This window comes from Chelatococcus reniformis (genome assembly GCF_014640075.1).
Taxonomy (GTDB): Bacteria; Pseudomonadota; Alphaproteobacteria; order Rhizobiales; family Beijerinckiaceae; genus Camelimonas; species Camelimonas reniformis.
The window spans coordinates 113,791-169,898 of record NZ_BMGG01000009.1; the positions used below are offsets into that span (position 1 = coordinate 113,791).

Below are 56,108 nucleotides of genomic sequence, written 5' to 3' on the forward strand. Positions count from 1 at the left end.
GACCCAGCTCGAGTTGATCGGGCGGCTGGGAGAGCAGCTCTACTCGCAGAACCACATCGGCGAGCTCGACGACTGAGCATTTCGCCGTTGGATGAGCTCATCATCCTTTGAATCGGGAACGCTTCTCCTGCGATTGGGTGGTTTCACCCAATCGCGAAGAGCCCTCGCGCAGCCGCTTTGCTGACGTGCCCGCTTAAGGCAAAGCCCAGGCTCATTCGGCGAGCACCCGGGTCGCAGGCATGACGATCTCCACCAGCGTGCCCTCGTCCTTGGCGCTGGTGATTGCCAGCGCGCCGCGATTGGCTTCGGTCAGGGCCTTGGTCAGCGGTAGCCCAAGCCCCGTTCCCCCCGACCGACGCGTCGTGGCGAGCTGACGGAAGGGCTGGAGGGCCACCGCGACCTCGTCCTGCGACATGCCGATGCCCGTATCGCGCACGCGCAGAATGACCTCTCCGATCTCGCTCTGCGTGGTCGAGATGATCACTTGCCCGCCCGCGTCCGTGAATTTCAGGGCGTTGGCCAGGACGTTCAGCACCACTTGGCGGAGCGAGCGCTCATCGGCGACGATCGCCGGCAGGCGCGAGGCAAGCGACGTGCGCAGCACGACGCGCTCGCGGTTGGCCTGCTGCTGCATGATGGCGACGCAACTGGTGACGAGCGCGTTCAGGTGCACGCGGGTGAAATCGAGCTCGAGCTTGCCGGCCTCGACCTTGGCGAGGTCAAGGAGGTCGTTGACCAGGCTGATGACGTGACCGCCGGACTCGTGGATGCCGCGGACGTATTCCCGGTAACGCTCGTTGCCGATCGCGCCGAAGCGCTCCTCCAGCATCACCTCGGCGAATCCAATCATGGCGTTGAGGGGGGTGCGGATCTCGTGGCTCATCTTGGCCAGGAAATCCGACTTCTGGGCGCTCGCCTTTTCGGCGAATCGCTTGGATTCCAGCAGCTCGCCCTCGGCCTTCTTCCAGGCGGTCAGGTCGCGTACCACCGCGCAGAATTTCGATTCGGCCGCATCGCCGACACGCCCGAGCGTCATGAACAACGGGGAGCGGCCGCCCTGGCGCACACGCCCCGTCACCTCCCGACCATCATTCAGCACGCTCGCCATGCTGCTCGACCTGAGACCGTCCAGGTAGTCGAGCGCGATGCTGTGGCTCTCCGGCGCCAGCAGAAAGCCCAGGCTCTCGCCGGCGACGTCGGCTTGATCATAGCCGAACAGCGCCTGCGCGGCTCGGTTGAGCGATAGGATCCGACCGGACGCGTCAAGCAGGATGACCCCATCGGTGGCCGTATCGAGGATGGACGTGAGTTCGGCTGCCCGGCGTTCCTGTTCCACGAGCTGGGCACGGAGCGTCGCGACGCGGGGATCGGCCGGCTCGGCCGTCACCGGCTGGGCGCTGATCAGCGTTGCCGGCTCACCCTGCCAATCGAGGTTCGCAATCTCGGCATCCACCGGCACGCGCAGCCCGTCGGCGGTGGTCAATGTGAGCCGTGCACTGCGGCTCGTCGACATGACCGGACCGCCGAACACCTGGTCGAGGCCGGCTTCCCCGATGGCGCTCACGCCCGGGTAGCGGGCCAGCGCGAGGAAGGCACGGTTGGCGTAGAGCACGCGCTCGCCGCGGTTGACCATCACGGCCAACGGGATGCGATCCAGCGCGGCGCGGCCGGCATCGAGCGGCGGGGCCTTGACGGCCGTCCCGGGGGCGGCGGCCGCAACGGAGGCGGGCAGGGGCGGCGCCGGATCCGGCACGGCAGGCGCCTGCTCAATCCGGGGCGCCTGCTCGGCAATGCGCGGCGGCGCGTCTCGACCGCCGGCTGCCGCGTCGGCGCCGGCAGGGGCGGCCGGTCCCTCCTCGTCCAGTCGCGCGCCGAGCGCCCTGGCGATCTCGCGCAGCGCCTGCCGGTCTCCCGCCGAGAGCGCGGGTCTGGCGGGCGGGCGGGCGGGCGGCGACGGGCTGCGGGCGCCGGGGGATGGCGCGATGGAGGAGGCCGGCTGCGGGCCCGGTGGCCGTTGTTCCGCCTCGTGCGGAGCGCCGTCGGGGCGCACTGCCGTCGGCGCGGCGGGGCGGAATGGGACCACCCTGGACCCGGCGTGGTCGTCGAGCACGCCGGCAAGGGCCCGGGCCGGCGGAACCTGCGGCGGCGGTCCGTAGAGGTGCGCCTCGCGCCCGCCGGGCGATGAGTCGCGCTGTGGGGCCGGGGCGGTGCTGGGCCAGGCGATCTCGGCTTCGTCGCCGAGCCTGATCAGCCCGAAGCCGCGCTGGCCGGCGATCTCTCCCGAGGTGCCCGCGAGCGGCACGCCCGCGAGCTCGACGGCGACTGCTGTCGTCGTGGCGCCCACGCGCCAGCGCACGGTCCGGCCCGACCAGGTCTCGCGACCGGCGAGGGCAGCCGCCACCGCCCCGTCGTCCACCACGGCGTCGCCCAGATCGGCCCAGGTGCGGCCGACGATGGCAGATGCCTCGCCGACCGCCTGCTCAAGCTCGGGTGAAACCGAGACGAAAACCCCCGCCTCGTTCGTCCGCCAAAGGAATCGCATGGTGGGGCGCACGCCGGCCAATTCGCGCAGGCGCTCGATCGGCGTTCGGTGTGGCGGCGCGGCCGGAGGCTGGGCTTCCTGCGATTGCCACGGGCGCCCCTTGCTCCACGACGCCGGGACACTGGCGGCCGCCTCGACAAGGATGCCGGTGCCGCCGCGGGCCAGTTGGACATGTCGATTGGTGCAGGCGAGCAGCACCGGGCCGCTGGCGCCATCGAACCGCAGTCGCTCGACGCGGACGGCTCCCGGCCGCAAGGTGGTAGCGAATTGCCTGAGCCGCTGCCGGCTCGAGGCCGACAGGCGCTCGGCCAGGCCTCGCCCGCGGGTGGACGACCACAAGAGGGCGCCGTCGGCAGCCCACAGCGCGCACGTCGATGCCTCCGTCACCTCCGATCCGGATATCGAAGGTGCCAAAAGGCTCGCCAAGGCTTCGCGACCGTACGTATCGGCCATGGTGCAACCAGCTTCGGGGGGGCGGATCCAAGTCGAGGCGAGTTTAGCAGCTTCGACAGACGGCCGTCACTGCCCGCGGCATTTGATTATCGTTGTCCACCTGACAAAGTTAACGTGTAAGCTGCCAGCGGCATAGGCCCTTGATGTTGCGCTGCACAATGTGATATTGCGTTGCACAATCGGTCTGTTCGCCAGGGAGGTTGCGACCATGGACGCCAGCAAATTCACCCCCAAGTTCGAGGTCCCGGAGGAGATGCGCGACTTCGCCGAAAAGAGCGTCGATCAGGCCCGCAAGGCGTTCGACGGCTTCATCGGCGCCGCGCAGAAGGCGATGGACTCCTGGGAGGGATCGACCGCGACGGCGCGCTTCGGCTCCCAGGATCTGACGCGCAAGACGCTGGGCTATGCCGAGCAGAACATGCACGCGGCGTTGGATCATGCACAGCGGCTCGTGCGGACCAAGGACATGCAGGAAGCCTTGAAGCTGCAGGCGGATTTCGTGCAGGCGCAGTTCGTGGCGTTGCAAGAGCAGGCCAAGGAATTGGGGGCCACCATCCAGAAGGGTGCGAGCGAGGCTGCCAGCAAGGCCAAGTCCTCGATCTAGAGCTTTGTGATTGGGTGACATCACCCAATCATAAGAGAAGCGCTCCAGCTTCAAGACGCCATGAGCATTCTGTGCCATCGGATGATCTGATCCAATGGCAAAAGATGCTCTAGGGCATCGAAGGCGAAAGCTGATGTCGCCGGCGAAGTACGTCTCGCCCGGCGACCTTGGGCCGCACCGCGGCGGGCAGCGAGGGGACCATCATGGCAGGCGAGAAATCGACAGGCTCCAAGCCAACTGCTCCGGCGAGGCCAACTGCTCCGGCGAGGCGAGCTGCCACGGCCGGCGCCGCGCCAGCGAAGCCGTCGACGGCGGACTCCAGCACGACGCAACCGGCCAACGCCGCGGCCGAAGCGCCAACGCCGGCCCGTCCCGCGGCGGCCAGCGCGTCATCGACGACGGCTTTGCCGCCAACCGTCCAGCCGGCAACGGCCAAATCCCCTGCCGCCAAACCCCCAGCCGCCAAACCCCCAGCCACCAAGATCCCGGCGACCAAGCCCCCGGCGACCAAGCCCCCGTCGGGCCAAACTCCTGCGGCAAAGCGCCCTGTCGCCAGGGCCGCCGTCGCCAAGGCGCCGGCTTCCGTGCTTCCGAAGGTCGAGCCGGCGGTCGAACCCGTAGCCGTCAAGCCGGAGCCCTCGCCGACGGGCGCGCAGTCGCCGGCGCCAAGTGCCATGGCCCCGTCGGAAGGCGCGGCCTCGGTTTTGTCCCGCGCGACGGCCGACGCCCGGCGGATCCAGCCCCCGGCGTCACCGAAGCCCGACCGCACGGCCGCTGCCAGGCAGCGTACGGCCGCGCGTTTGGCGGAGGATCCGCGGGCGGTCGCCAAAGCCGCAGGACTCAACGAGGAAGACGCGCTGGAGCCGCTCGCGGTTGCCGAGGCCTTCGTTGCGGCGACCCAGGAGTTCGCTCATCCCGCCACGCTGGTGCAGCCTGTCGCCGCGGTGTTCGAGACCCGCTTCGGTCCCAGGACCCTAGCCGCCTCGCAAAGCCTGATGGAGCTCAACGCCAAGGTTCTCGAGCTTTGGCGCGCGCAGGCCGAGTCGACCCTGTCGCTCTGGCAGGGCATGGTCGGCGTGACCTCGCTCAGCGAGGCCGTCCAGCTGCAGACGAGCCACCTGCGCAGGCACTACGAGGAGACCAGCCGACGGGCCCGGGACATTGCCCAGACGGCTGCGCGGATGGCCTCGGGCCTGGCGCTCGAGGCCAAGGCCGAGATTCCGCCCAGGGAGCGCTGACGCGCCAGCTTGGCGTGGACAAATGATGGGGACAAATTGCGGAGATCTTGCCATGGGCGCAGTTTGCCCATAGGTTCCGCGTCGCCGATGCAGCTGTAGCTCAGTTGGTTAGAGCGCTAGATTGTGGATCTAGAGGTCCCCCGTTCGAGCCGGGGCAGCTGTACCATCGTCTCGAAGAATCCCGACAGAACAATTTTCTCACATGGCGGGCTCGCGTTGACCCGATTGCTGTGACGAAGCGTTACGCGACAGCGTCCAGGCGGTGAGCTTCGTTCGGACGGTGTGGCTCAATGCCGCACGAGTGGGGGATCATGCGGTTTATCGAGACGTTTCAGATCTATGACTTCGTTGATACCACCGCCAGCTTGTTCTTTGCCTTTGTCCTGGGCAGAATCATTGGCGTCGAGCGCCAATACCGACAGCGAACGGCGGGGCTGCGCACCAACGTCCTAGAGCATTTCCGCGTTTCTTCGAATCGCCGAAATGCTCTATCTATTTGATTTGTCGCGTTTTCTTCACGCGAACCGGCGTCCACTTCGCTCGAAAACGCTCTAGTGGCCGTCGGCGTCGCCGCATTCGTCGATCTGGCAATGCGCATCTACGGTGCCGAAGGTGCGGCGCGCGTGATCTCCTACGTGGTCTCGGGCATCGGGTTTCTGGGCGCCGGTGTGATCATGAAGGAGGGGTTGAATATCCTCGGACTGAACACGGCGGCGAACTGTGGTGCTCGGCCGCCGAGGGCGCGTGCGCCGGCGCGGATATGGCGGCGCAAGCGGCGCTGGTGACGCTGTTCGTCATGGCCGGCAACACCCTGCTCCGGCCGCTGGTGAACGCCATCAACCGTATCCCGCTCGACGAAGAAGCCTCGGAAGCGATCTACGAGGTGAGCGTCGTGACTGCGCGGGAGGCCGCGGACCGCGCCAAGGAGGAACTCGTTGCGGCAGGTGCCGAGCATCTCGCACGCCACCTGGAACTCCAGCACCGGCGACTGATGCGGGCTTCGCGCCAGCCTGTGTCGGTGATGCTCCCGTCCAACGGCGAATGCTCCAGAGAATTTAAGATCCAGAAGCACAGCGCATCAAGCCTTTGCTATGAGCAGGGCTCTTGTCCAAAACGCTGGCTCACCTTCTTGGATCATGCTCTGGGTCGATACCGGTAACAGCGCCCCTCGGGCGCCACGTCTAGTGCGGCCGGATGCGTTTGCTGGACCGGGGCATATGCGCGGCAGGCCGAAGTGCTGTGCGACGGACGGGGGCTCGCGGCGACGACATAACTCTGGGCTATGCGAACAGATCGCCGGCCGCCCCGGAGTTGAGAGGCTCCGGTGTGGAGCATCCGGCATTCGTCAAGTTGGGGCCGAGCTCCAGGCGAAAGTCGAAAACCTCCGGCCCCATGAGCAACACTTGATGTCGTGTGACACGTGGGATCTAAGGATCCGATTAGCGACGGGAATCGGATCGGCCAGACCTGCCAGTCCGCTCCCGATGCTGCCGCACCGAGGCGCAGACAGCCGGTCCCGCCGCCCGGTTCCGTCCGGCTTGATCCGAACAGGCTCCGGGGAAGGGCGCCCTCAGACGGACGCTTTGGAACGCTTACGCGCCGACGTGGAGGCTGCCTTGGCAGCGCTCGCCGTCCGCCCGCCATCGTTGGCGGCGGCGCGCCGCCGCCGCTGCTGACCAAGTCCCATGGACTTTGCCAGAGCCGAGCGCGATGCGGCGTAGTTCGGCGCGACCATCGGATAGTCGGCAGGAAGGTTCCATTTCGCCCGATACTGTTCGGGCGTCATGTCGTAGGCGGTGCGGAGGTGCCGCTTCAACGACTTGAACTTCTTGCCGTCTTCCAGACACACGATGAAGTCGGGCGTGACCGACTTCTTGATCGGCACGGCCGGCACCTGCGGCTCGACAGGCGCCTCGACAGCACCCGTCGACAGCTTTGCCAATGTATCGTGGATTGAGCCGATCAGCTGAGTCAGCTGCGCGCCATCCGTCTGATTGTTCGCCACGTATGCGGCAACAATCTCCGCGGTCAGCTCGATAAGATGTTGGGGTTCTGGGGTGTCCGTCATTGAATCGATCCTCTAACGGATCGTGAAACTAAGCATTGTTCGCGAAATTGCAACGCTCAATTGAGAGATAACTTCAAAATTGTTTGCGGCGCCGCGCCGTCGCCCCTACGGCGCCGGGCGCGCTTCGCCATATCCGCGCGCCCTTGGCGAATCCACCTTCCCGCCCGCGTCAGAGAAGCTCACCGCGGCGTCTTCGGCGTGGTGCGGTCGGCACCCGTGGGTGGGGCCTTGGCCGTATGGCGCTTCTGCCGTGGTGCTCGAGTCACGGATGACGGGTCGCTCGCGGGGAACGTGTCCTCGAGCGACTTGTCGAGCGCCTTTTCCTCGCGCGTCTCGCGTCCCCGGTCTGTCGCTTGCGTGCCCATGATCCGTCTCCTTCTGGATAGAGAGGCAACGGATCATGGGCACGGCCGGTTCCGGAGGTCCGGCGGCTCCTTCGTGGTCGCGCGATCCGAGCGAGCGCTATGCGCTTGTCAGCGGTGCGGATGGGCCGGCGATGACGACGACGTGCAGCCTCCGGGGGCCGTGGGCCCCCAGCAGCAACGTGCGCTCGATGTCGGCCGAGCGGGACGGGCCGGTGATCCAGTTGACGGTGCGCGGCATTTCGACGCCGCGCAGCCTCGCCCAGACGTCCTCGTAGTGACCGACGAGGTCGCGCGCGTCCAGCACGACGACGTGGTTGTCGGGCAGGAAGTTCAGGGTCGTCGGATTGGCGTGCCCCGAGACCATGACGAGCGTGCCGGTCTCGGCCACGCCCGCATAGGCGTGGCTGACCGCGTTGAGGTCGCCGCCGGCGCTCGGCCCCACGGCGACGGCAAGGGCCGTCTCCTGCCAGGGCATCGCCGCGAGCCGTGGATCATCGCCCATGCGCACTGTGGCCGGCAGGTTCTGGTCGCGCAGATAGGCGGCGACGGCCAGCGGCACGTCCGCCGCGCCGGCGACGAGCGCAACTGTCGCCTGAACCGCTTCGGCATAACGTCTGAACAGGGCGATGCGCTCGGTACCGGTCACGTCACCGCGCTGCGGTACGATGCCGGGTGCGGCGCGCTTCAGTCGCTCGTCAACGGCCGCGCGCCGCGGCGCTTCACGGCCGCTCACCCCGAGCGATCGTCGGATGTTGCTCAAGATCTCGTCGCGTCCGCTGCTCATCGGGGCTGTGTCCGTCTCTGCATCGGGTGGCACGGCTCAGGCACGGCCGCCCCGCTCGCCGCGCCAGCGCGCCTGGAAGGTTGCTCCTTCCGGCGCGGGAAGATCGCGGTACTCCGTCCATCCCCCGGCGAAGGGCAGCCTGCGGAACCTGCCGCGGGCGCGGCCGGCGTACGCAAGCATTCCCATGGCGGCTCGCGTGACGAGGCGGTACAGCCTCGGCCGCTTGGCGAAGAATGCCCAGAACGCCAACCCGCTGCGGGTCGCCGCCGGGGTCAGATGGCGCTCGAACTCGCGCTCACGCCAATGCCGCATCAGCTTGGGCAGGGGAATGCGGACCGGGCAGACCTCTTCGCAACGGCCACAGAAGGTCGATGCGTTGGGCAGGTGAGCGGCCTTGTCGACGCCGATGAGCGAAGGGGTGAGTACGGCGCCGATCGGGCCTGGATAGACCCAGCCGTAGGCATGGCCGCCGATGCTTTCGTAGATCGGACAGTGGTTCATGCACGCGCCGCAGCGGATGCAGCTGAGCACGTCGCGGAAGCTGGTGCCGAGCATCGCCGAGCGGCCGTTGTCGAGCAGCACGACGTGGTAGGCGCCCGGGCCGTCCACATCGTCCGGGCGGCGCGGGCCGGTCGAGAAGGTGGTGTAGACCGATATCTCCTGCCCCGTCGCCGAGCGGGCCAGGACGCGCAGCAACTGGGCGCAGTCCTCGAGCGTCGGCACGACCTTCTCGATGGAGGCGAGCACGATATGCGCCTTCGGCAGCGTTTGGGTCAGATCGCCGTTGCCTTCATTGGTCACGATGACCGAGGTGCCGGTCTCGGCAATCAGGAAGTTGGCGCCGGTGATGCCGACGTCCGCCGCCAGGAACCGTTGGCGCAGCACCTGGCGCGCCTCGGCGAGCAACGTGGCCGGCTGCGAGAGGTCGCGGTCGCGGGGCAGGTCGGTGTGGACGCGGCGGAAGTCGGCCTCGATCTGCTTGGCGCTGAGGTGCAGCGCCGGCCCGATGATGTGCGAAGGCATCTCGTGGCGCAGCTGGATGATGTACTCGCCCAGGTCCGTCTCCACCGGCACGATGCCGGCCTGCTCCAGGTGATCGTTAAGCCCGATCTCCTCGGCGATCATGCTCTTGCCCTTGGTCACCGTCTTGGCATCGAGCGACTGACAGAGCGAGGTGATGATGGCGCGCGCCTCGGCTGCGTCGCGCGCGAAGTGCACTTGGCCGCCGCTCGCCGTGACGGTGTCGACATAGCGCTCCAGATAGAGGTCGAGGTGCGCCAGCGTGTGGTGCTTGATATCGCGGGCCGAGTCGCGCAGCGCTTCGAACTCCGGCAACTGCCCGGCCGCCTCCCGGCGCCGCGCGGCGAAGCCTTCGCGCATGCCGCTCAGGACGGATTGCAATTGCGCGTTCGCCAGGGCCTGGCTCGCGTTGGCCTTGAAGGACGGAGACGTGACGGGGGCGACCATGGGGCCTACCTTCGACTAGAGCGTTTTCGAGCGAAGTGGACACCGGTTCGCGTGAAGAAAACGCGATAAATCAAACAGATAGAGCGCTTCGGCGATTCGAAGAAACGCGGAAATGCTCTACCGTGCTGCCGGATGGGGTCCGGCCGATCCGGGGGACATGCTCCGCCTTCTCGAAACCGCGGTGCCGCGCGACCGGAAAGGCACCCGACGCGCGTCACGATCGGTGTTCCGCGGGCTTGGGGGCGCCGATCGGCGGTGCCTCGGTCGTCCCCGCCAGCACCTCCGCCACGTGCCGCACGGCGATGGCGTGTCCCTCCCGGGAGAGTTTCCCGGCCATGTTCATGAGGCAGCCGAGATCGCCCGCAAGCAGCATCGAGGCGCCCGTCTCGACGGCGCGGCGCGTCTTCTGAGCGACGATGGCATTGGAGATCTGCCCGTACTTGACGGCGAACGTGCCGCCGAAGCCGCAGCAGGTGTCCGCATCCGTCATCTCGACGAGCTCCAGCCCCTTGACCGAGGCGAGCAGGCGTCGTGGCTGAGTGGAGATTCCCAGCTCGCGCAAGCCGGAACAAGCGTCGTGGTAGGTGGCGATGCCCTGGTATTCGGCATTGACGGTGGTGACGCCGAGCACGTCGACCAGGAAGCTGGTCAGCTCCCATGTCTTGGCCGCCAGCGCGCGCGCTTTGGGTAGCCAGTTCGGATCGTCGGCGAACAACTCCGGGTAGTGGACGCGGATCATGCCCGCGCACGATCCCGACGGCGCGACGACGTAGTCGAAGCCCGAAAAGGTGCGAATCATCTGCTCGGCAATACTGCGCGCATTGGCACGATCACCGGAGTTATAGGCAGGCTGCCCACAGCAGGTCTGGCTCGGGACCTCGACGCGGCAGCCAGCCTGCTCGAGCAGCTTGACGGCGGCGAAGCCGACCGAGGGCCGCATCAGGTCGACGAGGCACGTGACGAACAGGCCGACGCGGGGCCCGCTGGTCTTTGGCATCCGTACTCCTCCAAACCTCGTGTGCGGTCTGCCCTACCGGGTGCGGCGCGACTGAAAGGGCCGATCCGAGCGGGGCGCTGCCGTTCGGCAGCCTGGACTCGTTCTATCCGATCAGATGAGCATATCTGACCGGTAAATGCGCGGATCGCGCGCCGTGCGGATGGGAGGCCACGGCGACGGCCATCCCGTTCCGTGCGGCGCCGGCCTTCACGAGCCCGTCTTGCCGTCGGCGCCGAAGCGCTTGAGGTAGGCGACGAGATCGTCGATGTCCTTGTCGTTCTTGATGCCGACGAAGATCATCTTGGTTCCGGGGATCTTCGCCTTTGGATCACGGATGTAGTCCTTGAAGGTGGCCTCGTCCCAGGTGAGATCCGACGCCTTGTTGGCTGCCGAGTAGCTGTAGTTTGGGGCGGTGCCGGACTTGCGGCCGATCAGGCCGTTGAGCTCCGGGCCGACGAGGTTGCGGGCGCCTTCGCCGATCTGGTGGCAGGCTCTGCACTTCAAGAAGACCTTCTCACCCGCCGCGGCGTCCTGGGCGAAGGCCGGGCTCGCCCCAGCGAGCAGGCCGGCGAGCACGAAAGCGGCAGTCAAGCGATGCATGGTCGGAGGTCTCCTGCGGCGCGCGACGCTCCGGGCGCATGGTGCCGGAGCGGGGTCTGGCGATCAGATGACGACGTCTGATCGGGCATGCCGGGGCGGTCGGTGCACGCCAGGCCGCACTGCGGCCGCACCCGGGGCGATCGCGTGCCCTTAGCATCCTGGAACCATTCCAGCGAGGCGGCATTTGTCGCGGTCAGACCGGCCATCACCGTCGGCGGCGGTGGGAGAGAGGCACCCGATCGCAGGGCAGGATTGGGAAGAAGGCGGTGCGCGTGGAAGGGGCAGGGGGGCGTCCGGCCGGGTGCGACGCACTGCGCACGGGCAGCAGACTCCGGCCCTGCGAGGCTCGGACCGCGGGATGCTCAGAGCGATCCGCCGGCGCGAAGGACAGCATGCCGGCCCCGCTTCCACCCAAGCGCCCGCGACGCGGGGGACGGCCCAACTCTCGTGCCAAACACATTCCATTGTCCGCCCACATGCGCGCACGCGAGCGGAACAACACTCCAGTCCCTGGCCGCGACAGCCGGCCCGGCCGCTGCCCGAACCGTCGCGCGGCCGGCGGGACGTTCGCCCGCCCGCGCCCGTGTGTCAGCCCTTGGCCGATAGGCCCGCGGGGAGGGCGCCGTTCGCCTTGGCCGAGACGGATCGGGTCGCCGCCTTCTTGGCAGCCGGCTTCTTCGCTGCGGCCGGAGCCTTGGTCTGGGGCGCCTTCGCTGCCGCTGCCTTGGGGGGCTTGGCGGGCGCGCTGACGTTCGTCGCCTCCGTGGCAGCCGCTGCCTTGGCTGCGGGCTTCTCAGCGGCCTTAGGCGCGCTCTTGGATGTGCTCTTAGAAGCGCTCTTGGGGGCGGTCTTCGCAGCGCCCTTGGGAGCGGCTTTCGCGGCTGGCTTGGCCGTTGCTTTCGCGCCCTTGGCCGTCGCCGGCTTGGCCGTAGCAGATTTGGCCGCAACAGACTTCGCCGCCACAGACTTCGCCGCAACTGGCTTGGCCGCGGCAGGCTTGGCCGCGGCAGGCTCGGCGGCGGCAGGTTTCTTGGCGGCAGGTTTCGTGGCGGACTTGGCCGTGGAGGATTTGGCCGTGGCAGGCTTTGCAGCAGCCGGCCTGGCGGCCGGCGCCTTGGCGGCCGGCGCCTTGGCGGCCGATACCTTCTTTGCCGAAGACTTGGCAGACGAGACCTTGCCGGTCACGGCCACGGCAACGGTGGCCTTGGCTTCCTTTACCTTCGCCGTCTTCTTCTCGGCAGACTTCGCGGCCTTCGCGACCGCAGGCTTGCTATCCTTCACACTCTTCGCCGCTTTGGTGGCCTTCTTCTCAGCTGCCGTCGAGGTGAGGGGCGCGTCCTTTGCGGCCGTCTTCTTGCCAGCCGCCTTCTCGCTTCCTTTTCCCATGTCGCTGAACTCCGTTCGCCTGTGGGGAGATGATCGATTGGCTCGCGGTTGCCCTTCCCGACCAAGCCAGCGTCCCGTGCGCCGGGCCCGGACGCCTGTCACGAAGCGCTACGGAAGACCTTTCCACTTTCAAGGGTTTTCGTATTCGCGCGCTTCGAGAGTAGGTTAGCATGCTTTACGAAGTGTTTCCAAATGACTTACTTTCGCGCGCTTGCGTCATCGCCGTCGTGCTGCGGCGGTGCATCTCTTGTATTTGAGGGGCCTAGTATATGAGAGTGTTCAAATTTCATGGCGCCCCGATGGCAAAGGATTGAAATCGATTGCTTTAGGGTGATGCCAAAAACCGCCGATGCGCACACGCGCCTCGCCCAGATAGAACTGAAATGTTCCATCGATTTGCAATGAACGTTGAGGTGAAAGCGCGGCCATTACCATGAATATAGAAGTCGACGGAAGCAATCGTATGCGTCACGCTTAGGTCTGACGTGCTGCGTTCGCCGCGGGGTCGATCTCGGGCCGGCGCCCATCCGCCGATCCGGTAGCGGCCGGCAAGCCCGAATCGTTTGCCGGCGCTGGCCGTCGGACCCATTGCCGCCCCTCTCCATGGTGCCGCATGCGGGCGGGGCACGCCTGCGCGCGACCGGCCGTCGCCGTCCGTGCGCATTTGAGACGTCCCCGTCTCGCCATGGCTGGCAAATGCGGTGGCCGCCCTTATCTAGGGGATGTTTGCGCCGGAGCGCAGGGGACGCGCGGCCAAACATGATGAGGGAGAGCGTAAGATGAATCCGCAGGAACGCGAGGTGATCACCGGGATCTTTGACCGCCTCAAGCAGGCGGAAAGCGCCCCGCGTGATCCGGAAGCCGAACGCTACATTGCCGATCTGGTGGCGAGGCAGCCCTACGCGCCGTATGCCATGGCGCAGGCTGTCTACGTTCAGGAGCATGCGGTGCGCGAGTTGAGCGAGCGCAGCCAGGGGCTGGAGGCGCGCGTGCGCGACCTCGAGCAGCAGTTGGCGGCTCAGCCGCAGCAAGGGAGCGGCTTTCTCTCGGGCCTCTTCGGCGGCGCCCGGCCAGAGGCTGTGCCTCAGCGGACCAGCGTGCCGCCGACGGGCGGTCAGCAGGGATGGCAGCCCGATTATCAACAGCAGGGTAATCCGCAGCCGCAGCAGGGTTATCCGCAGCAGGGCTACCAGCAGCCGCCAGCCCAGGGGCCTTGGGGCGGCCAGCAGGCCCGGCAGGGAGGCCCCTGGGGTGGCGCGCAGGCGCCCGGCATGTTTGGCGGCGGCGGTGGCGGTGGCTTCCTGAAGGGGGCGCTGGCCACCGCGGCGGGTGTTGCAGGCGGCGCCCTGCTGTTCGACGCGGCGAAGGGAATGTTCGGCGGCAACTCGAGTGCGACAGCGGCCGAAAGCTCGGGCTCCGGTTCCGGTGACCCGGCTCAGGCTGCTTCGAGCAACGATGCGGCCAACACCGCGTCGTTGCAGGACTCCGATTTCGGCGATCCCAACATCCAGGATGCGTCGCTGGATGACAGCGACTTTGACGCGGGCGGCGGCGACGACTGGATTTGACGATCCGTCGCGGCAGCACCGCGCGGGACGAGCGCTTCGCGATTGGGTGGAAGCACCCAATCGCCGGGAAGCGCCTCCAGGTTCAGAAGGCTATGAGCATTTCTGTGCCATCATTCCAACGGCGAAAGCATAGCCTCCCGCTCGGACGATCCGGGCGGGAGGCTGCGCGGCGGGGTCGTCACAACACGACGACGCGGGTCCCGACCCCCACGCGCGAGTAGAGATCCACGACGTCCTCGTTGGTCAGACGGATGCAACCGGACGAGACGTTGTGGCCGATCGTGTTCGGTTCGTTGGTGCCGTGGATGCGGTAGAGCGATGAGCCGAGATAGAGGGCACGGGCGCCGAGCGGGTTCTCGGGACCGCCTTCCATGTGGACCGGCAGATCGGGACGACGCTTGCGCATCTCCGCCGGCGGGCGCCAGTCCGGCCACTCGCGCTTGGCGCTGACGGTCTGGACCCCGCGCCACTGAAAGCCCTCGCGTCCGACGCCGATGCCATAACGGACCGCCGTGCCGTCACCCTGGACCAGGTAGAGATACTTGCGTCGCGTGTCGATGACGACGGTGCCGGCACCGTGCCGGCCGGGGTAGGCGACGGTTTGCCGGCGAAATTGCGGCGCAATCTCCTGCTCGGTGGACTCGATCATGCTGTCGTCCGGCAGCGAGGCCATGCCGCCACCGTAGTAGCCGCCGCCGATGTACTGGCCGTCCAGCGGCGGCGCCGTCTCGCGCGGCCCGCCGCTCAGCGCGCGCAAGTCGTTGGGCCCGTAGGTGCGTCGCGGCGCCGGCCGGCTCGGGCGGCGTGGCTCGTCGTAGCCGTCCGGTCCCGGGCCGTAGTCGTAACCATCGTCGCTGTCGGCGCCGGGTGGCGGCGCGCCCCAGAACTGCGCCTGGGCTGCCGTGGGGAGCGCGGGTACTCCCGCGAGCAGGATCAGGAGACCGAGCTTGATTCCGGGCGTCATCGTGGTGTCTCGACCTCGTTCCTCGCGTGTCTGTCGGAGAAGGGCCCCAAGGGCCCCTCGATTTGGCAGGGTGGGCAGAAAAGACGCCGAAACCTTGGCAGCAATGGCAGCGGACCTGCGCTGCACCCCGCGAACGCCCCGCCGCGCCCACGGTATTCCGCCGTCGTCCTATGCGACTTGCCGGGCCGCCTTGCGCAGGGCCTTCAGCGAGTCGCGCGTCTCGGTCCACACCTGCGGGCCGACGGACGCCTCGATCATGTCCTGAGCCTTCTTCCAGAGGGGCAGGGCGCGGGCCAGCGCAGCCCGGCCCTCAGGACTGAGCTCGTAAGCCACGGCGCGACCGGTGCCCTCGCGCGGAACGATGAGGCCGGCTTCCCTCAGAAGCTGGAGATTGCGGGTCAGCGTCGTCCGCTCGAACGCGAGCCGGTCGGCGAGGGTGCTGATCGAGCCGCAGATGCCCTGCTCGATGGCGGCGAGCAGCGACAGCTGCGTCACCTTCAGTCCGGACGGGCGCAGCAGCTCGTCGTAGACCCGCGTGAGCGCCCGCGCGGTCATGCGGGTGTGCAGGCATGCGCAGACGCGCCCCAGATGGGCAATGGTCGCGTTGTTCGCCGGCCGTGCGGGCTCGGCGGCCGTCTCGGGAGGCGTCGTGTTCATGCTATGACGATGGGTATGCAAATGTGTTGCCGTCAAGTGCTCGCAGCGGCAAGCGGCAGATCGCAAGGCTGAAGCTATCCGATCATCAGGCGGCGCAGCCAAACGCCCGCCGCCGCAGCCGCCTGCCAGGCGCTCGCGGCAGGCTCAGCGTCTGCCCCCGACTCCGCTTGACAACCCATGGCCCGATGCCTAATTCGGCAGTGCCGTTAGCACTCATCAACGGACAGTGCTAGTAGCAAGATTTCTGGACATATGCGCCTCACGGCGCTCCATCAAGAGGACACGGTCCCATGAATTTCCGTCCGCTGCATGATCGCGTCGTCGTCCGTCGCATCGAGGGCGAGGAGAAGACGAAGGGGGGCATCATCATCCCCGATACCGCCAAGGAGAAGCCGCAAGAGGGCGAGATCGTGGCTGTCGGCCCCGGCGCCCGCGACGAGGACGGCAAGCTGATCGCCCTCGATGTCAAGGCCGGTGATCGTGTGCTCTTCGGCAAGTGGTCGGGCACCGAGGTCAAGATCGATGGGGAGGACCTTCTCATCATGAAGGAGTCCGACATCATGGGCGTCATCGCCGCCTGAGCCTCGGATCCGATCATTCCCCCAAATTTTCCTGAATTGGAGTAGGCAATGGCTGCCAAAGACGTAAAGTTTTCTGCCGACGCGCGTGAGAAGATGCTGCGCGGTGTGGACATCCTGGCCAACGCGGTGAAGGTGACGCTGGGTCCCAAGGGCCGCAACGTCGTCATCGAGAAGAGCTTCGGCGCTCCGCGCATCACCAAGGACGGCGTCACCGTCGCCAAGGAGATCGAGCTCGCCGACAAGTTCGAGAACATGGGCGCCCAGATGGTGCGCGAAGTGGCCTCGAAGACCAACGACATCGCCGGTGACGGCACCACCACCGCGACCGTTCTGGCCCAGGCGATCGTCAAGGAAGGTGCCAAGTCGGTCGCCGCCGGCATGAACCCGATGGACCTGAAGCGCGGCATCGACCTCGCCGTCATCGCGGCCGTCAAGGACATTGCCGCCCGCGCCAAGAAGGTGAAGGACTCGGCCGAGATCGCCCAGGTCGGCACCATCTCCGCCAACGGCGACGCCTTCATCGGCCAGGAAATCGCCAATGCGATGCAGAAGGTCGGCAACGAGGGCGTGATCACGGTCGAAGAGGCGAAGACCGCCGAGACCGAGGTCGAGATCGTCGAGGGCATGCAGTTCGACCGCGGCTACCTCTCGCCGTACTTCATCACCAATGCCGAGAAGATGGTCGCCGACCTCGAGGATCCCTACATCCTCATCCACGAGAAGAAGCTGTCGTCGCTGCAGGCGATGCTGCCGGTGCTCGAGGCCGTCGTGCAGACCGGCAAGCCGCTGGTGATCATCGCCGAGGACGTGGAGGGCGAGGCCCTTGCCACCCTCGTCGTCAACAAGCTCCGTGGCGGCCTCAAGGTCGCGGCCGTCAAGGCGCCGGGCTTCGGTGACCGCCGCAAGGCCATGCTCGAGGATATCGCCATCCTCACCGCCGGCCAGACCATCTCGGAAGACCTGGGCATCAAGCTCGAGAACGTGACTCTCCAGATGCTCGGCCGCGCCAAGCGCATCCGCATCGAGAAGGAGAACACCACGATCATCGACGGCGCCGGCAACCGCGCCGACATCGAGGGTCGCGTCGGGCAGATCAAGGCTCAGATCGAGGAGACCACCTCGGACTACGACCGTGAGAAGCTCCAGGAGCGTCTCGCCAAGCTCGCCGGCGGTGTTGCGGTGATCCGCGTGGGCGGCGCCACCGAAGTCGAGGTGAAGGAGAAGAAGGACCGCGTCGATGACGCCCTCAACGCCACGCGCGCGGCGGTCGAGGAAGGCATCGTTCCCGGCGGCGGCGTCGCTCTGCTGCGGGCCAAGGCTGCCGTCCAGGCACTGACCTCTGACAACTCCGACATCCGGGCCGGTATCGCCATCGTCGCCAAGGCGCTGGAGGCACCGATCCGTCAGATCGTCGAGAACTCGGGCGTGGAAGGCTCGATCGTCGTCGGCAAGATCAGCGAGAACACCTCGCCGACGTACGGTTTCGACGCGCAGAAGGAAGAGTACGTCGACCTGATCCAGGCGGGCATCGTCGATCCGGCCAAGGTCGTGCGCACGGCGCTCCAGGACGCGGCCTCGGTCGCCGGCCTGCTGATCACCACCGAGGCGATGGTGGCCGATGCGCCGAAGAAGGACGCTCCTCCGCCGATGCCCGGCGGCGGCGGCATGGGCGGCATGGACTTCTGAGCCATCCGCGACGTCCGGAGCCGGCTTGCCGGCTCCGGGCCAACAGACGCAAAGAAGCCCCGGAGCTCGCTTCGGGGCTTCCTTGCGTCTGGGAACGCTGAAGCTGGAGATTTGGAACCGTCGGAACGGCTCCGCTCCATGGGCCGATCCCATCCCATCAGAGCCGATCCGGGGCCGGAGGCGCGGCGCCGCGCCGGTTTGCCAACCTTCGCCGAAGCGCCTAGAACGGCTGCCGACAATCCCCTTCTGTGGAACCAGCAGGCCCTCCATGAGCGATCACAGCGATCACATCGACAGCCCGATCGGCGGCATCTTCGTCTCGGGCGTCCTCGGCCTGATCATCTGTCTGGTCCTCGGCCTGCATACCTTCATGAGGTGATGTCCGTGGCCGGCTGATGGGCGGGCCGAGACCGGCCAGGCCGGTGAGCTACCGCCCGAAGATGCCCTTCAGCCGCTGCGCGAAGGAATTGCGCCGCTTCTTGCGCTCCAGCTCGTCCGCATCCCGAATCCAGGCGATCTGCACGACCCGGCGTTCGCCGACGAACGGGCGGTGGCCGTGCCAGGAGTTGTCGGCCCGCAGGAAGCCGAAGACGGTGCCCATGACCGGCGGCACCTCGACCTTGTAGGGCTCGAAGTTCTGCCCGTCATAGAGCACGCGCAGACGGCCGCCGTCGCCCGCGTTCCAGGCATCGTTCATGTAGACGAGCATGGTCATGACCTTCGACGGCCCGTCGGTGTGGATAGCACCGTACTTGGGCTGCGACTTCTTCATGATCGTGGTCAGTCGGGGGAAGGTCGTCAGATCCTGTCCCCACTTTTCCGAGATCACCCGGGTCAGCTCGTCGCTCTCCAGCTCATCGATCAAGGTCTTGAAGGTGCCCTTGAGCTGCACCTCGTCGACGGTGAGGTAGCCCGGCTTATCGATGTTGGGAAAATCCCGGCGCAGGTCGTCGATGGCTTCGGACTTCAGCAGATTCTCGCCCAGGAAGTAGTCATAGGGCTCGTTCGACTGGGCGGCGGTGCGGATCGCCGCGGGGTTGATCAAGGTCAGCGCCATGAAATATCTCCTCTTGCGCCTGCCCCCGGCATTGGCCGACTGGCCCGGGCCGGTTGATCGAGGGGGCGGCGGAGCGAAAATCGGGCGAATTCCCGTCGCGGCGCCCGGCGGGGCGGTCGCGGAAGATGCGCCAGCGTGGTGGAGGTGAAGTTCCTGTCCTTTTCAAGGCGTCAGTGTTCGGAAGATCGAGAAAGGCCCTGAATTCAAGGGGTTCTAATCTGCCTAGAGCATTTCCCGATCAGATGGAATCATCTGATCGGTTAGAAATGCTCCAAGTCTTTAATCTGGAGCGCTTCTTGATCGGGTGGTTGCACCCGATCAAGAAGCGCTCTAGCCGAGCGCCGCGTGTCGCGGCTATACCGCCGATGACCCGGCTTCGACAAGCGCATCGGCCGCGCGGTCGCGCCCGAGCGGGTGCGGCGCCGGGCAGCGGGCCGCGCTCACTCCAGTCCGCCCGCCTCCGTACTGCCATGTTGCAGGCCTTCACCGCTCTCTGCATTTTGTTGTTGCCGCCGGTGTTGGCATCCGGCCCGAGCGTCCCGCCCTTTCTCGCTCGCCCGGCGCGGCCCGCCGCGGCGGGCCCATGACCGGAACCACCGCCCGATGAACGCATTGAAGCAGGCCCTGGCTGACATCTGGCGGCTGATCTGGCCTTATTTTGTCTCGCGCGAGCCCACCGAGGTCCGGATCTGGCCGTTCGGCACGTTCCGCACCCAGGAGCGCGTCGTCGGCCTTGCGCTGGTGATCGTCGTCATCGCCATCGAGTTCGCTCAGGTCGCCATCAACGTGCGCCTGTCCTACTTCAGCCGCGATTGGTTCAACGCCATTCAAAACAAGGACGCCGCGAGCTTCTGGACGCTCTTGTTCACCGTGTTCGTCGTCTGGGCGGTGATCTATATCGCCAGCGCCATCTACCAGTATGCCCTGCAATCGTATCTGCGCATCCGCTGGCGGCGCTTCCTGACGCGTCACTTCATCGATCGTTGGCTCGACGACAACGCCCACTATCACATGCAGCTGTTCGGGCAGGGCGCCGACAATCCCGACCAGCGCATCCAGGAGGACATCGACAGCTTCATCATGCGCACGCAGAGCCTGACGCTCGGGATCCTGTCGTCGGTCACGACGCTGTTCTCGTTCTCCGTAGTGCTGTGGGAGCTGTCGGCCGACTTCACGGTGCCGGGCACCGACTGGCGCATTCCAGGCTTCCTGGTCTGGGGTGCGCTGATCTATTCCGTGCTCGCCACCTGGCTCACGCACAAGATCGGCAGGCCGCTGATCCGGTTGAACTTCGAGCAGCAGCACTACGAAGCCGACTTCCGCTTCTCGCTCGCGCGGCTGCGCGAATATGCCGAGCAGGTGGCGCTGATCGGCGGCACGGGGGCGGAGAAGGAGCGGCTCGGGCAGCGCTTCGCCAACGTGATCGGCAACTTCTACGCCATCGTCAGCCGCACCAAGAAGCTCACGGCCTTCACCTCCGGCTATTCCCAGGTCAACGCGGTCATCCCCTACGTGCTGGTGGCGCCCTATTATTTCGCCAACAAGATCACGCTTGGTGGCATGCAGCAGACCGCGGGCGCCTTCGCGCGGGTGGAGAGCACGCTCTCCTTCTTCGTCAGCGCCTATTCGACGATCGCCGACTACAAGGCGGTCGTCGACCGGCTGAACACCTTCGATGCCGCGCTCAACCGCGTGCTCGCCCTGCACCGTCGGGAGCCGCGGATCCTGCGGGCCGCCGCGGAGCAAGGACGCCTGGCGGTCGAAGATCTGGAGCTGCGGCTGCCTTCGGGCACGCCCATCGTCCGCGTGCCGCACCTGCGCTTCGAGCCCGGTGAGGCCGCCCTGCTCACTGGCCCGTCGGGCTCGGGCAAATCCACACTGTTCCGCGCCATCGCGGGCATCTGGCCGTTCGGCGAAGGCCGGGTGCTGCTGCCGGAGGATCGCAGCGTGTTGCTGTTGCCCCAGCGGCCCTACATCCCGATCGGGCCGCTGCGCGGAGCCGTGGCCTATCCCGCGGCGAGCGACGCCTTCGATGACGGGCGCATCCGCGAGGCCTTGGGCACCGCCCATCTGCGCCATCTCGTCGGCCGCCTGGACGAGGAGGGGCATTGGGCCCAGACGCTGTCGCTCGGCGAGCAGCAGCGGCTCGCCGTGGCGCGCGCCCTGCTCGCACGGCCCGACTGGCTGTTCCTGGACGAAGCGACGGCCGCCCTCGATGAGGGCCTCGAGGAGATGATCTATCGGCTCATCGGCGAACATCTGCCGGCCACCACCGTCGTCTCGATCGGCCATCGTTCGACACTGCGCGCCTTCCATGGACGGCGGATCGACATGGAGGCGGACGAGACCGGCGTGTTCGTGCCGCGCGATGTAAAGGCCGTCGTGGCCTGAGCGCAGCCTGATCCACACCGGAGCGGTTCACGCTGGTGGGATCGCCCAAGCGCAGGAGAGGCGATCCAGACCGAGATCCGGTGAGCATCTCTGCGCCGATTGGGGGCTCCCGCCCCGCGGCGCGGCGCGGCGCGGCGCGTCAGCGGCACTCTGTGCGGGTGACAGCGGGCGGGCGGGACGCTAAGCGGGGCGGAGGCCTCCCCGTCGTTCCCCGTGCCTCGGCGAGGCGTGATGCCCTCGCGATCTCCTCACACCGCGTGCCTTTGCTGATGTTGTCCCGCGCCTTTCGCCGCCAACGCACCGTCCTTCTGTCCCGGCGCCTGTGGCTGCGGCGCTTCGTGTTCTTCGCCGGCGCACTGGTCGTCGCTCTCCTGGGGGTCGGCTTCGCGCTGGCGTCCGATCAGGCGAGCGACCTCTACAGCTATTGGACGACGCTGCTGCCCACCTGGGCGCGGTTCATCATCACGCCGCTCGCCTACGCCATCTGCGCGCTGGCGGTCCTCAAGCTGTTCCCAGGCGCGCAGGGCAGCGGCATCCCACAGGCCATCGCCGCCAGGCGTAGCGACGACGAGACCCATCGCACCGCTTTGCTCGGCGGCCGCGTCGTCGTCGGCAAGATCCTGCTCACGCTCACGGCGCTGGCGGCCGGAGCCTCGGTCGGCCGCGAAGGACCGACGGTGCAGATCGGTGCGAGCGTCATGCTGTTTGCGGCGGGCTTCGCCGGCCTCGGGCGCCAACGCGGCCTGGTGCTCGCCGGTGCCGGCGCCGGCATTGCCGCGGCCTTCAACACGCCGCTGGCCGGCGTGCTCTTTGCCATCGAGGAGATGGCCAAGGCATTCGACAAGCGCATCACCGGCTTCATCATCGCCGCCGTCGCCATCGCCGGCCTGGTGACAATCATGCTGGTCGGTGACTACGACTATTTCGGACGCGTGAGCGAGCACCTGACGGCGCCGCGCCAGTGGCTGGCGGTACCGCTGTGCGCCATCGTCGGCGGTCTGTTCGGCGGTATTTTCAGTCGGCTGGTGATTGGCATCACGCTTCGCCAGATTCCCCTTGCCGCGCGCCTGAAGCGCCGGCCCCTGCTGTTCGCGCTCGGCTGCGGCCTGATTGTTGCGGCGCTGGCCTATGCCACCGGCGACTACGCCGCCGGCACCGGCTATGCCCCGACCCGCGCGCTGTTCGAGGGCGGAGAAGCGGTGCCCTGGTGGTACCCCTTCGCCAAGCTGGTGACGACGCTGCTGTCGTCGGTCTGCGGTATCGCGGGCGGCCTGTTCTCACCGTCGCTGACGGTCGGCGCCGGCTTCGGCGCGGTGCTGTCGCCGCTGCTGCCGGACGTGCCGCTGCAGATATTCGCGCTGCTCGGCATGGTCGGCTACTTCGCGGGCGTGGTGCAGGCGCCGCTGACCGCCTTCGTGATCGTCATCGAGATGACCGATGACAGCCGCATGGTCGTGCCTGTCATGGTAACCGCGCTGATGGCCGCGGGCTTGTCGCGGCTGATCTGCGCCGACCCGATCTATCACGCGTTGGCGGCCGAGTTCGAGCGCAAGGCGCCACCGCGGCCTGCGCAGGACCTGTCCTTGGATAGCCGGAAGGTGCTGCCATGACGGCGTTCAGATGGAGCGGTCGAAGCGGATCTCGCCGGAGGGGCCCTTCACCACCAGCTGACCGCCGACCATGTCCCACTTCTGCGAATAGCGCAGCGCCGACAGGAAGGCGTTCTCGCTCGCCATCGTGTCCTTGTCGCAGGAGCGCCGCGTGAGGGCGAGCGGGCCGACCGCGATGCCCTGCTCACGCAGCGGGAAAGCCACCGCCGAATAGGTATTGCAGCCGGCAAAGCCGCGGGCGCGGAACTGCTGGTCCAGGATGAAGGCTGGACGGTCCTTGCCGAACGGCTTGCCGTTCAGACTAACGGCGAGCCAGGACTTGCCGAGCGGAAAGGTCTTGTCGTTGGGCTTGGCGGGGATGCCCTCGGTCTGCGGCGCGTTCTGGTTGCCGCCGCCCTTCTGCCGGAACTGGGCCGAGGCGGGGACGGCCAGCAGGCCGGAAAGGCAAAGAGTAGCCATTGTCGCTATGGCAACACGAATAATCTTCACCGGTCTAACTCCTCAGGTGGCCGGTCGGGAGCGGGATCGCTCCGCGCGGCTCCGAACAGGATGGCAGCCGTCAGCGGCGCTGCGCGTGACGCTGGAGAGATGCGCCGGGGCGCAGAAGCCCTCCGTGCACGGCAAATGCGTGACTTGCAAGCGGTTGCACCGGAGACGTGGCAATCCTGTGACATGCGGTGCGGTTTGTTGTCGATGCCCCGAGGCGCATTTCCTGCCCGAAGACATCATCTGGCGCGCGGACACGCTCCAATTTATTGAGTTTGGATCAGTTCATGCCGAGGGGGCCCATCGATCGGAAGGGCGCTCTCGCATCCGGGTTCAGTCGCCGATTCGGGCGAAGAGCCGGTCGGCGAGCGGATTTCCCCTGCGGAAGGCGTAGTCCAGCCGCCGCACGCCGATATGGTCGGCTCCGGCCTGCGACAGGCGCTCGACGAGGCCGAAGACCGCCTTGCCCGGACACATGACGACGAGCGGCGCGCCGGAGGCGGGCCGTCCGTGGGGCAGGTATGCGGCGTAGTCCCGCTCCAGTTCACCGACCAGGCTGTCGACGAGCCCAGGCACCAGCGCCTGCACCTCGCGGTGCGTGCGGGCCAGTTCTTCGGCGGCGATGCGGGTGAGGATGGTGCGCGCCACCTCCCGAGTGCGTGCGCTCCAGGAGGCGCGCATCGCCGCGACGAGGTTCGCCTCCGACCGCAGCATGGTGCCGTCGTCGAGCAACTTGAGGGCGTTGGCGGCGAGCGTCGCCCCGGTCGTGGTGATGTCGACAATGATCTCGGCGGCGCCTGCGGCCGGTGCCCCCTCCGTGGCGCCGGGGCTCTCGACGATGCGGTAGTCGGCGATGCCGTGCTCGGCGAAGAAGCGCCGCGTGAGATTGACGTATTTGGTTGCCACGCGGAGCTTGGCGCCGTGCCGCACGCGCATGGCCGACGCCACGTCGTCGAGATCGGCCATGCTGCGCACGTCGATCCAGGCCTGCGGCACGGCGACGACGACGTTGGCGTGGCCGAAGCCGAGCGGGGTCAGCAGCTCCACGGCCGCGTCGGCATCGAGCACGTTCTCGCGCACCAGATCCTCGCCGGTGATCCCCAGGTGCGCGCCCCCGGACGCCAGCTGCGCGACGATCTCCGAGGCGGACAGGAACAGCACGTCCACGTCGGCGAGGCCGCGGATGGTGCCGCGGTAGTCGCGCACGCCCCGCGACTGCACCAGGTCAAGGCCGGCGCGGGCGAAGAAGGCGGCGGCATTCTCCTGCAGCCGCCCCTTGGAGGGCACGGCGATGACGAGCGGGGCTGCGGCGTCCGGCGCGGTCATGCGAGGCCTCCCTTGCCGGCGGCGCCCGCGCCGAGGCGGTCGAGCCAGAGCGCACCGCCGACGGCGGGAACGGCGCTGGGAGCGCCCAGATGCTCGAGCAGCCCGTCGTAGCGGCCACCGGCCGCCACCGGCCGCCACTCGGGCCGGCGGGGGTCGGTTACCTCGAAGATGAAGCCGGTATAGTAGTCCAGGTTGCGGGCGAACTCGGCCGAGAAGGCGATACGTTCGACGCCCATGCCGCGTGCGGCCATGAATCCGGTCCTGGCCTCGAAGGCGTCGACGGCGCGGCCCAGGTCGAGGCTGGCGTCGGCCGCCAGCTTGCGGATCTGGATCGCCGCCGCGTCCGGGTCGCCCCGCACCGCGAGATACCGTTCCAGGATGGCCTTGGCCTCGCCGGCCGGCGCGTCGGCGCGCCGGGCCGCGCGGGCGAGGAAGCGGTCGGCGATCTCGCCGGCCGTGCGGCCGCCGACGGTGCTGATGCCGGCGATGTTGAGCACATCCTCGACGAAGGCGCGCGCGGCCTTCGGGTCTTGGCCTTCGATCGCCGTCAGCAGGCCGGCGTAGTCGGCCCCGTTGCCGCCGTTGGCATCCGCTTCCAGCGCCGCGATGCCGCGGCCGGCGGTGACGCCGCGCAGCACCCGGCGCTTGGTCGGCGCATCGAGGCCGAGGGCGTCGATCAGCCCGGTGATGAGGGCCATGTCGCCGAGCACGATATGCGGTTCGGCCAGGCCGAGCTCAGCGCAGGCCTCCAGCGCCAGGCCGATCACCTCCGCGTCCGCCGCCTCCCGATCGGTGCGGCCGAAGGATTCGATGCCGGCCTGCAAGAACTCGCCGCTTTCGCCGGCGCGCAAGCGGAACACCGGGCCGAGGTAGGAGTGGGCGACCTTGCCGCCGGCAGGTGCCTCTGCGAGCACATGGCGGCAGACCGGAATGGTGTATTCCGGCCGCAGGCAGAGCTCGTCGCCGTCGCCGCTCGTGGTCACGAACAGCCGCCGCCGGATGTCCTCGCCGGACAGGTCGAGGAAGGCATCCACGGGCTGCAAGATCGGCGGCTCGACGCGGCGGTAGCCGGCGCGGGCGAACAACGCCAGCAACTCGTCGGTGGTTGGGGTCGGCATCGTCACGTCCAGGGTCGGAGCGCCGAGGCGGTTGTGGCGCTCTGTCAATCAGCGTCGTCTAGCAGCGTTGCATGGCCGAGGCGACGCCTTTGCGGCGGCAGGGTGAACGGCCGGGTCAGCCGCGCTGGCGGGCGAGCACGCCTTTCACGGCGTCGACCAGGCCGGCTTCCGGCACCGAGAACTGCGCTTCGGCCTGCCTGGCGAGATAGGTCTCGCGGTCCTTGATGGCGCGGATCTCCGCACCGAGCTTCAGGTCCTTGAGGGTGACCTCGCCCTTCTCCTTTTCGTTGGAGCCCTGGATCACCACGCAGGGGCTGGCGCGCCGGTCCGCGTATTTGATCTGGGCCTGCATGCCGGACGAGCCGAGGTAGGCCTCGGCCCGGATGCCGGCGCCGCGCAGGGCGCCGACCATGCGCTGGTAGTCGCCCATGCGCTCGCGGTCGAGCACCAGCACCACCACCGGGCCGGCGGTCCCAGCGCCGCTCACCAGCGGGCTCTTGATGGCTTGCAGGGCCGCCGTCAGCCGCGACACGCCGATGGAGAAGCCGGTCGCCGGCACGTCGTCGCCGCGGAAGCGGCCGACGAGGCCGTCGTAGCGGCCTCCGCCGCCGACCGAGCCGAAGCGCACCGGGCGGCCGTCCTCGTCGGTCACCTGGAAGGTGAGCTCGGCCTCATAGACAGGGCCGGTGTAGTATTCGAGGCCGCGCACGACCGAGGGATCGATGCGCACGCGGTCGGCGTAGCCGGCCGCTTCGACCAGCCGGGCGATCTCGGAGAGCTCCTGCCCGCCCGCCTGATCCATCGCGGTCAACTTCGCGCAGATGTCGCCGCCCTTGCCATCGACCTGCGACAACGCAACGACGGTCTCGATCTGCCCGTCATCGAGCCCGGCACCCTTGGTGAAGTCGCCGCTCTCGTCCCTGCGGCCGGCACCGAGCAACGCCCGCACGCCGTCGACCCCGAGCCGGTCCAGCTTGTCGATGGCGCGCAGCACCGTGAGGCGTCGGCCGGCGTTGTCGTCGCCGCCGAGCCCGATGGCGTCCATAACCCCATCGAGGACCTTGCGGTTGTTGACCTTGATGACGTAGTCGCCGCGGGCGATGCCCAGCGCCTCCAGCGTGTCGGCGGCCATCATGCACACCTCCGCGTCGGCCGCGACCGAGGCGGCGCCGACGATGTCGGCGTCGAACTGCATGAACTGGCGGAAGCGGCCCGGGCCCGGTTTCTCGTTGCGGAACACCCAGCCGCCGCGGTAGCTGCGGAAGGGCTTGGGCAGCGCATCGAAGTTCTCGGCCACGTAGCGGGCAAGAGGGGCGGTGAGGTCGTAGCGCAGCGACAGCCACTGCTCGTCATCGTCCTGGAACGAAAACACGCCCTCGTTCGGCCGGTCGAGGTCGGGCAGGAACTTGCCGAGCACGTCGGTGTATTCGACGAACGGCGTCTCCAGCGGCTCGAAGCCGTAGAGGGCATAGATCTCGCGGATCTTGGCGAGCATCGTCTCGGTCGCGGCGATCTCCGCCGGGCCGCGGTCGACGAAGCCGCGCGCCAAGCGCGCCTTGGGTCTATCGGGGCGGATGCTGGACATGCGTCCGATTAGCGCTTCGGCCGGCGCCGGGCAACAGCCGCGGCGGCCACAGACCTACGCGACCGCCTCGACGCGCGCGGGCTGGCCCGACCAGTGCCAAGCCATGGTCGGCCGTGAGACGCCGAGCATCACCCCGCCGAGAGACCCCGGATGCAGCCACAGCTGGTCGGCCGGTGCGTCCTCGGCGCGCCCGGCCGGGCGGTCGACCGTGAGGCCGGCGCCCGCTGTCCTCGCCCGCGCTTCGATCTCGCCGATGTGGCGGCTTTCCCCGAAGGCCATGTAGAGCGCCGGTCCCAGCTTGGCGAGCTGGCGGGCCATGGTGGTGCCGTCGCGGGTCGGCGCGATCACCTCGAACCGATGCAGCGCATCGGGCCTGAACAGGGTCAGGAGGCCGTCGTAGCCGAACCGGTCGGAGGTGATGACCACCTCGTGGCGGCGGTCGATGCCGAGGGTCTCGGCGAGGCGCGCCACCGCCGGCGCATAGCCGTCGTTGAGCAGCGTCGCCTCGTACAGGATGTCGATCAGGCCGACGCTCGGCCGCTCGGCATGGGGCGAGACGACGAGGTTCAGCCCGGGCACGCCCAGCATTTCGCCGGCCAGATGGATCTGGCCGCCCTCCGTAAGATGGCCGATGCCGCGGCGATCGAGCCGAGCGGCGAGCCCACCGAGATCGCTGGTGGAGGCTCCCGCGGCGAACAGGTGCGGTCCGTTGCGCCGGGCGAGCGCGTCGGCGACGGCGCCGGCGCCGTCCGCTTCCAGGAGCTCGACGAATCCCTGCGCGATCCGCAGGCGCGAGCGCCTGGCACTCAGCCCTGGCAGCCGGTCCTCGTCCGCCGGTTCCGCGCCGAGCAGGCTGGTCCAGGCGTGGGCCGCGGCGCCGCGATCGGCGACGGCAATCTGGATGCGGTCGATCTCGACGAGCATGTCTCCTCCCACCGTATGGTTGGCGCTACCTTCGGATGCCGAGCGGAGGGGCACAAGGGCCAGTGCGCGGACGGCCGCGCCCGGCGAGTCGCCGTGCTTCGTCGAACGTGATACCCAGCGCCCCATGCTTGAAGGATTGCCTCCCCACCGCCCGACGCGGCTGCTGCGCCTCGTGACCGACGAAGCCCGGGCCCGGGCGACGACGGAGCTCCTGGGCGAGGTGTTCGATCCGACGGAGACTGCGGTCGCCGCCTTCGAGACGCCTGACGGGACGTGGCTCCTGGAGGCTTATTTCGCCCATGATCCGGACGAGGACGCGGTGCTCGAGCTGATCCGGCCGATCGTCGGCGCAGCAGCCGATCAGGCCGTCTTCGAGGCGATCGAGGAGCGCGACTGGGTCAAGGCGAGCCTCGACGGTCTCAAGCCCGTGCGCGCCGGCCGCATCCTGGTGCACGGCAGCCACGACCGGCACGTGGTGCGCGCCAACGACGTGCCCGTTCAGATCGACGCGGCGCTGGCGTTCGGCACCGGCCACCACGGCACCACGGCAGGCTGCCTGCTGGCGCTGGTCGAGATCGGCAAGGTGCGTCGCCCACGCCGTCTCCTCGATGTCGGCACCGGCACGGGCATCCTGGCGATCGCCGCCGCCAGCTGGCTGAAGCGGCCGGTCGTGGCTGGCGATCTCGATCCATTGGCCATCACGGTGGCGGAGGGCAATGCGCGCCGCAACGGCGTTGCCGGCCGGGTCTCGTTCTACGTCGGGCCGGGAACGCGCCATCCGCGCGCCCACGGCCGCCGCTTCGACCTGGTGCTCGCCAATATCCTGGCCAAGCCGTTGCGGCGGCTGGCACCGGCGCTGACCCGCGCCCTGGAGCCAGGTGGAACGCTGGTCCTGTCCGGCCTGATGGCGCCCGATGTCCAAGGCGTGCTGTCGGCCTACGCGGCGCAGGGCCTGTGCCTCGCCCGGCGGCGCGACCGGGATGGCTGGGCGACGCTGGTGCTGCGCCGCGGCGGAGCTGCGCCGCGACGTCGGCGGCTTCCGGCCTACGACCGCGCCTGACGGAGCGGGTGATCGTTGAGCTGCGCGGTCCGCGGCAACAGCTCGACCAGGGCCTCGGCTGCGCGCGTCAGGTAACGCTCCTTGTGGCGCAGCAGAAAAAAGGCGCGGGCGGGCAGGGCGATGTCCACGGCGGCGAGGGTGCCCGCCTCGAGCGCGCCGGCCACCACCAGCCGGGAGATGACGGTGGCTCCGGCCCCGGCCTCGACCGCGGCCCGCACCGCCTCGTTGGACGGCAGCTCGAGCGCGACGTCGAGATCGCCCGCCGCGACGCCGAAGCGCGGCAGGGCCCCTTCGAAGATCGCCCGCGTCCCCGATCCGGGCTCGCGCAGCACCCAGCGTGCCTGCGTGAGCTCGCGGCCGGCGATCTGCCGGCCTGCCCAGGGATGGGCGGCCGGCACCACCAGCACCAGGCCGTCGTGCGCGAGGCAGGTGGCGGCGACGGTCGGATCATCGATCTCGCCCTCGACGAAGCCGAGGTCGGCGGCGGCGTCATGGACGAGGGCCGCGACCCGCTCGGTGTTGCCGATGCTGAGGCTCACCTCGATCCTGGGATAGCTCTCCTTGAAACGGTGGAGATAGGCGGGCAGCCAGTAGTTGGCGACGGTCTGGCTGGCGCTCAGGACGAGCGAGCCGCGCACCACGCCGGCGAGATCTGTCAGCACCGTCTCCGCCGCTGCCGCCCGAACGAGAACGGCCTTGGCCTCCACCAGGAAGAGCCGCCCGGCATCGGTCAGCGCGATGCGCCGGCCGACGCGGTCGAACAGCTTGGTCGCGTAGCGCGCCTCGAGCGCGGCGACGGCAGCGCTGGTCGCCGACTGGGTCAGATGCAACTCGCGGGCGGCCCGGGTGACATGCTCCCGCTCGGCGACGGCGACGAAGATGCGGAGCTGTTCGAGCGTCACCGAAGCGTGGTCCGTGCCGGGTCCATGGGGCCGTGGGAGGGGCGACCATGCGCCGATTCAGCAGCCGGGGCGAGCGCTTTCACCAAGCCGCGGCAAGCCCGGCCGGATCTCGCCGCGCGGCCCGGACACGCTCCAGCTCTGGAATTGGAGCGCCCGCGCCAAGCTCCTAGCCGATCAGCTTGACGAGCGTCAGGCTGAACGTTGCGATGAAAGCGAACGAGGCGGCAGCCAGCGCGAGGGGACGCGCGCCCTTCGCCTTGAGCTTGCCGATGTTGGTCTCCAGCCCCATCGCCGCGAGCGCCATCGCCAGCAGGAACGTGGTGCCGGTGGCGATGGCGGCACGGACCTCGGGCGGGACGGCGATGATGCTGTTGACTGCCACCAGGGCGATGAAACCCAGCACGAACCAGGGCATGGGTGCCTTGCCGCGCCCGTCGTGACGGCTCTCGCCCCGGGCACGCCGCGCCGCCAGGAGGCCGAGCGCGATCACCACGGGCGCCAGCATCATGACGCGAGTAAGCTTGGCGACGGTGCCGAACTCACCGGCCTCTTTGCCGTCCTGGAAGGCGGCGGCCACTACCTGCGCGATCTCGTGGATGGAGGCGCCGCTCCACAGTCCGTAGCTGTGGGCGTCGAGATGAAGCAGGCCCGGCAGCAGCGGATAGGTGAACATGGCGATCGAACCGAACACGGTGACGCACGCGATTGCGTAGGCGACATCTTCGTCGCTCGCCCGGGTGACGGTGTTGGTCGCGATCACGGCGGAGGCCCCACAGATCGAGGTGCCGGCGGCGATGAGCTCGGCCAGACCGCGGTCGACGCCGATTCGGCGGCCCAGGGTGACCGTGAACACGAAGGTCGCAGCCAGCGTCAGGGCGATGACGGCGACCCCGCCGGCGCCGACGGCCGCGACCTGTTCGGCGGTGAGCTGCAATCCCAGGAGGACGATGGCGCAGCGCAGCACGCGCCGCAGCGAGAAGGCCACACCCGCCCCGGCGCGTGCCGGCGTGCCGACCAGGTTGTTGAGCGCGGTGCCGATCAGGATGGCCAGGATCAGGGGGCTGAAGGTGGCGACTCCGGGCAGTTCGCGAAGCGCGAAGGCCACACCGGCGATGGCACCGGTCAGTAGGAGGCCGGGGGTGATGGCGAACGCTCCGCCGGCGTAGGGCGGCGCTGCGATGCCAGTTCCACCGGGCGGCGCCGGGGCGGCAGTGGTTGTGGCCATGGTCGAGCTCCTGATGTCTCGACGCGATGGTCTCAACTCACATTTAATCGATCCAACGCATTATTCATGTTGGATTGATCGGAAAAAGCGATTTAGCGAGACGCCGAAGCGCGCATTCGCCTCCCCGATTTTTGTCTAATCAATTGATAAATCTTCAACTTCGTATTCGAACCAGCGCCGGCCGCACGTGTCGCGCGGAGAATACTTTCCCCGCAGCCGCGCGCCGCTGGGCAACGCCGCGTGCAAGGCGCAGCGCTCGGACAACCAGAGGGAGGGAGGGCAGGGGGGGCGATAACCGGGAGCTGCGGCAGGTCCGCGCGACGGTCCCGCGGCGCCATGGGACGGGCGCGGCCAGCCCGGGCGGCCGCCGGAGGCTCTGTCCGATGCGGGGCGTTGTGTGTGGCGAGCTTAGCAAGCAGCGATCAGCGGGCATGCTGCGGCCCGTTGACTTGCGCCGTTCAGGCGCGCAAACGGCGACCGTTGCTCCGGTCTGAGCCGCCATCCGCCCGGACATGCAACCATGGGGATGCGGTGCCGGGCCGGAAGGCTTGAAGCGCTCCGGACTTAAGGATCCGGCGCGCACGATCCGCTCGGACAAACGCATCCGAGCGGGGCATGCTTGGCCCGGCTTAGCGGACCAGTTGCGTGGAGTAGATAAGTCCGGTCTGCTGATCGGAGTAGGCACCCATTTCCTTGAGCTGCTCCGGGCCGAGGTAGGCAGCTTCGCTCAGGGCGTGGGACAGGTCGCGGTTGCGGTTGGCGGCGCCGAAGATCGAACGCAGCAGGCCGCTCAGGCGGGTCGTCGTGGCAGGCCGCTGGTAGTGCATGCCGCCGAAAGTGGTCGTAGTCATCGGTCCATCTCCTCATAGGAAAGACAGCCCAGACGTTCCTCTTATTCTTGTATGCTCCCTATTTAGTTTATGCTGCACCTGCGAAAAAGAGCGGTTTGCGCATGTTTGCCATCGCGCGGATGCATGGCTTGGACGCGGCTGAATGATATTCCGCAGATAGCGGCGCAGCAGAGGATAAGGTTGCAATGGAAACGGATCGTTTTTCCGGCGGACGGTGATTAGGGAAGCGGCACGTCAGTGCGTGCGCCAGGCGAACCACATCTTCAACTGCATGGACGAAATTAGAACATGTTCAAATCCGTCTTTCAGTCCTTCGACGACATCGCCGATCCGGGAGCAGGCCGCCAACGGGTCGCGTCGCTGCGAGCCGAGTTGAAGCAACGCGGTCTCGACGGCTTCATCGTGCCGCGCGCCGACGAGCATCAGGGCGAATACGTGCCGGCGCGGGCCGAGCGCCTGGCCTGGCTCACCGGCTTCACCGGCTCGGCGGGAACGGCAGTCGTGCTGCCGGCCAGCGCCTGCGTCGTCGTCGACGGCCGCTACACCCTCCAGGCGCCCCAGCAGGTGGACACCGGCGTCTTCGAACCGGTGGCGTCGACGGCGACGACGCCCGAGGCCTGGATCTCCGCCCATCTGAAGGTCGGCGAGCGCTTCGCCTATGACCCGTGGCTGCACACCCGCGACGGGGTGCAGCGGCTGAGGGCCGCGGTGGAGCGCGCCGGCGGCGAGCTGGTCGCCGTCGAGACCAATCCACTCGATGCCATCTGGTCCGATCAGCCGGCCGCGCCGAAGGGCCGCGTGAAGCTGCACGACCCAGCACTAGCCGGCGAGACCACGCTGGCCAAGCTGGCCGACGTTGCCGATGCGCTGGCGAAGGACAAATGCGATGCGCTGGTCATCAGCGATCCGCACAATCTGTGCTGGCTCTTCAACATCCGCGGTTCCGACGTGCCGCACACACCGCTGGCGCTCGGCTATGGCGTGGTGCCGCGGGATGGCCGGCCCATCCTTCTGATCGACGCGGCCAAGCTCGGCGGCGACGTCCGCCCGGTCCTCGCCGGCGTGGCCGAGCTTGCCGATCCTGCCGAATTCGCCGCCCGGATCGCCGATGCGGCCCGGGCCGGCGGCAGCGTGCGGATCGACGCGGCGACGGCGGCGGCTGCCCTCGCCGACGTCGTCGAGGGGGCCGGCGGCACCGCTAGCCTCGGGCAGGATCCCATCACGCTGTTGAAGGCCCGCAAGAACGCCGCCGAGATCGAAGGCAGCCGGGCCGCTCACCGCCGCGACGGGGCCGCGGTCACCCGGTTCCTCAGGTGGTTCGACGACAGCGCCGCAGACGGCAAGCTGACGGAGATCGATGCCGTGGAGGCGTTGGAGTCGTTCCGCCGCGAGACCAACCTGCTGGCCGACGTCTCGTTCCCGACGATCGCAGGCGCCGGCGCCAATGGCGCCATCGTGCACTACCGCGTGACGCGCCAGACCAACCGGCCGATCGGCTCAGGGCTGTTCCTGATCGATTCGGGCGCCCAGTACGAGGACGGCACCACTGATATCACCCGGACCCTGCCGGTGGGCCCGGTCGATGCGGAGATGCGGGACCGCTTCACCCGGGTGCTCAAGGGCCACATCGCCGTGGCCACTGCTGTGTTCCCGCGCGGCACGTGGGGGGCGCAGATCGACAGCTTCGCGCGCAGACCCCTGTGGGAGGCGGGCCTCGACTTCGAGCACGGCACCGGGCATGGCGTCGGCAGCTTCCTGTCGGTGCACGAGGGCCCGCAGCGCATCTCGCGCCTGGGCAACGTGGCGCTGGAGCCGGGCATGATTCTTTCGAACGAGCCCGGCTACTACAAGACAGGGGCCTACGGCATCCGCATCGAGAACCTGCTGCTGGTGGAGGAACGATCCATTGCGGGCGCGGAAAAGCCGATGCTGGGTTTCGAGACGCTGACGCTGGCGCCGTTCGACCTGCGCCTGATCGACGGCGCGCTGCTCACACCGTCGGAGCGGGACTGGGTCGACGCCTACCACGCCCGCGTCCGCGACGCGCTGGCGCCCCTGCTGTCCGATGCCGACAGGGAATGGCTGCTGGCAGCCACCGCGCCGCTCGCCCCATGACGAAAGGGCCGACACGGCGACGTGTCGGCCCTCCTCCGCCGCGGCGCGGCGGCGGCTTTCGCAAGCGGCCAAATGCAACGCGGGCCGCTTGCGAGCTTGGAACTCGTTCGATCGGCGGAAAGCACCCGCTCGGCGATAATCGCTCCAGATCGAATCACTCGGGCGGGCGCTATTCGATAATCTGCACCACGCGGCGCGTGCCCGGATCGACCACCACAACGCGATCGTTCACGGTGGTGTAACGGTAGCCCCGGCCGTATTCCTCGGGCACCTCCCGGTAGGTCACGCCGCTCTGCGGCAGGACCGTACCGACCCGCACGGTCTCGCGATAGGTGTAGTTGGGCGCCGGCCGCTCGACGACATACTCGCGGAAGCGGGGCTGCTGATCCGCGGCGATGCCGCCGACGATCGCACCGGTCACGCCGCCCACCGCCGCGCCGACAGGGCCACCGACGATGGCGCCGCCGACCGCGCCGGTTGCTGCGCCCGCTGCCGCGCCGGCACCCTGGTCCTGGGCATAGGCGGCGGGGGCGGCGAGAATCGTGAGTGCGGCCAGGGCCGCAAAGGTCTTGCGCATGTTGATGCTCCATCGCCAAAGGCGTACCTGGCCGGGCCAGCCCACGGCGAGCCCGGTCAGCGCAGTTGGCATCAGTGGTCTGTGGGCCGCTCGCAATGATTGAGCTGTAATTGCTCAAGAGCGCCCTTGCGGCACATCAACGTTTGCTTCCGGATCTGGTTCCGGGGGCCGATTTACATCGACCTTAGCTGGAATATGACCTAGCCGCTGGTGGCGCCATCTTGGCGGCGCTCCAGATTGTCGAAGCCGGGCCGGGGCGGCTGACGGAAACCTCTCTGCGGTCAGCATTGATGGCCGTGCTGGCCTTCGCTCAAGGCGTGCGTTGGATCGCCACGTCCAGCAGCCGCGCGCCGGTGATCTGAGCGCTTTGCGATGGGCCGGAGCCGCCCGGAGGCGCTCCGGCGCCGCGGCCGAGCGATGGATGCCAGCAGAGCCCGCGCGTCAGCCTTGGGCGGCGCCGCCCTGGTCGGTCGGACGCTGGACCACCGTGGCCCGGCTGAGGTGCACGCCCTTGTTGTCGGCGCGAGGAATGAGCGACGAGACGTCGGCCCGGATGCTGTCGAGCAATTCCAGTGCGCCGCGGCCGTCGGGATAGGTCTGCTCGCGCAGTGACTGGCTCACCACGTCGATCTTCGTGCAGAGTTCCAGAGCGCTGCGGGAGGCGACCCGCGCCATCGATTGCTCGACGGTCTTGAGCTCCTGCAGCAGCTCGCGCCGCAGGTCCCGTTGATCCTCCGCGTCGATGAGAGGCGAAGCGAGCATGCCGCGCAACGCCGCCCAGCGCAGGCCGAGCGCCGGCAGCGAGCCTGAATCGCTGAATTCGGGGTGCGTGGGAATGTTTGCCATAGCTTTGCCTCCTGTTGAATCCGGCAGCCCTGGGCGACCAATGTGGCAAAGGCGAGACTCCTCTACGTCAACCGGCCGCCGTCACCAGGGGAAATCCCAATCACAGTAAATGACCACACGCGGAGGCGGAAAGCTTCATCGCAATTCGCCGGAAATGCTGCTTTATGGTGGATATCACCGTCAGCTCGTCGTCTGCGTCACTGCTGAGCGCGCATACCGGCTGGCGCTGCGCACATGGGCCGCGGCGACGGCGAGCACGGCGACCTCTACCGCAGCGCAGCAAACCGCCACGATGGCGGCCGGCGTCCAGCCGAGCTGGTACGGGCTCGCCATCGTCTTGCTGATCGCGGCCGTGGTCGTCCGGGTGCTCGCAGCGGTCGAAGGCCGGCGCAAGAGGGGGGGCCGGCGCTGCGTCAAGCGCCACGATGAGAGGGCGGGCCCCAGACGCGATCCTCGGTCCAACCGAGCTCTGCAAACTCCGACGCACGCAAGGCGACCTCTTCCGCCAGGAAGAATTCGTCGAGCTGAGGCGGGGGCACGGACGTGCCGCTCAGCATGGCGTGCGCTTGGCCGCGGTGATGGTCCTGATGCTGGAAAAGGTGCAACAGCAGCCGATCCGTCCGCTCTCGCTGAACGCCGGTCGGACGCCGCAGCTCGACGATGCGCTCCAGACCGCGCGCATCCAGCGACTCCACCGCGGCGATCAGGCGGTGGTCGACGTTCATCTGCGCCTCACGCAGCGCCGCCAGCGTTTCGAAAGGGAGCGGCTCCGCCCTGGCGGCCGGGTCAGGCCGGCCGCCCTCCAGGGCGCCTACGTAGAAGTGGTCCACCATCAGGATGTGGGCGAGCGTGGCGGCCAGGCTTGGAAAGAAACCCGTTCGCGGCGCTGTGAGCTCCGCGGGAGAGAGCTTTGCGCAAGCCGCCGATAGACGGTGATTCGCCCACCGGTTGTTGTAGGCCATGGCGCGATAGGGGAGGACCGCATCGGTTGGCATGGAGCGCACTCCCGCGGGCCTCGCCACGCGATCCGGCGGCGGCCTTGCCCGGCCGCCTCGGACGGCGGGAGCGCCCTCAGCCCCGCGTCACGAAGCTGTCGAGCACCATCTTGCGGCCCGCCTTGTCGAAGTCGACCGTCAGCTTGTTGCCATCGACGGCGACGACGGCGCCCGGCCCGAACTTCTGGTGGAACACCCGATCACCGTTGGAAAATGCCGAGCTGCCGGTCGACTTGGCGACGAGCTCGCCTTCGATGACCGTGCCACCGCGCCGGCGAGCCTGGCCGGCGCCGCGGTCGAAGCCGCCATGGCCGGGGCCGCCGCCGCCGGTTCCTCCACGGCCGAAGCCGCCGCCCGGGCTGCCGAAGCCGCGGGCCTGGGCGCGCTGCCAGCCGGGGGTGGCGTAGGACGATGGCGTCTGCCCCACCGTGTCGAAGCGGCTCGCGCCGTAGCCGCCGTAGGAATACGAGGCTGGAGCATCGATGACCTCGACGGCGCTCTCCGGCAGTTCGTCGATGAAGCGGGACGGAACCGTGGCGTTCCACATGCCGTGAATGCGCCGGTTGCTGGCGAAGTAGATCCTGGCCCGGCGCCGCGCCCGCGTCAGGCCGACGTGGGCGAGGCGGCGCTCCTCCTCGAGGCCGGCGCGCCCGCTCTCGTCGAGCGCGCGCTGGTTGGGAAACAGACCCTCTTCCCAGCCGGGCAGGAATACGGTCTCGAATTCGAGGCCCTTGGCGGCGTGCAGCGTCATCAGCGACACGCGCTCGTTGGTGTCGCCGTCGCCGATCTCCATGACCAGTGAGACGTGCTCCAGGAAGGCCTGCAAGTCGGGAAACTCCTCCAACGAGCGCACCAGCTCCTTGAGGTTCTCCAGGCGGCCGGCGGCCTCTGCGGAACGGTCCCGCTGCCACATGTCGGTGTAGCCGGATTCCTCCAGCACGATTTCGGCGAGCTCGCCCTGGCGCAGCGTGTCCATGAGCCCGGACCAGCGCCCGAACGCCGTCAGCAGCTCGCGCAGCGTGCCGCGCGGCTTGGGCTTCAGCTCCTCGGTCTCGACGAGGTAGCGCGCCGCTTCCATCAGCGGGATGCGCGCCGCCCGGGCGTGGGCGTGCAGCACCTGCACGGTGGCGTCGCCCAGCCCGCGCTTGGGCGTGTTGAGGATGCGCTCGAACGCGAGATCATCGGCCGGCGAGGCGACGCAGCGCAGATAGGCGAGGGCGTCGCGGATCTCCATGCGCTCGTAGAATCGCGGCCCGCCGATCACCCGATAGGGCACCCCCAGCTGCACCAGCCGGTCTTCCAGTTCGCGCATCTGGGCAGAGATGCGCACCAGGATGGCCATTTCGGCGAGCGAATGGCCTTTGACGTGCAGCGCCTCGATCTCCTCGCCGACGAGGCGCGCCTCCTCCTCCGAATCCCACGCACCGGTGATCGTCACCGGCTCGCCGGCGACGTCCTCGGTCCTGAGCGTCTTGCCGAGCCGGCCCTGGTTGTGGGCGATGAGCGCGGAGGCGGCAGTGAGGATATGGCCGGTGGAGCGATAATTGCGCTCGAGCCGCACCACCCGGGCGCCCGGAAAATCGTGCTCGAAGCGCAGGATGTTGTCGACCTCCGCGCCGCGCCAGCCGTAGATCGACTGGTCGTCGTCGCCGACGCAGGCAAGGTTGCGCTGACCGGGCTCGCGCCCCTGGGCCAAAAGGCGCAGCCAGAGATACTGGGCGACGTTGGTGTCCTGATACTCGTCGACGAGCACGTAGCGGAACCGCCGCTGATAGAGCTCGAGCACGTCGGCGTTCTCGCGGAACAGTCGGATGGCCTCCACCAGGAGGTCGCCGAAATCGGCCGCATTGAGGGTCTTCAACCGCTCCTGGTAGAGCCTGTAGAGCTCGCCGCCGCGGCCGTTGGCAAAGGCCTGGGCCTCTCCCGGCAGCACCTGGTCCGGCCCGAGGGCGCGGTTCTTCCAGCTGTCGATAAGCCCGGCGAGCTGGCGGGCGGGCCAGCGCTTCTCGTCGATGTTCTCGGCCGCGATCACCTGCTTCATGAGGCGAATCTGGTCGTCGGTGTCGAGGATCGTGAAGTTCGACTTGAGGCCGACGAGCTCCGCGTGGCGGCGCAGGATGCGGGTGCCGATGGAATGGAAGGTGCCGAGCCAGGGCATGCCTTCGGCCACCGCCCCGACGAGGTGGGCGACGCGTTCCTTCATTTCCCGCGCCGCCTTGTTGGTGAAGGTCACCGCCAGGATCTGCGAGGGTTGGGCGCGGCCGGTGGCGAGGATGTGGGCGATGCGCGTGGTGAGGACGCGGGTCTTGCCGGTGCCGGCGCCGGCCAGCACCAGCACGGGGCCTTCGGTGGTTTCGACCGCGAGCCGCTGCTCCGCGTTGAGGCCGCCGAGGTAGCCGGGTTCGGGGCCGGCATGGGCCTTCGCCCGCGCGGCGATGCCACCGGGACGCGGGGTGTGGGCGAGGCCTGGGTCGGACCGGTGGTCGGGGCTCGGCATCGGTTCACTTTGCGAGCGCGATGAGGGCAATTGGCCGGCCGCCGCGCCCACGGGCGCGGCTCGAGCACTTGAACGATTCATACATCCGACCTTGGACCGGAACGGGAACGGATGTCGAGCCCGCAGCTGTCGTCAACGCGGGCCGGTGGCGAGCGGCATCCAGAATACCCATATGGAGATCGAGATTACCGTCGAGGAGTGCACCCCATGTCCGTTGTGTCGTACTGCCGGATTGTCGCGGTGGTCGCAGGCCTCGGATTCGCTGCCGCCGCTCACGCCCAGGTGGTGGACGAGACGCCCAGCGCCCAGCGGCCCGCGAACACTGTCCGCGGCCTCAATCAGCGCATGAACGAGGACATGCAGATCCGGCAGCAAAACCAGCAGCAGCAGTTCCAGTTCAATCAACAGCAGCAGCAGCTTCAGCAGCTGCAGAACCGGAATCTGCCGACGGTGCCGCGGACCTGCGTGGGCGCGACCTGTTGAGCTGGCGGCCAGCGAGACAGCCCAAGACCGCAGCGCCTTTGCAGTAAGAAGCGCCTTTGCAGTAAGACCTGCGGCCGCGCTATCAGGGCTCGACGCGCTTTCCCGCGAGGGGATGGCGCGCCGCGGAGGGACCGATGCGGGCCATTCACTGCACTGCCTATGGAGATCCCAAGGATCTGATCGTCGCCGAGATTGCGGAGCCGTCGCCCGAACCGGGCGATGCGGTCGTCGCGGTGGAAGCGGTCGGACTCGGCTTTGTCGACGGCCTGCACGTGCGGGGCGGCTATCAGGTCAAGAGGCCTCTGCCCTTCGTGCCGGGCAGTGAAATCGCCGGGCGCATCGTAGCGGTGGGGCCAGCGGTCCGGCCCGACCTCGTCGGGCAACGGGTCATGGCTCTGGCCGAACGCGGCGGACTGGCGGAACGGGCATTGGTTACAGCCGAGCAGTGCATTCCGTTGCCTGACGGCATCTCCGCGGTGGCGGCCGCCTCCAGCGTCGTCAACTACTCGACGGGAATCTACGGGCTTGAGACATGCGGCCGTGTGCAGCCCGGTGAGACGGTACTCGTCCTCGGCGCCTCCGGCGGCGTCGGCATGGCGGCAATCGATATCGCCAAGGGGATGGGCGCGACGGTCGTCGCGGCCGCCTCGTCGGCGGACAAGCTCGCGGCCTGCCGTGCCCGCGGCGCGGATCTGCTGGTGGATTACAGCGGGCCCGAGTGGCGCAGGGCTCTGGAGCAGGTGCTCGCCGGCCGCCGGCTCGACGTCGTCTACGATCCGGTTGGCGATCGCTGGTCGGAAACCGCCTTCCGCTGTCTGGCGCCGGGAGGGCGTCACCTCGTCGTCGGCTTCGCCGGCGGCGACATTCCCCGCATTCCGCTCAACCTGCCGCTGCTGAAGCGCGCGTCGATCGTCGGCGTCGATTGGGGCGGCCACGTCCGGGCCGACAAGGGGGCCGCGCGCCCGCTGTTCGAACGCCTGCTCGAGCTTGCAGGCCAGGGCCTGATCAGTCCCGAGCCCAGCGCCACCTATCCGCTGGAGGAGGCGCCTTCGGTGATCGAGCGGCTGCTCGGCCGAGCCAATATCGGCAAGCCCGTCATCGTCATGTGATCGGGTCGGGCGCCTTGGCGGAGCTCAATCATTTTCGCCGTTGGATGATCAGCATCCAACGGTGGAAAATGATACAATCCCTTTGAATTTCAATCGCTTATCCTACGACTGGCTGGCTGGGACGCGGTTCATTCGTTGACGGCGTGGCGTCTGTCCTCCGTCCAACCGTAAACGAACACCGGGTCGTCCAGATCGATTGCGGGCAACTCGTCCTTTTCGGCCCAGTAGTTCTGGGTGTGCCGCCATTCCGGCGCCTCGCCGCGTTGCGGCAGCAGGTGCATGCCGCGCATGAGGTAGCCCGGATTGAAGTCTTCCGCGTCCATCCACAGCGAGAGCGGCATGCCGCGATCCTCCGGCCGCAGCGCCACCTCCACCTTATCAGCGCCCTTGACCTCCATGTGGTTGAGCAGGCGGCAGACGAAGTCGGCGATAAGGTCGACCCGAAGCGTCCAGCTGGCGCGGAAATAGCCGAAGACCCACGCGAGATTGGGAACCCCGGTGAACATCATCCCCCGATAGGTCACGGTGTCGGAGAAGGTGAGCGGCTTGCCGTCGATGACGAACGCGATGTCGCCGAGCACGTTGAGGTTGAAGCCGGTCGCGGTGATCACGACGTCCGCGTCGATGGTGGCACCGGATTTGAGCTCGATGCCGGTCTTGGTGAAGCGCTCGATCTCGTCAGTCACCACGGAGGCCCTGCCCGAGGCGATCCCCTGGAACAGGTCGCCATTTGGCACGAAGCCGATGCGTTGCCGCCACGGCCGATAGCGCGGCGTGAAGTGAGTCCCGATATCGTAGTCCGGGCCGAGATGGACACGCACGCCGGCCAGCAGCTCCTGCTTCACCACGTCCGGCTCATCGAAGCAGCGGCGCGTGAAAGCCCCCTGATCGTAGAGGATCTTGCGCCGCACGATCTCGTGGATCCACTCCTCCTTGACCTCGAGCGTCCGCAGCGTGTCCGCCAGGTCGTTCTGGTTGCGCGCGGAGATGTAGTAGGTGGGCGAGCGCTGCAGCAGCGTCACGTGCGCGCAATCGGCGGCGATGGAAGGGACGAGGGTGGCGGCCGTCGCCCCCGATCCGACGACCACCACGCGCTTGCCGGAGAGGTCGAGATCGTCCGGCCAGGTCTGGGGATGGACGATCCGGCCGCCGAACCTGTCCTGGCCGTCCCAGTCGGGCGTGTAGCCTTCAGTGTGCCGATAGTAGCCCTGGCACATCCACAGGAAGCCAGCCGCGATCTGCACGGTCTCGCCGGTGTCGGTGCGGACCGCTTCGACCGTCCATAGGTTGTCGTCGCTCGACCAGGCCGCCGAGACGATACGGTGGCCGTAGCGGATGCGGCCGGCGAGATCGTTTTCGTCGATGACCTCGCTCAGATAGGCGCGGATTTCCGCGGCCGTCGCGATCGGATTGCCGATCCACGGCTTGAATCTGTAGCCGAAGGTGTAGAGGTCGCTGTCCGAGCGGGCGCCGGGATAGCGATGCGTGTGCCAGGTGCCGCCGAAGCTCTCTTGCGCCTCCAGAACGACGAAGCTCATGCCCGGGCATTGCCGGGTAAGATGATAGGCGCTGCCGATCCCGGATATGCCGGCGCCGACGATCAAGACGTCGACGTATTCGGCGGCCTGCGGCCGCCTGCCGCTGCGCGCCGTCGTGCTGAGCGTTGCCATCCCTGACATCATGCGATCCTTCTTGCCTTATGGGCGCAGCTTAGAGCCAATTCCCGCGCTGCGGGAAGCCCTCCAGGTGCACACGGGTCCAGCACGCTTCAAATGCTTGGACGGGACTCGCCAAGGCTCGTAAAATATATTCAAATTCAAGGCCTTGGAGTATTTATGAGCAATTTGATGATTTCATCCAAATGCGAAATGCTCTGGCCGCAGCGAAGCCTTTTGGGTTGCCGACGAACCGGATAAGGTTGTGAAAAGGCCGAGACCGCGCGGAAGGAAGCCCCGATGACCCCCGTTGCCGCCGTTGCTGCCCCGTCGCCCGGCTCCGCCTCCCGGCAGGAGTCGGTGGCGGCCGTCATCGCCGCGCTCTCGGCCCGCTTCGGAGAGCGTCTGTCGACCAATGCATCGCTCCGAGAGCAGCACGGCAACACCCTGACCTGGCAGGCCAACGAGCCGCCGGATGCCGTCGTCTTCCCGGAGACCACGGCGGAGGTCGTCGAGGTCGTGAAGCTGTGCGCGGCGCACGGGGTGCCGATGATCCCGTTCGGCACCGGCACCTCGCTCGAGGGCCACGTCAACGCGCCGTTCGGCGGCGTTTCGATCGACACCGGCCGGATGAAGGCGATTCTTGCCGTCCACGCCGAGGACCTCGACTGCGTGATCGAGCCTGGGGTGACCCGCAAGGAGCTCAACGAGCACCTGCGCGCCAGCGGCCTGTTCTTCCCCATCGATCCTGGCGCCGATGCCTCGCTCGGCGGCATGGCGGCGACGCGCGCCTCCGGCACCAACGCGGTTCGCTACGGCACCATGCGCGAGAACGTGCTGGCCCTGGAGGTGGTGCTCGCCGACGGCTCGGTGGTCAAGACCGGCACGCGCGCCAAGAAGAGCGCCGCCGGCTACGACCTGACCCGGTTGTTCGTCGGCTCGGAGGGGACGCTCGGCATCATCACGCAGGTGGCTCTGCGCCTGCACGGCATTCCGGAGGCGATCTCGGCGGGCACCTGCCCGTTCCCGAGCATCAAGGCGGCGTGCGACGCCACCATCCTGACCATCCAGACAGGCATCCCGGTCGCGCGCATCGAGCTCCTCGACACCGCCTCGGTGATCTCGGTCAACGCCTATTCGAAACTGACCCTGCCGGAGATGCCGTTGCTGCTGGTCGAGTTCCACGGCACCGAAGCGTCGGTGAAGGAGCAGGCCGAGCGCTTCGGCGAGATCGCGGAGCAACTGGGCGGCGGCCCGTTCACCTGGGCGACCCAGGCCGAGGAGCGAACCCGCCTATGGCAGGCGCGCCACGACGCCTACTGGGCCGGCCGGGCAGCCAATCCGGGCAAGATCACCTTTGCGACCGACGTGTGCGTGCCGATCTCGCACCTCGCGGAGTGCGTCGAGGAAACACTGCGGGACCTCGACGCCTGCGGCATCGCTTCGGGCGTCGCAGGCCACGTGGGTGACGGCAATTTCCACGTCTCGCCCTTCTTCGATCCGGACGATCACGCGCAGCGCAAGGTCATCGAGGGCTTCCTCGACCGGCTGGTGAAGCGCGCTCTCGCCCTGGACGGCACCTGCACGGGCGAGCACGGTGTCGGCGAGGGCAAGATGAAATATCTTGTGGCCGAACACGGCGAGCCGGCGCTCGAGGTGATGCGACAATTGAAGCGGGCCATCGATCCCCACAATCTGATGAACCCCGGCAAGATCGTCGCGTTTTCGGGCTAGACTGCCGACGCCCCGGATTCAAAGGATTGGAGCATACCCCGCAAGCGGATGATGCTCATCCAATTGCAGAATGCTCTAGCAGCCGGGCCAGAGCGTTTCCCGATCAGATGGAACCAGCTGATCGGGAAATGCTCCAGGATATTGAAATCTGGAGCGCTTCCTCCCCTGGGTGGATCCACTCGAATGGGAGGAAGCGCTCCAGGCGGTTACCGAAGGTGCGTCACCGGCCTTGCGAGATCTCCTGACCGCCATCGCGGTCCTCGTCATCGTCGCGCTGCTGGCGGCGCTGCTGGGGCCGCCGCTCATCGACTGGTCGGCCCATCGCGGCCGTGTCGAGGCGCTGCTCGGCGACGCGCTCGGCGTGCCCGTCCACACGCGCGGCCACATCGGCGTGCGCCTGCTGCCGTCGCCGGCGCTCACCTTGGAGGGTCTGGCGATCGGCGAGGGCCGCGGTCCGGCGTCCCTGGCCGCAGGCGAGACGCGCGTGGAGCTGTCGCTGTCGCCGCTGCTGCGGGGCGATGTGCAAATCGCCGATGCGGCGATGGACCAGCCCGTCCTGACGATTCGGCTGGCCGAGGACGGGGGGCTTGCCTGGCCGGGGCTTGGACCGGACGGCCTCTTGGGGCGCCTGGCGGTCGAGCGCGTGCGGGTCACGCGCGGCGCCATCGTCATCGCCGACCGCGTCACCGGTCGGGATGTGCGGCTGAGCCGGCTGGAGGCGATCGGCCAAGCCTCGTCGGTGGACGGCCCCTGGCAGGTCGCGGGCGCCGTCGAGGGCCAGCCGTTCCGGTTCTCCACCGGCCAGGTCGAGCCGGGCGGCGAGCGGCCAGTGAAGGCCGCTGTCGGCAACGACCTCGTCGGCCGGCTCGCGCTGGAGGGGAAGCTGAGCCTGGCTGCCAAGGGCGCAACGCCGCTCCTCGTCGGCAAGGTCAGCGCCACGCGGCCGCTGACGGCGGACGAGCCACTGACGCTCACGGCCAATGCGGACGTCGAGCTTGTCGGCCGGCGGCTGGCGCTCCGGAACGTCGACCTTTCGGCCGGGGATGGCAGCATCAAGCTCACGGGCGCGGGCAGCCTCGATCTGGGACGTCGGGTGGCGGCCGAACTCACCCTGGGCGCCCGTCACATGGCGCTCGACAAGGCGGTGGCGCAACTGCGACCGGTCATGGAGGAGGGCGGGCTTGGGCCGGTGCTCGGCATCGTGCCGCTGCCCGTCACCGCGCGCGTTGCCTTCGATCGCCTGAGCTGGGCGGATGAGGAGGCCCAGAGCCTCTCCGCGCTGATCCGTCTCGACGGGCGGCAGGTCGCCGTGGAGCAGCTGTCGTTGCGGTTGCCGGGGGAAACCAACGTCACCGCCGATGGCACGCTGCAGGCGGCAGATCAGGCAACGGCAGCCTTTCGCGTGGCCGTCCGAGTGGGCGCACCGCCCCGCCTCGGGCTGGCGCTGTCGCGGCTCGGCGCCAGCCAGGCCCTCGCGACTCAGATCGCGCGCGAGCAGAGCCTGACGCTCGACGCCAACGTGGCGCTCTCGCCGACGCTCATCGGCCTGTCCAACGTGCGTATGGCCGCCGGCCCCGTCACCGTCGCCGGCGCCTTCCGCTACAGCTTTGCCGACGAGCGCGAGCCGCCGCGTCTCGACGCCCAGCTCACCGCCGAGCAGATCGACCTCGCGCGCTGGCCGGCCCTGTCCGACGTTGGTCTGTCGCTGGGGACCGCGGATCTTGGCCTGCTGATCGATGCGCGCGGTGTCCGTTACGGCCCGAGCGCCGGCGCCGGGCGCGTGCGCGCCAAGCTCTCGCGCAGCGCCGGCCATCTGGCGATCGACGCGCTCGAGATCCGCGATCTGGCAGGCATCAATGCAAGCGGCACGGGCAGCATCGGCCCGCGCGGCGACGGCCGGGTGAATGCCAACGTTACGGCCGAGCGCGCCGGCCCGGCCTTCGGTCTGCTCGCCAAGCTGGGCTTCGGGGTCTTTGCCGGCCCTTGGCCGGCCGGGGTCGAAGACGCCCCCCTCGATCTGAAGGTCGTCGCCTCCGCCTCCGGCGCGGACCCGGCGCGTCGCATCGACGTGCGGCTCGACGGGGCGGCGCTCGGCGGGTCGGTCGCGGGCCAGGCGCGTCTCGCCTGGCCCGCGGCGCGCCTGGTGGACGCCAGCCTGACCTTCAACACCCCCGAGACAGCCCGCGTGCTGGCGACCTGGGGCTTCGCGGGCGAAGGTCGAGCGGCCATCGGTCCGGCCGTCGTGACAGCCATCCTCGCCGAGCCGCCGAAGGGCACGACGGCACAGCAGCTCACGCTCGGCGGACAGATCGCAGGCATCGATGTGCGCACCGCGGCCCCCATTGCCATGGGCCCCGACGTCGGGAGCTGGACGAAGGCAGCGTTCCAGGTGTCAGCCAAGGACGCGAGCCGGTTGGCGCGGGCCCTCGGCGGGGCGGCACGCACCGATCAGGCGATGCCGCTCGCGCTTGGCGTGGAGATCGAGCGGGACGGGACGGGATCGGGCTGGCAAGCGCTCCTCGATGGATCCCTTGCTGGCTCTCCGGTGCGCGGCACGGTGGCGCGGGGTCCTGACGGGGCGTTCGCTGTCGGGCTCGCGACCGACCAGCTGTCGGTGCCGGCGTTGGCCAGCGTCTTGGCGCTCGGGCCGCTGCCCGCGGCGCGAGCCGGCGGCATCTGGCCGTCCGAACGCTTTGCAGCGGCCCCTGCCTGGCTGGACGGCGTCGCCGCCGACCGGGCCAGCGTGCACATCAAGGCGGGGCGCCTCGATCTCGGCGGCGGGCTGGCGGCGACGCAGGCGGACCTCACCGTGAGGAAGGTCGCCGATGGGGTCGCCTTGGGCCTCGATCGGGCCTCGTTCGCCGGCGGCTCGCTGGCCGGCGAGACGGTGCTGCGCCGGCTTGGCAGCGGCGCGAGCTTCACCACCGACCTGCGGCTCGACCAGGTGGATATCACGACGCTGGCCGGCGCGGGCGACCTTGCCGGGCGGGTGAGCGGGACGATCCGGGCCGGCGGCTCGGGCGAAAGTGTCGCCGCCATCGTCGCCAACCTGTCGGGCACCGGTTCGCTGAAGGCGACCAACGTCATGCTCAAGCGCGTCGATCCCGGAGCACTCGGCGAGGCCGCTGCCGGCGCCGGCGACGACACCCAGACGCTGGATCCGCGCGCGCTCGGCACGCAGGTCGACCGGCTGCTGCAGCGAGCGTTCTTCCAGGTGAGGACCATCGACGTGCCGCTGCTGATCGGCGGCGGCGTCGCGCGCGCTTCGCCGACCTCGGCCGAGGCCGGGCCGGCGCGCCTGGAGGGGGCGCTGACCATCGATCTGCGTACCCTGACGCTGGAAGCGGCTGCTATTCTGTCCACCCAGGTTCGGCCGCCGGGCTGGAAGGGAGGGCCGGCCCAGGTGGCGCTGCGCTGGCAGGGACCCATCGGCGCGCCGCGGCGCGAGGTCGACGCCAACGCTTTGGCCAACGGACTGGCGTCGATCCGGCTCGGCAAGGAACTGGAGCGCATTCAGGCCTTCGAGGCCGAGGCCAAGCGGCTCAAGGAAGAACGCGAGCGGCGCGAGGCGGAGGAACGGGCGCGGCGCGAGGCCGAGGAGCGGGCGCGACGCGAGGCCGAGCTGAAGGAGCGGCATGAAGCGGAGCAGCGGGCCGAGGAGGCGGTGAAAGCGCAGGCCGACGCGCGAGAGCGCGAGCGTCAAGACCAGCTGCGTCGCGCGGCCGAGCGCTCGCAGTGGATCACCACCCCTGGCAGCCGCTGACGCGCGTCACCGTCCAGCGACGCGCTCCCGTTGTCCGGGAGTGACGTCATTGAACGCGGTGGCGTCGCGGAAATAGGCCAACACGAAGACCCGGATGGCCGACGATAGGTTTTGCCCGTCGCGCCGGTCGTCGATGGCAGCGACGAGGCCTGCCAGCGACTGGCGGCGCACGGCGGCGATCTCCTTCAGCGCAGCCCAGAAGGGCTCCTCCAGCGACACCGAGGTGCGGTGGCCGGCGACCACCAGCGAGCGTTTGACGACACGGAAAGCTGGCGCCTGGGCTGGGCCCTTGGCTGCGGTCACGGTGACGGATCGTCCAGAGCGGGAAGATTTTTCCTTGAATCATCACCCTGCTCTAACTCTTTGTTTTGAGCAGGATCTTGTCCAAAAACCGGTGTCGACTTCTTGGCGCCCTGCTCGAGGCGGTGGCCGTCGATCTGCCGCGCGGCGGCATCCCGCTCCTTCTCCTCCCGCGCGCGCTCCGCCTTGGTGCGGCCGAAGCGCGTCCGGTTGGCGGCCGCGAGCGTCTCGTGCTCGGCCCGCTGCCTGGCCTTTCGCGCGTTGCGGAGGTTCACGATCTCGGCCAAGGCCTCCTCCCTAAGCACGGTCAAACGCAGCCAACCGACCGGATAACGATGCTCCAATTTATGCAATCTGGAGCGCCTCGTTCCGATCGGGTGGTTCGATCCGGTCGGAACGCGCGCGCCAGCCTAGCTTAGAGCATTTCCGCGCTTCTTCGAAAACGCTCTAGGCGAAGCCTTCGTCCTTGAGGACGCGCTGCACCGACGGCCGTCCGATCATGCGCTCGTAGTGGGCCGCACAGTGTCCCGGCAGCTCGATATTCATGCGCTTCGATGCCCAGAACTCCACATAGAAGAGCGCGGCGTCGGCGATCGAGAACGGGCCGACGGCGTACTCCTTGCCGGCAATGCGGCTGTCGATCAATCTGAAGGCCTTGTCGACGATCTCCCGCCCGCGCTGCTTGACCGCGTCCTGATCTTCTTCGCGCGGGCCGAAGTTGCCGGGCCGGAAAAGCCGTCCGAAGCCCTGCATGTGCACGGTCGCGACCACGTAGTCGATAAGCGACGTGGCCTGGGTGCGGGCCTCGATGTCGGCAGGATAGAGACTCGCCTCCGGATTGGCGGCGGCGAGCCAGAAGGCGATGGCGCCGAACTCGGTCAGCACCGAGCCGTCCGGCCGTTCCAGCGTCGGGACTTTGGACTTGGGATTGACGCTGGTGAAGGCGGCCCCGTACTGGTCGCCTTGCATGAGGTTGAGCTTCGCCAGTTCGTACGGCTTGCCGATCTCCTCGAGGAGCACGTGGATCCCGATGGAGCACGCGCCCGGCGCGTAATAGAGCTTCATGCCATCCTCCCGCGGCCCGCGTCCTGCTGCTGACGAAGGGGCCAACGGGCGGCGGATACCACGATCAGTGCTTCTTGCGGAAGGCGTCCAGGCTGACCACGTCGGCGCCGCCCTCGGGCGCGCCTGAGCCGGGCAACGGCTCGGCAGGCGGCTTGGCGCCGTTCTCATCATCGCCGTTGGTCGCCAGCGGCAACATCTCGGAGGGATCCGGAGTCCTGCCGCGCGGCGCCTTGATGGCCGGCTCGCTGCGCGGCGTCGCCGACGGCTGCTCCACGGTGACCATGCCACCGCCCTCGTCCTTGGTGTCGAACTTGAGGCCGAACTGAACCGAGGGGTCGAAGAAGCCGGTGATGGCGTCGAACGGCACGAGCAGGCGCTCGGGTACGCCGGAGAACGACAGGCCAACCTCGAAGGTGTGCTCGTTGACGCCCAGGTCCCAGAACTGGTGCTGCAGCACGATCGTCATTTCTTCCGGGTATTTTTCGCGCAACCGGTTGGAGACGCGGGTACCCGGGGCGTCGGTGCGAAATGAAATATAGAAGTGATGCTCGGGAGGAAGCCCGTCGCGAGCAGTATCGGCCAGCACCTTCCGCACCACGCCTTTCAGCGCATTCTGAACAAGAAGATCGTACCGGATCAGATCTTTCGACATGGCCCCCTGCGCGCGAAAATCGAGTGGAGGCTTCTGTTGCCAGGTGCCTCCGAACCCCGCCTGACGGTGCTACCCGCCAGGGCTTCAGATCGGTTTAGTTACCGCTTACGCGGCAACCGCAACCGGAGCAAAGTTGTCGTTGGCAACTATTGCAATGGCCCGATAACGGCGGAACCATGCCGAGCAAAAGAGCACCCTTTACACCCTCGTCGATCCTATTTCGCCCCCGCCGAAGCCCAACCTGCGCTGGGCTTTGGTGGAGGCGCCGGGTACCGCCCCCGGGTCCGAATGGCTTATTGCGATGTCCGTTTATTGCCATAGCCGCCTTGCGACGGCGACCCGAATATAGGCACTTGTTCGTCGGCGCGAAAGGGAGCCCGTGCATCGACGGGCGGCGATCCCCACATACCTGCGGGCGGGGCCGCGTCGCCGAAGGCGGCTAGGCTCCGGGCGCCGCGGCGGCTAAACTCTCAGGCCGCCGATTCCGGAGTGCCGATGCGCGCCTATCTCGATCTTCTGCGCCACACCCTCGAGCACGGCGTCCCAAAGGACGACCGCACCGGCACGGGAACGCTGTCGCTGTTCGGTCACCAGATGCGCTTCGATCTGGCCGAGGGCTTTCCATTGCTCACCACCAAGCGCGTGCACTTCAAGTCCGTGGTGCACGAGCTGATCTGGTTCCTGTCCGGCAGCACCGACGTGCGCTACCTCCAGGAACGTGGCGTGACCATCTGGGACGAGTGGGCGACGGCGGAGCAATGCGCGCGCTTCGGCCGGCGCGAGGGCGATCTGGGCCCGGTCTACGGTCATGCCTGGCGCAACTTCGGGGCCACCGAGATGCCCGACGGCAGCTTCACGCGCGATGGCGTCGATCAGATCGCCTGGGTCGTCGACGAGATCCGCCGCCATCCGGACAGCCGCCGGCTCATCGTGACCGGCTGGGATGCGCGTCAGCAGGACCGGGTGGCGTTGCCGCCCTGCCACACGATGTTCCAGTTCTACGTCGCACGGGGGCGGCTCTCCTGCCAACTCTATCAGCGCTCCGCCGACGTGTTTCTCGGCGTGCCGTTCAACATCGCAAGCTACGCCTTGCTGACCCACATGGTGGCGCAGGTGACGGGGCTCGAGGCGGGTGACTTCGTCCATTCTCTCGGCGACGTGCACCTCTATGCCAACCATGTGGAGCAGGCGCGCGAGCAACTGTCCCGCACGCCGCGGCCCCTGCCGCGGTTGAGGCTCAATCCGGCGGTTCGCGCGCTCGACGATTTCACCTTCGACGATGTCGCCATCGAAAGCTACGACCCGCATCCGCTCATCCGCGCGCCGGTCGCCGTTTAGAGCGTTTTCGAGCGAAGTGGACGCCGGTTCGCGTGAAGAAAACGCGACAAAACAAACAGATAGAGCATTTCGGCGATTCGAAGAAACGCGGAAATGCTCTAGCGCCATCGGATGAGCAGTAATTTGTGCACCGGCTTATGAACGACCGTGCGTCGTCACGCCGTTTGAGGCGGCGTGACGCGGGCGCTATGAGTGGGGGATGACAGGCCGGCAGCAAGCCATGGAACGGCGCACAGCGCCGCGCGCGGTGATCGCGTTGATCGCCGCTTATGCGCTCGTGCTGCAGGCGCTCATGCTCTCGGCGCTGCCATTGCCGGCGCTTGCCGGTCATGCCGGGGCGCTCTGCACGACGGTCCCTGCCCCAACGGGGCAGGCCGATCCCGAACGGCCATCCGGCGCCCACGAACTGTGCTGCGTGGCGGCCTGTGCCGGCCCGTCGCTGGCCACGCCGCCGCAGGGTGACGGCGCTTCGAGCGCCATCACCGCGCCACCCGCCCTGCTTGTCATCTTTCCCACGCATCGACCTCTCGGCATGGCGCCCCTCCTGGAGGCGGCGACCAGCGCGCGAGGACCTCCTGCGGCTGCCTGAGCCTTCTCGGATCGAGCGCTCCCGCGCTCTTCACGACGATCTTCAGGAGCCTGTTCCCATGATACGATTTGACCTGACACGCATTGCGCTCGGCGGCGCGCTGGGCGCGGCCACGGCGCTGCTGTCCACATCCGTCTTCGCCCATGTGACGCTCGAGACCACCGAGGCGACGCCGAACTCCTATTACCGCGGCGTCGCCAAGGTGAATCACGGCTGCGGTACGTCCGCCACCAAACTGCTGCGCATCACCATTCCCGAAGGGGTCATCGCCGCGCGCCCCATGCCGAAGGCGGGCTGGACCGTCGAGCTGGAGAAGGGGCCATACGCCCGCGCCTATCCCCTGCACGGCAAGGATGTGGCGAGCGGCGTGAAGTCGATCACCTGGAAGGGCGGCAGCCTGCCGGACGACTTCTACGACGAGTTCGTCTTCGCAGCGCGAATCACCGACGCCTTTCAACCGGGGGCGACCATAAGCTTCCCGGTGTTGCAGCAATGCGAGAGCGGCACGCAGAACTGGGCCGAAGTGCCCGCGCCCGGGCAGTCGGCCGCTGCGCTCAAATCGCCGGCGCCGGGCGTGCGTATCATCCAGGCCGCCACGACCGCTCCGTCGACGGCGCCCGCCGCCGTGCCGGTCAAGGTCGGCGATCTCACCATCCGCTCGCCTTGGGCACGTGCCACGCCGGCGGGTGCGAAGGTCGCCGGCGGCTATCTGGCAGTCACCAACGACGGCAAGGCGGCGGATCGGCTCATCGGTGGCTCCTTCGACATCGCCGGCGAGGTCCAGATCCACGAAATGAAGGTGGAAGACGGGGTGATGCGCATGCGCCCGCTCGACAAGGGCATCGAACTCCCACCCGGCCAGACCGTCGAACTCAAGCCGGGCGGCTTCCACTTGATGTTGATGGGCCTGAAGCAGCAGCTCAAGACCGGCGACACCGTCAAGGGCACGCTCGTCTTCGAGAAGGCGGGTAGCGTGCCGGTGACGCTGGCGGTCGGGGGCGTGGGCGCCCAGCAGGGCCCCGGCGGCTCCCCCGCGGGCGGCCACCACGAGCATTGACCGGCGCGACCCGGCGCCAGCGATGTGATAGGACGAGCCGATCCGTCGCCGCCGCCGTGTCGGCCAACTTCAGGACGCGCCCATGGCATTGCCGCTCGTGTTGGTCGTCGCGGTTGCCGACAACGGAGCCATCGGCCGGGACAACCGGCTGATCTGGCGCCTGCGCACCGATATGCAGCGCTTCAAGGCGTTGACCATGGGCAGGCCGCTGCTGATGGGCCGGCTGACCTACGAGTCGATCGGCCGGCCGTTGCCCGGGCGCGAGACGGTCGTGCTGAGCACGGGCGCCTTCTGCGAAGCGCCCGGCGTCGCCGTCGCCGGCTCGCTGGCGGACGCGATCGGGCGCTGCGAGGCGGCGGCCGATCGGCTCGGCGCGGGGGAAATCGTCGTGGTCGGAGGAGCCCGCGTGTATGCCGAGACGCTGCCGCTCGCCCGGCGCATCCATCTGACCGAGGTTCACGCGTCGCCCCCGGCCACAGTGTTCTTTCCGGACTGGGCCGGAGGGGCGTTTCGGCGCAGCTACCGCGAGACGTTTCGGCAGCACCATGCGGCCGGACCGGGCGATGAATACCCTTTTACATTTGTCGATCTGGAGCGCGTTCCGGACCGGACGGTCGCGGGTTCGGCGTGACACGGGCACAACACTTCGCGGTGCGCGCGTATTGTTCGGACGATGCTGGACGCGGGCGCGCCTTTGTCGCTGGAGCCGTTCATTGAACAGCGGCGCGTGTGCCATTAAGTGCTGTGCTTGACAGGGCTTGCCCTGCCAAACGACAAGGCTCGAGGATCCGCGTCCATCGAGCCCAAAGGGGAATGTCAGATCGATGCCTTGGAGTAATCAAAGCGGTGGCGGCGGACCATGGGGCCCCAAGAATCAGGGGCCGTGGGGATCCGGGCCGCAACGCAACGGCGGCGGGCCGCCCGACCTGGAGGACCTGCTCAAGCGCGGTCAGGACAGGCTGAAGGGCATCCTGCCGGGCGGCGACGGCTCCTTCGGCTTCCGCGGCATCCTTCTCATCCTGCTCGGGGCCGTGCTGCTGTGGCTCGCGACCGGCTTCTACACGGTGCGGCCCAACGAGGTCGGCATCAACCTCGTCTTCGGCCGCTATGCGGGTTCAACCGGCGAGGGTCTCGGCTACAATTTCCCCTACCCGATCGGCTCGGTGATCAAGCCCGACGTCACCTCCAGCCGCATCATCGAGATCGGCGTACGCTCCAACACCCAGTCGCGCTCGCGCGTGCAGCAGAGCAGCGTCACCGACGAGAGCCTGATGCTGACCGGCGACGAGAACATCGTCGACATCGATTTTGCCGTGCAGTGGCAGGTCAATCCGGCCAAGGCGACCGACTTCGTCTTCAATCTGCAGAACCCCGACGGCACCATTCGCGTCGTGGCTGAAAGCGCCATGCGCGAGGTGGTCGGCCGCCGCAACATCCAGAACATCCTCACGACGGATCGTGGCGCGATCGAAGCGGAGGTCCGTCAGCTGATGCAGGACACCTTGAACTTCTACGGAGCGGGCGTGGAAATCAGGCAGGTGAACTTGCAGAAGGTCGATCCGCCGGCCCAGGTCATCGACGCCTTCCGCGACGTGCAGGCGGCCCGGCAGGACCAAGACCGCCTGCGCAACGAGGCCGAGACCTACGCCAGCCGCATCGTCCCTGAGGCGCGCGGCAAGGCGATCGGCATCGTGCAGGAGGCTGAGGGTTACAAGGAGCGAGCCACCAACGAGGCGCAGGGTAATGCCTCGCGCTTCCTCTCGGTCTACGAGCAATACCGCCTGGCGCCTGAAGTGACGCGCGAGCGCATGTATCTGGAGACGATGGAGCACGTGCTGGGCCCGACCAACAAGGTCATCCTCGACCAGAGGGGCGGCCAGGGCGTCGTTCCCTTCCTGCCGCTCGAGTCGCTGCAGCCACAACGGCCCGCGGCCGGTGCCGCCCCGGCTCAGGGAGCTGCACGATGAACGGCAATCTCTTCAAGGTCGTCGGCGCCGTCCTAGTCGCGGTGCTGGCGCTTCTGATCTACGCCTCGACCTTCATCGTCGGCCAGACCCAGGAAGCGCTGGTGCTCCAGTTCGGCCGGGTGAGGGGGCTGCCCAAGCAGGCGGGCCTGCACTTCAAGATCCCGTTCATCGAGAACGTGGTCTACGTCGACAAGCGCATCCTCGACCTCGACCTGCCGGTCCAAGAGGTGATCGCCTCGGACCAGAAGCGGCTGGTGGTCGACACCTTCACGCGGTACCGCATCATCAATCCGCTGCTGTTCTACCAGTCCGTGAACAGCATCGCCGGCGCCAATCTGCGGTTGACCTCGATCGTCAATTCGACGACGCGGTCGGTGCTGGCGGAGGCGACCTTCACGGCCGTCGTCAAGGATGAGCGCGACAGGCTGATGAGGCGCATTCGCGACGAGGTGAACCAGCAGGCGAAAGGCCTCGGCCTCGAGGTCGTCGACGTGCGCCTGCGCCGCGTCGACCTGCCCGAACAGAACAGCGAGGCGGTCTATCGACGCATGAAGACCGAGCGCGAGCGCGAAGCGGCCGACATTCGCGCGCAGGGCTCGCAGATCGCTCAGGGCATCCGCGCCCGCTCGGATCGCGAGGTGACCGTGCTGCTGGCCGAGGCGACGCGCAAATCGGAGGAGCTGCGCGGCCAGGGCGACGCCGAGCGCAACCGCATCTATGCGGATGCCTACGGCAGGGACCCGAGCTTCTTCTCGTTCTACCGCTCGATGCAAGCCTATGAAGCTGCGCTCAAGGCCGGCGACACGCGGCTGGTGCTGTCTCCCGATTCGGATTTCTTCCGCTACTTCGGGCACCAGTCGGGCCGCGGCGT

The 56,108-nt window shown here is 68.1% G+C and carries 51 protein-coding genes, 1 tRNA gene, 1 other RNA gene and 2 pseudogenes (2 of these 55 only partly in view); 25 read left to right on the forward strand and 30 right to left on the reverse strand.

Translation table 11 applies throughout. The features are described from left to right. On the forward strand, window positions 1–76 hold the end of the coding sequence (gene bfr / locus IEW34_RS23265) for a bacterioferritin (protein ID WP_188611623.1). Its footprint begins 404 nt before the window's first position; 76 of the gene's 480 nt are visible here — the last part of the coding sequence; its start codon lies off the left edge, out of view; it ends in the stop codon at window positions 74–76. A 135-nt stretch (window positions 77–211) separates the two neighbouring features. Here the strand turns inward: bfr and IEW34_RS23270 are convergent, their stop codons facing one another. After that, on the reverse strand, window positions 212–2,929 hold the full coding sequence (locus tag IEW34_RS23270; RefSeq protein WP_188611624.1) for an ATP-binding protein: 2,718 nt from the start codon (window positions 2,927–2,929) through the stop codon (window positions 212–214). Window positions 2,930–3,203: 274 nt separating this feature from the next. Between IEW34_RS23270 and IEW34_RS23275 the strand changes: the two genes are divergently transcribed. The 5 genes and pseudogenes from IEW34_RS23275 to IEW34_RS30710 form a co-directional block, all read left to right on the forward strand. Further along, complete coding sequence (locus IEW34_RS23275) at window positions 3,204–3,599, forward strand: phasin (RefSeq protein WP_188611625.1); 396 nt, start codon at window positions 3,204–3,206, stop codon at window positions 3,597–3,599. A gap of 800 nt (window positions 3,600–4,399) precedes the next feature. After that, window positions 4,400–4,837, forward strand: a complete 438-nt coding sequence (locus IEW34_RS23280) for a phasin family protein (RefSeq protein ID WP_188611626.1) — start codon at window positions 4,400–4,402, stop codon at window positions 4,835–4,837. A gap of 89 nt (window positions 4,838–4,926) precedes the next feature. Beyond that, window positions 4,927–5,003, forward strand: a tRNA-His gene (locus IEW34_RS23285). Between the two features lie 145 nt (window positions 5,004–5,148). Next, window positions 5,149–5,286 (forward strand): annotated as a pseudogene (locus IEW34_RS23290) (MgtC/SapB family protein); the annotation flags it as partial. A gap of 102 nt (window positions 5,287–5,388) precedes the next feature. Continuing rightward, window positions 5,389–5,774 (forward strand): annotated as a pseudogene (locus IEW34_RS30710) (MgtC/SapB family protein); the annotation flags it as partial. Between the two features lie 633 nt (window positions 5,775–6,407). On the opposite strand, the gene IEW34_RS23300 reads toward IEW34_RS30710, so the two are convergent. From IEW34_RS23300 to IEW34_RS23325, 6 genes are all read right to left on the reverse strand, one after another. After that, on the reverse strand, window positions 6,408–6,905 hold the full coding sequence (locus IEW34_RS23300) for a Ros/MucR family transcriptional regulator (RefSeq protein WP_188611628.1): 498 nt from the start codon (window positions 6,903–6,905) through the stop codon (window positions 6,408–6,410). A gap of 179 nt (window positions 6,906–7,084) precedes the next feature. Continuing rightward, complete coding sequence (locus IEW34_RS23305) at window positions 7,085–7,270, reverse strand: hypothetical protein (protein WP_188611629.1); 186 nt, start codon at window positions 7,268–7,270, stop codon at window positions 7,085–7,087. A gap of 97 nt (window positions 7,271–7,367) precedes the next feature. Further along, window positions 7,368–8,054 carry a LutC/YkgG family protein gene (locus IEW34_RS23310; RefSeq protein WP_188611630.1) on the reverse strand — a complete coding sequence of 229 codons (687 nt, stop codon included), beginning with the start codon at window positions 8,052–8,054 and terminating at the stop codon, window positions 7,368–7,370. A gap of 36 nt (window positions 8,055–8,090) precedes the next feature. Then, window positions 8,091–9,521: a LutB/LldF family L-lactate oxidation iron-sulfur protein gene (locus IEW34_RS23315; RefSeq protein ID WP_188611631.1), complete on the reverse strand. Its 1,431-nt coding sequence runs from the start codon at window positions 9,519–9,521 to the stop codon at window positions 8,091–8,093. Between the two features lie 214 nt (window positions 9,522–9,735). Further along, a complete protein-coding gene (locus IEW34_RS23320; RefSeq protein ID WP_188611632.1) occupies window positions 9,736–10,518 on the reverse strand; it encodes a (Fe-S)-binding protein in 783 nt (260 codons plus the stop codon). A gap of 207 nt (window positions 10,519–10,725) precedes the next feature. Beyond that, window positions 10,726–11,118: a c-type cytochrome gene (locus tag IEW34_RS23325; RefSeq protein ID WP_188611633.1), complete on the reverse strand. Its 393-nt coding sequence runs from the start codon at window positions 11,116–11,118 to the stop codon at window positions 10,726–10,728. A gap of 631 nt (window positions 11,119–11,749) precedes the next feature. Here IEW34_RS23325 and IEW34_RS23330 point away from each other — a divergent pair. Further along, on the forward strand, window positions 11,750–12,673 hold the full coding sequence (locus IEW34_RS23330; protein ID WP_188611634.1) for a hypothetical protein: 924 nt from the start codon (window positions 11,750–11,752) through the stop codon (window positions 12,671–12,673). Between the two features lie 110 nt (window positions 12,674–12,783). Here IEW34_RS23330 and IEW34_RS23335 read toward each other — a convergent pair whose 3' ends face one another. After that, window positions 12,784–12,939: a hypothetical protein gene (locus tag IEW34_RS23335; protein WP_188611635.1), complete on the reverse strand. Its 156-nt coding sequence runs from the start codon at window positions 12,937–12,939 to the stop codon at window positions 12,784–12,786. Between the two features lie 344 nt (window positions 12,940–13,283). On the opposite strand from IEW34_RS23335, the gene IEW34_RS23340 reads away from it, so the two are divergent. Next, window positions 13,284–14,072, forward strand: a complete 789-nt coding sequence (locus IEW34_RS23340) for a DUF2076 domain-containing protein (protein ID WP_188611636.1) — start codon at window positions 13,284–13,286, stop codon at window positions 14,070–14,072. Between the two features lie 178 nt (window positions 14,073–14,250). On the opposite strand, the gene IEW34_RS23345 is transcribed toward IEW34_RS23340, so the two are convergent. Both IEW34_RS23345 and IEW34_RS23350 read right to left on the reverse strand, forming a co-directional pair. Continuing rightward, a complete protein-coding gene (locus IEW34_RS23345; RefSeq protein ID WP_188611637.1) occupies window positions 14,251–15,036 on the reverse strand; it encodes a L,D-transpeptidase in 786 nt (261 codons plus the stop codon). A gap of 168 nt (window positions 15,037–15,204) precedes the next feature. Then, complete coding sequence (locus tag IEW34_RS23350; protein WP_188611638.1) at window positions 15,205–15,693, reverse strand: MarR family winged helix-turn-helix transcriptional regulator; 489 nt, start codon at window positions 15,691–15,693, stop codon at window positions 15,205–15,207. 290 nt (window positions 15,694–15,983) lie between these two features. Here IEW34_RS23350 and groES point away from each other — a divergent pair, with 290 nt between their 5' ends. Both groES and groL read left to right on the forward strand, forming a co-directional pair. Beyond that, window positions 15,984–16,274 (forward strand): co-chaperone GroES, encoded by a 291-nt coding sequence (gene groES / locus IEW34_RS23355; RefSeq protein ID WP_188611639.1) that lies wholly within the window; start codon window positions 15,984–15,986, stop codon window positions 16,272–16,274. A 48-nt stretch (window positions 16,275–16,322) separates the two neighbouring features. Further along, window positions 16,323–17,960 (forward strand): chaperonin GroEL, encoded by a 1,638-nt coding sequence (gene groL / locus IEW34_RS23360; RefSeq protein WP_188611640.1) that lies wholly within the window; start codon window positions 16,323–16,325, stop codon window positions 17,958–17,960. A 427-nt stretch (window positions 17,961–18,387) separates the two neighbouring features. Here the strand turns inward: groL and IEW34_RS23365 are convergent, their stop codons facing one another. Further along, window positions 18,388–19,017, reverse strand: coding sequence for a 2OG-Fe(II) oxygenase (locus IEW34_RS23365; protein WP_188611641.1), 630 nt, complete (start codon window positions 19,015–19,017; stop codon window positions 18,388–18,390). A gap of 603 nt (window positions 19,018–19,620) precedes the next feature. Between IEW34_RS23365 and IEW34_RS23370 the strand changes: the two genes are divergently transcribed. Together IEW34_RS23370 and IEW34_RS23375 are read left to right on the forward strand one after the other, a co-directional pair. After that, window positions 19,621–21,408, forward strand: a complete 1,788-nt coding sequence (locus IEW34_RS23370) for an ABC transporter ATP-binding protein/permease (RefSeq protein WP_188611642.1) — start codon at window positions 19,621–19,623, stop codon at window positions 21,406–21,408. A 269-nt stretch (window positions 21,409–21,677) separates the two neighbouring features. Further along, window positions 21,678–23,018: a chloride channel protein gene (locus IEW34_RS23375; RefSeq protein ID WP_188611643.1), complete on the forward strand. Its 1,341-nt coding sequence runs from the start codon at window positions 21,678–21,680 to the stop codon at window positions 23,016–23,018. Between the two features lie 6 nt (window positions 23,019–23,024). Here IEW34_RS23375 and IEW34_RS23380 read toward each other — a convergent pair whose 3' ends face one another. The 5 genes from IEW34_RS23380 to IEW34_RS23400 all read right to left on the reverse strand — a co-directional run bounded on the left by IEW34_RS23380 (window position 23,025) and on the right by IEW34_RS23400 (window position 28,457). Next, window positions 23,025–23,507, reverse strand: a complete 483-nt coding sequence (locus tag IEW34_RS23380) for an META domain-containing protein (protein WP_244642162.1) — start codon at window positions 23,505–23,507, stop codon at window positions 23,025–23,027. 330 nt (window positions 23,508–23,837) lie between these two features. Further along, entirely contained in the window at window positions 23,838–24,830 is a 993-nt protein-coding gene (gene hisG, locus IEW34_RS23385; RefSeq protein ID WP_188611645.1) for an ATP phosphoribosyltransferase, read from the reverse strand. After that, complete coding sequence (locus tag IEW34_RS23390) at window positions 24,827–25,948, reverse strand: ATP phosphoribosyltransferase regulatory subunit (protein ID WP_188611646.1); 1,122 nt, start codon at window positions 25,946–25,948, stop codon at window positions 24,827–24,829. The genes hisG and IEW34_RS23390 overlap by 4 nt, the downstream gene beginning before the upstream one ends. A gap of 115 nt (window positions 25,949–26,063) precedes the next feature. Further along, on the reverse strand, window positions 26,064–27,533 hold the full coding sequence (gene hisS / locus IEW34_RS23395; RefSeq protein WP_188611647.1) for a histidine--tRNA ligase: 1,470 nt from the start codon (window positions 27,531–27,533) through the stop codon (window positions 26,064–26,066). 54 nt (window positions 27,534–27,587) lie between these two features. Continuing rightward, window positions 27,588–28,457: a VOC family protein gene (locus IEW34_RS23400; RefSeq protein WP_188611648.1), complete on the reverse strand. Its 870-nt coding sequence runs from the start codon at window positions 28,455–28,457 to the stop codon at window positions 27,588–27,590. Window positions 28,458–28,581: 124 nt separating this feature from the next. Here IEW34_RS23400 and IEW34_RS23405 point away from each other — a divergent pair, with 124 nt between their 5' ends. Beyond that, window positions 28,582–29,517, forward strand: coding sequence for a 50S ribosomal protein L11 methyltransferase (locus tag IEW34_RS23405; protein WP_188611649.1), 936 nt, complete (start codon window positions 28,582–28,584; stop codon window positions 29,515–29,517). Here IEW34_RS23405 and IEW34_RS23410 read toward each other — a convergent pair. The 3 genes from IEW34_RS23410 to IEW34_RS23420 all read right to left on the reverse strand — a co-directional run bounded on the left by IEW34_RS23410 (window position 29,502) and on the right by IEW34_RS23420 (window position 32,495). Beyond that, window positions 29,502–30,419 (reverse strand): LysR family transcriptional regulator, encoded by a 918-nt coding sequence (locus IEW34_RS23410; protein WP_188611650.1) that lies wholly within the window; start codon window positions 30,417–30,419, stop codon window positions 29,502–29,504. The genes IEW34_RS23405 and IEW34_RS23410 overlap by 16 nt on opposite strands. 166 nt (window positions 30,420–30,585) lie before the next feature. Then, on the reverse strand, window positions 30,586–31,644 hold the full coding sequence (locus IEW34_RS23415; RefSeq protein WP_188611651.1) for a YeiH family protein: 1,059 nt from the start codon (window positions 31,642–31,644) through the stop codon (window positions 30,586–30,588). Between the two features lie 629 nt (window positions 31,645–32,273). Then, window positions 32,274–32,495, reverse strand: a complete 222-nt coding sequence (locus IEW34_RS23420) for a hypothetical protein (protein ID WP_188611652.1) — start codon at window positions 32,493–32,495, stop codon at window positions 32,274–32,276. Window positions 32,496–32,783: 288 nt separating this feature from the next. Here IEW34_RS23420 and IEW34_RS23425 point away from each other — a divergent pair, with 288 nt between their 5' ends. Then, complete coding sequence (locus IEW34_RS23425; protein WP_188611653.1) at window positions 32,784–34,610, forward strand: aminopeptidase P family protein; 1,827 nt, start codon at window positions 32,784–32,786, stop codon at window positions 34,608–34,610. A gap of 169 nt (window positions 34,611–34,779) precedes the next feature. On the opposite strand, the gene IEW34_RS23430 is transcribed toward IEW34_RS23425, so the two are convergent. Beyond that, entirely contained in the window at window positions 34,780–35,187 is a 408-nt protein-coding gene (locus IEW34_RS23430) for a DUF1236 domain-containing protein (protein WP_188611654.1), read from the reverse strand. 221 nt (window positions 35,188–35,408) lie between these two features. On the opposite strand from IEW34_RS23430, the gene IEW34_RS23435 reads away from it, so the two are divergent. Further along, the gene (locus IEW34_RS23435) at window positions 35,409–35,549 is read left to right on the forward strand and encodes a hypothetical protein (protein ID WP_188611655.1); all 141 of its coding nucleotides are present in this window, start codon (window positions 35,409–35,411) and stop codon (window positions 35,547–35,549) included. Window positions 35,550–35,628: 79 nt separating this feature from the next. Here the strand turns inward: IEW34_RS23435 and IEW34_RS23440 are convergent, their stop codons facing one another. The 4 genes from IEW34_RS23440 to IEW34_RS23455 form a co-directional block, all read right to left on the reverse strand. Beyond that, window positions 35,629–36,033 carry a hypothetical protein gene (locus IEW34_RS23440; protein WP_188611656.1) on the reverse strand — a complete coding sequence of 135 codons (405 nt, stop codon included), beginning with the start codon at window positions 36,031–36,033 and terminating at the stop codon, window positions 35,629–35,631. 180 nt (window positions 36,034–36,213) lie between these two features. Then, window positions 36,214–36,366 (reverse strand): hypothetical protein, encoded by a 153-nt coding sequence (locus IEW34_RS23445; RefSeq protein ID WP_188611657.1) that lies wholly within the window; start codon window positions 36,364–36,366, stop codon window positions 36,214–36,216. 80 nt (window positions 36,367–36,446) lie between these two features. After that, window positions 36,447–37,028 (reverse strand): DinB family protein, encoded by a 582-nt coding sequence (locus tag IEW34_RS23450; protein ID WP_188611658.1) that lies wholly within the window; start codon window positions 37,026–37,028, stop codon window positions 36,447–36,449. A 76-nt stretch (window positions 37,029–37,104) separates the two neighbouring features. After that, window positions 37,105–39,525, reverse strand: a complete 2,421-nt coding sequence (locus tag IEW34_RS23455) for an ATP-dependent helicase (protein WP_188611659.1) — start codon at window positions 39,523–39,525, stop codon at window positions 37,105–37,107. A 207-nt stretch (window positions 39,526–39,732) separates the two neighbouring features. On the opposite strand from IEW34_RS23455, the gene IEW34_RS23460 reads away from it, so the two are divergent. Then, a complete protein-coding gene (locus IEW34_RS23460; RefSeq protein ID WP_188611660.1) occupies window positions 39,733–40,008 on the forward strand; it encodes a hypothetical protein in 276 nt (91 codons plus the stop codon). Between the two features lie 134 nt (window positions 40,009–40,142). Beyond that, window positions 40,143–41,117 (forward strand): NADPH:quinone oxidoreductase family protein, encoded by a 975-nt coding sequence (locus IEW34_RS23465; RefSeq protein WP_188611661.1) that lies wholly within the window; start codon window positions 40,143–40,145, stop codon window positions 41,115–41,117. 128 nt (window positions 41,118–41,245) lie between these two features. On the opposite strand, the gene IEW34_RS23470 is transcribed toward IEW34_RS23465, so the two are convergent. After that, window positions 41,246–42,796, reverse strand: a complete 1,551-nt coding sequence (locus IEW34_RS23470) for a flavin-containing monooxygenase (RefSeq protein WP_188611662.1) — start codon at window positions 42,794–42,796, stop codon at window positions 41,246–41,248. A gap of 276 nt (window positions 42,797–43,072) precedes the next feature. Here IEW34_RS23470 and IEW34_RS23475 point away from each other — a divergent pair, with 276 nt between their 5' ends. Further along, the gene (locus IEW34_RS23475; protein ID WP_188611663.1) at window positions 43,073–44,506 is read left to right on the forward strand and encodes an FAD-binding oxidoreductase; all 1,434 of its coding nucleotides are present in this window, start codon (window positions 43,073–43,075) and stop codon (window positions 44,504–44,506) included. 229 nt (window positions 44,507–44,735) lie between these two features. Then, entirely contained in the window at window positions 44,736–48,269 is a 3,534-nt protein-coding gene (locus IEW34_RS23480) for an AsmA family protein (RefSeq protein ID WP_194446529.1), read from the forward strand. 6 nt (window positions 48,270–48,275) lie between these two features. Here IEW34_RS23480 and IEW34_RS23485 read toward each other — a convergent pair whose 3' ends face one another. The 5 genes from IEW34_RS23485 to ssrA form a co-directional block, all read right to left on the reverse strand. Further along, the gene (locus IEW34_RS23485; RefSeq protein ID WP_188611665.1) at window positions 48,276–48,572 is read right to left on the reverse strand and encodes a ribbon-helix-helix domain-containing protein; all 297 of its coding nucleotides are present in this window, start codon (window positions 48,570–48,572) and stop codon (window positions 48,276–48,278) included. Continuing rightward, window positions 48,569–48,856, reverse strand: coding sequence for a DUF4169 family protein (locus tag IEW34_RS31065; protein WP_188611666.1), 288 nt, complete (start codon window positions 48,854–48,856; stop codon window positions 48,569–48,571). Before IEW34_RS31065 ends, IEW34_RS23485 begins: the two co-directional genes overlap by 4 nt. Window positions 48,857–49,016: 160 nt before the next feature. Next, window positions 49,017–49,634 (reverse strand): glutathione S-transferase family protein, encoded by a 618-nt coding sequence (locus tag IEW34_RS23495; RefSeq protein ID WP_188611667.1) that lies wholly within the window; start codon window positions 49,632–49,634, stop codon window positions 49,017–49,019. Window positions 49,635–49,698: 64 nt separating this feature from the next. Continuing rightward, window positions 49,699–50,286, reverse strand: a complete 588-nt coding sequence (locus tag IEW34_RS23500; protein ID WP_188611668.1) for an SspB family protein — start codon at window positions 50,284–50,286, stop codon at window positions 49,699–49,701. A 22-nt stretch (window positions 50,287–50,308) separates the two neighbouring features. Continuing rightward, window positions 50,309–50,661: a transfer-messenger RNA gene (gene ssrA, locus IEW34_RS23505) on the reverse strand. A 120-nt stretch (window positions 50,662–50,781) separates the two neighbouring features. Between ssrA and IEW34_RS23510 the strand changes: the two genes are divergently transcribed. The 6 genes from IEW34_RS23510 to hflC form a co-directional block, all read left to right on the forward strand. Continuing rightward, window positions 50,782–51,624: a thymidylate synthase gene (locus IEW34_RS23510; protein ID WP_188611669.1), complete on the forward strand. Its 843-nt coding sequence runs from the start codon at window positions 50,782–50,784 to the stop codon at window positions 51,622–51,624. 220 nt (window positions 51,625–51,844) lie between these two features. Beyond that, window positions 51,845–52,213 (forward strand): hypothetical protein, encoded by a 369-nt coding sequence (locus tag IEW34_RS23515; RefSeq protein ID WP_188611670.1) that lies wholly within the window; start codon window positions 51,845–51,847, stop codon window positions 52,211–52,213. A 58-nt stretch (window positions 52,214–52,271) separates the two neighbouring features. Next, on the forward strand, window positions 52,272–53,270 hold the full coding sequence (locus IEW34_RS23520; RefSeq protein ID WP_188611671.1) for a copper chaperone PCu(A)C domain-containing protein: 999 nt from the start codon (window positions 52,272–52,274) through the stop codon (window positions 53,268–53,270). Between the two features lie 82 nt (window positions 53,271–53,352). Then, window positions 53,353–53,901, forward strand: a complete 549-nt coding sequence (locus IEW34_RS23525) for a dihydrofolate reductase (protein ID WP_188611672.1) — start codon at window positions 53,353–53,355, stop codon at window positions 53,899–53,901. 193 nt (window positions 53,902–54,094) lie between these two features. Further along, window positions 54,095–55,237, forward strand: a complete 1,143-nt coding sequence (gene hflK, locus IEW34_RS23530) for an FtsH protease activity modulator HflK (protein WP_188611673.1) — start codon at window positions 54,095–54,097, stop codon at window positions 55,235–55,237. Continuing rightward, a protein-coding gene (gene hflC / locus IEW34_RS23535; protein ID WP_188611674.1) for a protease modulator HflC crosses the window boundary here: on the forward strand, window positions 55,234–56,108 show its 5' portion. Its footprint extends 64 nt past the window's final position; only the first 875 of its 939 coding nucleotides appear in the window; its start codon is at window positions 55,234–55,236; the stop codon falls past the right edge of the window. Before hflK ends, hflC begins: the two co-directional genes overlap by 4 nt.

Coding starts and splice junctions, on each gene's coding strand:
- IEW34_RS23420 (WP_188611652.1), bottom strand. CDS start 32,495: ATGACTACGACCACTTTCGGCGGCATGCACTACCAGCGGCCTGCCACG.
- IEW34_RS23455 (WP_188611659.1), bottom strand. CDS start 39,525: ATGCCGAGCCCCGACCACCGGTCCGACCCAGGCCTCGCCCACACCCCG.
- IEW34_RS23475 (WP_188611663.1), top strand. CDS start 43,073: ATGACCCCCGTTGCCGCCGTTGCTGCCCCGTCGCCCGGCTCCGCCTCC.
- IEW34_RS23510 (WP_188611669.1), top strand. CDS start 50,782: ATGCGCGCCTATCTCGATCTTCTGCGCCACACCCTCGAGCACGGCGTC.
- IEW34_RS23470 (WP_188611662.1), bottom strand. CDS start 42,796: ATGTCAGGGATGGCAACGCTCAGCACGACGGCGCGCAGCGGCAGGCGG.
- IEW34_RS23430 (WP_188611654.1), bottom strand. CDS start 35,187: ATGCGCAAGACCTTTGCGGCCCTGGCCGCACTCACGATTCTCGCCGCC.
- IEW34_RS23340 (WP_188611636.1), top strand. CDS start 13,284: ATGAATCCGCAGGAACGCGAGGTGATCACCGGGATCTTTGACCGCCTC.
- hisS (WP_188611647.1), bottom strand. CDS start 27,533: ATGTCCAGCATCCGCCCCGATAGACCCAAGGCGCGCTTGGCGCGCGGC.
- IEW34_RS23525 (WP_188611672.1), top strand. CDS start 53,353: ATGGCATTGCCGCTCGTGTTGGTCGTCGCGGTTGCCGACAACGGAGCC.
- IEW34_RS23370 (WP_188611642.1), top strand. CDS start 19,621: ATGAACGCATTGAAGCAGGCCCTGGCTGACATCTGGCGGCTGATCTGG.
- IEW34_RS23460 (WP_188611660.1), top strand. CDS start 39,733: ATGTCCGTTGTGTCGTACTGCCGGATTGTCGCGGTGGTCGCAGGCCTC.
- IEW34_RS23465 (WP_188611661.1), top strand. CDS start 40,143: ATGCGGGCCATTCACTGCACTGCCTATGGAGATCCCAAGGATCTGATC.
- groL (WP_188611640.1), top strand. CDS start 16,323: ATGGCTGCCAAAGACGTAAAGTTTTCTGCCGACGCGCGTGAGAAGATG.
- IEW34_RS23500 (WP_188611668.1), bottom strand. CDS start 50,286: ATGTCGAAAGATCTGATCCGGTACGATCTTCTTGTTCAGAATGCGCTG.
- hflK (WP_188611673.1), top strand. CDS start 54,095: ATGCCTTGGAGTAATCAAAGCGGTGGCGGCGGACCATGGGGCCCCAAG.
- IEW34_RS23300 (WP_188611628.1), bottom strand. CDS start 6,905: ATGACGGACACCCCAGAACCCCAACATCTTATCGAGCTGACCGCGGAG.
- IEW34_RS23495 (WP_188611667.1), bottom strand. CDS start 49,634: ATGAAGCTCTATTACGCGCCGGGCGCGTGCTCCATCGGGATCCACGTG.
- IEW34_RS23335 (WP_188611635.1), bottom strand. CDS start 12,939: ATGGTAATGGCCGCGCTTTCACCTCAACGTTCATTGCAAATCGATGGA.
- IEW34_RS23405 (WP_188611649.1), top strand. CDS start 28,582: ATGCTTGAAGGATTGCCTCCCCACCGCCCGACGCGGCTGCTGCGCCTC.
- IEW34_RS23320 (WP_188611632.1), bottom strand. CDS start 10,518: ATGCCAAAGACCAGCGGGCCCCGCGTCGGCCTGTTCGTCACGTGCCTC.
- IEW34_RS23400 (WP_188611648.1), bottom strand. CDS start 28,457: ATGCTCGTCGAGATCGACCGCATCCAGATTGCCGTCGCCGATCGCGGC.
- IEW34_RS23305 (WP_188611629.1), bottom strand. CDS start 7,270: ATGGGCACGCAAGCGACAGACCGGGGACGCGAGACGCGCGAGGAAAAG.
- IEW34_RS23520 (WP_188611671.1), top strand. CDS start 52,272: ATGATACGATTTGACCTGACACGCATTGCGCTCGGCGGCGCGCTGGGC.
- IEW34_RS23345 (WP_188611637.1), bottom strand. CDS start 15,036: ATGACGCCCGGAATCAAGCTCGGTCTCCTGATCCTGCTCGCGGGAGTA.
- IEW34_RS23310 (WP_188611630.1), bottom strand. CDS start 8,054: ATGAGCAGCGGACGCGACGAGATCTTGAGCAACATCCGACGATCGCTC.
- IEW34_RS23415 (WP_188611651.1), bottom strand. CDS start 31,644: ATGGCCACAACCACTGCCGCCCCGGCGCCGCCCGGTGGAACTGGCATC.
- IEW34_RS23375 (WP_188611643.1), top strand. CDS start 21,678: ATGTTGTCCCGCGCCTTTCGCCGCCAACGCACCGTCCTTCTGTCCCGG.
- IEW34_RS23325 (WP_188611633.1), bottom strand. CDS start 11,118: ATGCATCGCTTGACTGCCGCTTTCGTGCTCGCCGGCCTGCTCGCTGGG.
- groES (WP_188611639.1), top strand. CDS start 15,984: ATGAATTTCCGTCCGCTGCATGATCGCGTCGTCGTCCGTCGCATCGAG.
- IEW34_RS23440 (WP_188611656.1), bottom strand. CDS start 36,033: ATGGCAAACATTCCCACGCACCCCGAATTCAGCGATTCAGGCTCGCTG.
- hisG (WP_188611645.1), bottom strand. CDS start 24,830: ATGACCGCGCCGGACGCCGCAGCCCCGCTCGTCATCGCCGTGCCCTCC.
- IEW34_RS23425 (WP_188611653.1), top strand. CDS start 32,784: ATGTTCAAATCCGTCTTTCAGTCCTTCGACGACATCGCCGATCCGGGA.
- IEW34_RS23445 (WP_188611657.1), bottom strand. CDS start 36,366: ATGGCGAGCCCGTACCAGCTCGGCTGGACGCCGGCCGCCATCGTGGCG.
- IEW34_RS23515 (WP_188611670.1), top strand. CDS start 51,845: ATGGAACGGCGCACAGCGCCGCGCGCGGTGATCGCGTTGATCGCCGCT.
- IEW34_RS23315 (WP_188611631.1), bottom strand. CDS start 9,521: ATGGTCGCCCCCGTCACGTCTCCGTCCTTCAAGGCCAACGCGAGCCAG.
- IEW34_RS23365 (WP_188611641.1), bottom strand. CDS start 19,017: ATGGCGCTGACCTTGATCAACCCCGCGGCGATCCGCACCGCCGCCCAG.
- IEW34_RS23390 (WP_188611646.1), bottom strand. CDS start 25,948: ATGCCGACCCCAACCACCGACGAGTTGCTGGCGTTGTTCGCCCGCGCC.
- IEW34_RS23350 (WP_188611638.1), bottom strand. CDS start 15,693: ATGAACACGACGCCTCCCGAGACGGCCGCCGAGCCCGCACGGCCGGCG.
- IEW34_RS23450 (WP_188611658.1), bottom strand. CDS start 37,028: ATGCCAACCGATGCGGTCCTCCCCTATCGCGCCATGGCCTACAACAAC.
- IEW34_RS23275 (WP_188611625.1), top strand. CDS start 3,204: ATGGACGCCAGCAAATTCACCCCCAAGTTCGAGGTCCCGGAGGAGATG.